The organism is Marinomonas epiphytica, from assembly GCF_054780655.1.
In genome coordinates this window covers 57,672-115,342 of the sequence record NZ_BAAGVX010000032.1, presented here as the reverse complement: position 1 = coordinate 115,342, position 57,671 = coordinate 57,672, and the positions used below count along the sequence as shown (strand labels likewise).

Genomic DNA, 57,671 nt, shown 5'->3' with positions numbered 1-57,671 from the left:
GTATTCAGGATGGTATCCGTCAGAGCCAGTAAAAGGCGTTTGTGTTAGTATTTTTGACGGTATTTTCCCTATAACCTGCCTAAATTTATAAAAATAGTCGTAAATAAGTAAAAAAAACCATTTTTATCTGAAAAACATGAAGGAACAGAGGAATTTTCTGTCTGAAAAAACCTCCGCCATAGAAAATTCTCCTGTTAGGGGGAAGTATGCCCTGAAAACCCACGAAAAAGCTGGAAAATAACAGATCCAACAGCCCCTCTAATTTGAGTAGCATCACCCCCCGAGGTAGTATGTCCATCCCGTTTGATGGCTGTATTTTGCTACATAGTAATCATTTTTATTTAGTTCTTTCAGCACACGCCTTCAAATAACCTAATTATTTTTCTATTTATTTTACGTTTCAACTGTGGGAGTTGGTGTATGAATGCAGGCCTTTATCGCCCTGGCGAATTCAAAGACAACTGTGGTTTTGGCTTAATTGCCCATATGGAAGGTAGCGCCAGTCATGAGCTACTAAAAACCGCTATTGAGTCTTTGACATGTATGACACACCGTGGTGGTATCGCTGCCGATGGTAAAACTGGTGATGGTTGTGGACTTTTGATCCAAAAACCCGACGCTTTCTTACGTAGCGAAGCAATGTCTTTGTTTAATCATACATTGTCAGACCTTTACGGTATTGGCATGGTTTTCTTGGACCAAGATGCCGAGCTGGCAAGCAAACAAAGAGAAGTTCTAACAGAACAGCTAGTCGAGCAGGGTGTAAAAGTTATCGGTTGGCGTGAAGTTCCAACCGACCCAAGCTGTCTTGGCCGTATTGCAGAAGAATGTTTGCCGCGTATTGAACAAGTGTTTATTGACAGTAATCGAATGGATGCCCGCACCTTTGCGACACGTTTATTTGTTGCTCGCCGTCAGACAGAAATTGCATTATCCGAATACGAAAACTTTTACGTTTGTTCTTTGTCTGACAAAGTGTTGTCTTACAAAGGTCTGATGATGCCGGTGGATCTACCGTCTTTCTATAAGGACCTTGGTAATGACAGCGTGAAAACAGCGATTTGTGTGTTCCACCAACGCTTCTCAACCAATACGTTACCGCGCTGGCCACTTGCTCAGCCTTTCCGTATGTTGGCGCACAACGGTGAAATTAACACCATAGAAGGTAACCGCAACTGGGCACTAGCACGTGGTAATAAATTACGTTCTCCTTTGATTCCTGAATTACAGGATCTGCAACCACTTGTGAACTTAACGGGCTCTGACTCGTCGTCAATGGACAACATGTTAGAGATCCTAGTGACTGGTGGTATGGATATTTTCCGTGCTGCGCGTCTTATTATTCCGCCAGCCTGGCAGAACGTTGAAAACATGGACCCAGAGCTAAGAGCTTTCTATGAATATAACTCTATGCACATGGAGCCTTGGGATGGTCCAGCCGGTTTAGTAATGACAGATGGTCGTCATGCTATTTGTATGCTTGACAGAAATGGCTTGCGTCCTTCACGTTGGGTTATCACTAAAAATGGCTTTATTACCCTAGCTTCTGAAATTGGTACGTATGGCTACAAAGATCAGGATGTTGTTGCTAAAGGTCGTGTCGGGCCAGGCCAAATGTTGGTCGTGGATACACAAAACGGCAAGGTTCTACATACGGACGATATTGATAACCGCCTGAAAGCCACACACCCTTATAAGAAATGGTTGAAGCAAGAAGGTATTCGTATTGAAACCATCTTGGCTGAGTCTTCACAAGAGTTTGAAAACTTCACTAAAGAAGAAATGCTGGCGTACCAAAAGATGTTCCAAGTGTCTTTTGAAGAACGCGACCAAATTTTCCGACCACTTGCTGAAAGTGGCCATGAAGGCGTTGGCTCTATGGGAGATGACACTCCTATGGCTGTTATGTCGAGCCAGACTCGCCCTGTCAGTGATTATTTCCGTCAGAAGTTTGCGCAGGTAACAAACCCACCAATCGACCCATTGCGTGAGTCGATTGTCATGTCACTTGAGACCTGTATTGGTGTGGAGCGCAACCTTTTCGAAGAAACACCAAAGCACGCTAACCGTATTATCTTATCGTCGCCGATTTTATCGCCACGTAAGTTTAGCCGTTTGTTGGCCATGAATGATCATAGGTTCCGTTTAGTTCGACTGGATACCAATTACGACCCAGCTGAAATGTCACTTGAGCAAGCTATTAAAGATTTGCAAGTGAAAGCGGAACAGGAAGTGCGTAATGGCGCTGTAATCTTGGTGCTAACGGATAGAGACATAGAGAAAGGCCGTCTTCCGGTTCCTGCTCCTATGGCTGTCGGTGCAGTACACCACCACTTAACTAAAGTGGGCCTAAGATGTGATTCGAACATCATTGCAGATACTGGTTTTGCTCGTGATCCGCATCAATTTGCCGTGCTATTAGGCTTTGGTGCAACGGCGGTGTATCCATACTTGTCTTACCGCCTGATTAACGACATGGTTGAAAAAGCCGAAGTGTTGGGTGACCCAATTTCTTGTCATGTGAAATACCGTAAAGGTATTAACAAAGGCTTGATGAAAATTTTGTCGAAAATGGGCATCTCGACAATTGCTTCTTACCGTGGAGCGCAATTGTTTGAAGCGGTGGGCTTAGCTTCTGAAGTCATTGATTTGTGTTTCAAAGGTGTTTCTAGCCGTATTGAAGGAGCAAGTTTTATGGACTTCCAGCGTGAGCAAGCATCTATTGCGGGCAATGCATGGAAATTACGTAAACCAATCCAGCAAGGTGGTTACTTAAAGTATGTCCATGATGCGGAATACCATGCGTTTAACCCTGATGTCGTTCGCAATTTGCAAACGGCAGTGGGCAGTGGCCGCTTTGAAGACTTCACTAAATACGCTGAGCTAGTAAATACTCGCCCTGCGTCTATGATTCGTGATTTGTTTGGTATTTCAGAGCAGGCTAAGTCGATAGCATTAGAGGACGTCGAGCCCGTTGAAAACATTTTGCCGCGTTTTGATTCAGCTGGTATGTCGTTAGGTGCCTTGTCGCCAGAAGCTCATGAAGCTTTGGCTCAAGCAATGAATGAATTGGGCTGTCGTTCAAACTCTGGTGAAGGTGGGGAAGACCCAGCTCGTCATGGAACCGAGCGTCGCTCTAAGATCAAGCAAATTGCTTCAGGACGCTTTGGTGTAACTCCTGAATACCTAGTGAATGCAGAAGTGCTACAGATCAAAGTAGCACAGGGTGCTAAGCCAGGTGAGGGAGGCCAGTTACCTGGCGGTAAAGTAAATGGTCTGATCGCTCGTTTACGTTACGCGGTGCCTGGTGTCACCTTGATTTCACCTCCACCCCACCATGATATCTACTCTATCGAGGACTTGGCTCAGCTAATTTTCGACCTTAAACAGGTTAATCCTGATGCACTAGTATCTGTTAAGTTGGTATCTGAGCCAGGAGTGGGAACGATTGCTGCAGGTGTCGCGAAAGCCTACGCTGACTTGATTACTATTTCTGGTTACGATGGCGGAACAGCTGCATCACCATTAACGTCTATTCGTCATGCGGGTTCTCCTTGGGAGTTAGGCCTTGCTGAAGCCCAACAAGCACTTCGTGCTAACGATTTACGTGGCAATATTCGTCTGCAAACAGATGGCGGTTTGAAAACCGGTCTCGATGTTGTAAAAGCCGCGATTCTAGGTGCTGAAAGCTTTGGCTTTGGTACAACACCTATGGTGGCAATGGGTTGTAAGTTCCTACGTATTTGTCACCTGAACAACTGTGCAACAGGGGTCGCAACTCAGGATCAGCACCTACGTGATGACCACTTTATTGGCACAGTGGAAATGATCAAAAACTTTTTCCGTTTCATGGCTGAAGATACTCGTCTTTGGTTGGCAAAATTGGGTGTGGCAAGCTTGCAAGATCTGATCGGCCGAACTGACCTATTAACGCTATTGCCAGGTGAAACAGACAAACAGAAAAACTTGGACCTCTCTCCAATTTTGAATAACGATGCTATCCCTGCAGATAAGCCGCAATATTGTGAAACACCGTTTAACCCGCCTCATGATAAAGGTGTGTTGGCGAAAACCATGTGGGAAACAGTACAAAGCGTTGTTGAAGAGAAAGAAGGCGGAGACTTCGAGTTCGATGTAACCAACTGCGACCGTTCTATTGGTGCTCGCTTATCAGGTGAAATTGCTAAGCGCTATGGTAACCAAGGTATGGTAGATGCACCATTAAACTTGAAATTAAAAGGCACAGCAGGCCAAAGTTTCGGTGTTTGGAACGCGGGTGGCTTGAACATGTACTTGGAAGGCGATGCCAACGATTATGTTGGTAAAGGTATGACTGGCGGTAAGCTGGTGATTCGTCCACCACAAGGTTCTGTGTTTGCATCAAATGAATCTGCCATCATTGGTAATACCTGTTTATACGGTGCTACAGGCGGCAAGCTATTTGCAGCGGGTACGGCAGGTGAGCGCTTTGCCGTTCGTAACTCAGGTACACATACCGTGATTGAAGGAGCGGGCGACCACTGTTGTGAATACATGACAGGGGGCTTGGTGACCGTCCTAGGAAGCACTGGTTATAACTTCGGAGCAGGTATGACAGGTGGTTTCGCCTATGTGTTGGACTTGGATCGTACCTTCGTAGACAAGTACAACCATGAGTTGGTGGAAATTCACCGTATTGGTACTGAGTTAACAGAAGAATATCGTTCACATCTTCGTTCGGTGATCGAAGAGTATGTTCGTGAAACTGACAGCGCATGGGGCCATGAAATCCTAGAAAATTTCTATGACTACATTGGTAAATTCTGGCTGGTGAAACCAAAAGCCGCGAGTCTTGGCGCGCTATTAGCAAACACTCGTCAACGTCCAGAATAAAACACGCGATCACAATGCCTGAATATAGGCATTGTGAACAAAACAGTTTGACCCATTTGAGAGAGTGCCGCTCGTTGATAGTGGCCACAGGAGATAGCAGCTTATGTCTGAGCGCTTGAACAATGCATTTCAGTTCGTCGAAGTGGATCGTAAAGACCCGAAAAAGAAGCCTTTAATTACTCGTAAGGCGCAGTTCGTCGAAATTTATAAGCCCTTTGAAGAAGAAGGGGCGAAAGATCAAGCACACCGTTGTTTAGAGTGTGGTAACCCTTACTGTGAGTGGAAGTGCCCAGTGCACAACTACATTCCAAACTGGTTGAAACTGGTCAGCGAAGGCAGCATCTTAGAAGCCGCTGAGCTAAGCCATCAAACTAACTCACTACCAGAAGTCTGTGGCCGTGTTTGTCCACAAGATCGCCTTTGTGAAGGAGCTTGTACTCTTGGAGAAGGTGGCTTTGGCGCCGTGACAATTGGTTCTGTTGAAAAATACATCACGGATACTGCCTTTGCTTTAGGCTGGCGTCCAGATATGAGCAATGTTGTACCGGCGAACAAAACCGTTGCCATTGTGGGCGCAGGACCTGCGGGCTTAGCTTGTGCCGATATTCTTGTACGCAACGGTGTTAAACCCGTGGTATTTGATAAATACCCAGAAATTGGCGGCTTGCTAACGTTTGGTATTCCAGAATTTAAACTGGAAAAGAGCGTTATGACTCGTCGTCGTGAAATTTTTGAAGAAATGGGCGTTGAGTTCGTATTAGGTACTTCAGTAGGTGAAGACGTGCCATTTGAACATGTTCTAGAAGAATATGATGCTGTGTTCCTTGGCATGGGAACCTACAAATACATGAAGGGTGGTTTCCCAGGTGAAGATCTACCAGGGGTACACGATGCATTGGATTACTTGATTTCTAATGTGAACCACTGTCTGGACTTCGAAGAAGACGAAGAAGACTACATTAACCTAAAAGGTAAGCGTGTGGTTGTTCTTGGTGGTGGTGATACCGCCATGGACTGTAATCGTACCGCGATTCGTCAAGGTGCAAAAAGCGTATCTTGTGCTTACCGTCGAGACCAGGAAAACATGCCAGGTTCTCGCCGTGAGGTGAAGAATGCCACGGAAGAAGGTGTGCAGTTCCTATTCAATCGCCAACCAGTTGAAGTGGTTGGAGATGGCAAGGTAGAAGGCATTAAAGTGGTCGAGACCCAAATGGGTGAGCCAGACGAGAACGGCCGTCGCAGCGCGGAAGTCGTTGAAGGTAGTGAACAAATTATTCCTGCTGATGCCGTGCTAGTTGCATTTGGTTTCCAAGCGAGCCCAGCCCCTTGGTTTGAAAAATTTGGTATTGAAACGGATAGCCGTGGTCGTGTTATAGCACCGAGTAAGGGCGAGTTCATGTTCCAAACAACTAACGAAAAAATCTTTGCTGGTGGCGACATGGTACGTGGCTCGGATCTAGTGGTAACCGCTATTGATGAAGGCCGCAAAGCCGCAGAAGGAATTTTGGACTATCTAGAAGTTTAGGGAAAATTTCAACATCCATACGCCGTGGAGCACTGGCTTCACGGCGTTTTTATTTTGAAATTTACCCACCGATGCTTTTGATATACCGCTTCACCTCATTGTCAGGCATTGGACGAGCATATAAATAACCTTGCCCAGCCTCAATGTTCAGCTCAAGAAGCCTTTTAACCTGGGCTTTCCTTTCTATCCCTTCTGCGATTATTTTCAGGTTTAATGCATGAGCCAGCTGTGTAATGCTTTGCACGATAGCAAAAGCTTTTGAATCGCTATCAGTTTTGTTGATAAAGGATTGATCAATTTTAAGAATGTCGATTGGTAAAGTTTGCAAGTAAGACAGTGATGAAAAACCTGTTCCGAAGTCGTCTAGTGCGACTTTAACGCCCAAGTTTTGAAGACCTGATAACAATTGAATCGTTTCTAACTGTTCTTTTAACAGTGCAGACTCTGTGACTTCTATTTCTAATCGTTCAGGTGACAAACCTGTTTTATCTAAGGTATTCCTTACGTCGCTGAGAAAATCTTTTTTGCTAAGCTGATGAGCAGACACATTTACTGCAACCGTTAAATTAGAAGGCCAATCTAAAGCGCACTGACATGCTTTCTCTAAAACCCATGCTCCTAAGGGAATAATGAGACCGCTCTCCTCTGAGATTGAGATAAACTTGTCTGGTGTAATTATCCCTTTTTTGGGGTGCTGCCAGCGCGCCAAGGCTTCAAACCCTTGTATTTTTCCGTCAGCTAAGTTGATCTTCGGTTGAAAATACAGCTGAAACTCATTCATAAGAATAGCCTGGCGCATTTCACTCAGAATTTGGTGTTTATGGTCTGCCTGCTCTCTTAAGGTAGGATCAAAGACACGGGTCGTGTTCCGTCCAGAGTTTTTTGCTGCATATAACGCAAGATCACTAGCGCGAAGCAGGGTTTCAATCGTTTGGGTTTCATTATTTGAAGAAGTGGATATGCCAATACTGGCGAGAATGTTTATCTCACCGCCTTCGAATTGCCATGGGGCACTTAAACTTTTTCTTAGTTGCTTTGTAAAGTTAAGTAATGCTTCTTCTGACTCGTAGTCTGATACTATGAAGGCAAATTCATCCCCACCTAAGCGAGCCAGCTGATTTTTGCTTGAACGAAACCTTGCTAAACGATGACTAACTTCCGTAATCAGTTGGTCCCCTACTATATGCCCAAATGAATCGTTGACCGATTTAAAATTATCAAGGTCAAGTAATATAAGAGCGCATTTTGTATAAGGGGTATGTTTGTCAAAAAAGCCTTTTAGACAGTTATTAAAAAATTGCCTGTTGCCAATACCTGTGAGAGTGTCTGTATTAGCTTGACGCAACATTTCTTGCTCTCTTAATACATCGCTTGTGATGTCTGAAGTTACACCACGCCAACCAATAAACTGTTGTTTTTTTCCATACAAGGGTTTGGCGGTTAACGACCACCAACGAATCTCATCGTTTATCTTTACGGGCAAACGGTAGTGATTAAAACTTTTATGCGTATGGAATAAGCCGGCTAGATGAGAAAACGTATGTTTTGCTTCCTCAACATTATTTGCCAGTAGCGTCCCTAGTACATGAGTATATGGTTGGTTGTTGAGTTCACTAGGGTCGAATTGCCAAGCTTCGATTAACTTTGGCGAAAGATATTGTAAGCGTCCTGATGAGTCGGTTTCCCACAGCCAATCACTGGCATTTTCTTCAAAGTCATTCAGTAATAGGCGAACTGTCTGGTGTTGGCGTTCAATTTCGGCTTCGGCTAAGAGCACCTCTAAGTACCGTCGCGCAAAAATCAAAATCATACAGCATAATGTGATACCGTAAATTAAGGTAAGAGAAGAAAGTAGCCAGTAGCTTGCACCGAAGCTTATTATCCAGCCTACAACCAGAGAAGCACAAAACGTAATTGCCCATCCCAGACCAATTCTCGGAACACTCGCGAACATCCAGCTACCGCTACTGATGAAGGCCGCCACAATGGCTAAAAGATAGATCCGCTCTCGATCGCTAAAAATGCTAAATAAGTGAATCGATAAAAGAGCATATGAAAAGCTTGCTGTGATAATGGAGAGTGTAAGGAGATTGACCATTCCTAGGCCCACTTCTTGAAAGCGTTTTTGTACTATGTAAAGCCACCATATTACGAAGTCGAAACCGGCAATGATAAACAATAAGCCGGCCCACACAACTAGCCATTCGGGATGAATTTCTCCCCAAGCAAAGTATAGCCCGCCAGCTAAACAGCATAAGGTGGCAATTAAAGCAAGGGGCAGGATTCTTGCAATAGTACAAAATTGGTAGAAGCGAAAGCGATCTTTGTGTTCGTTAGGGATAGTGAGCGGTTTAAATATCTCATCAAAAAAACTCCCATTATGTTGTTCTCGCTCATTTAGCCTATGGGGCATTAGGTCTCCCGTATATGTTAAAATAAGAAATTAAGAAGAAGGTCATTTTGGGGGCTGGATAAGCTGTAAACTTTCTTCTGCAAAACCCATACCTGCTTCTTTGTAGAAGTTAAAGACGTTATCAATGCCTGCGCTAATGAGTTCGTCTCTTTCATCTTGGTAGCGCGCAATGGCTGCTATTTGCCCTTGGTAATGAGCTTTACGTAGCTGTATTGCGATATTTGTGCTGTCTTCAGCGATTGGTAGCGCTAACAGTACTAGCTTAATGTTGCGAGTATCGAGCTTTTCCCATAAATCTGCGTCTTCGCCATCACCGTAAAACACATTTTCACTATCTGATTGCATGAGAGAAATACGATTTTTATCAGCATCCATCCCAACCACATTATTCCCCATTAACGATTTTAAGGAGGCGAAGGCGCTGCGTCCAACTCGGCCAAGGCCAACAACTAATACTTCAGCGTTGGGGGGTTGAATGAAAATGTCTTGTGCTAAGCAGGTGTCTTGTTCAAAACGCCTAATGATTTCTTTATTACGGCGGTATAGGCGGTGCGCGTTTCGATAGATGAGGCTAGTTATTACAAATGAAAAAGAAACGGCAAGAGCAAGAATTACCAGCCATTCTTTATGTAGCCAGCCATTGGTGACGCTTAGCGCAACGACAATCAAACCGAACTCACTGTAATTGGAAAGAACTAAGGAAGACAAAAAAGCCGTTCGGCCGCGAAGTTTCAGACGGGTGAGTAATAGGAAGAATAAGGCAAACTTAATTAAAATCACCAGAGTAATGATTAAGCTGATAGCCACCATAGAGAAATTTGGTAACGCTGAAAAACCAATGGATAAGAAAAAGCCGATTAGAAAAAGGTCCTTAAAGTTTAATAATGACTTGGTCATCTCTGTGGCTTTAGGATGTGATGCCAGCAAAATACCGATGACTAACGCACCTAAATCTCCTTTAACACCAACGAGATAAAACAACTCATAGCCACCAAGAGCAAGGAAGAACCCTGTTAAGGGAAGCATTTCGCCGTGTCCTGCTTGATCAACAATACGATTCAATAAAGGGCGAGCAGGAATCAGAGCAAACAGTGCAAAAGCCCAAAGAGAAGGAATGCTACCGGTTGCAACAACAAGAAAGACAACCGCTACAATGTCCTGCATGACCAGAATAGCCAGTGCCAACTGACCATGCCGAGTTTTCAATTCGCCGGATTCTTCCAATAGTTTTATGACACACACAGTGCTAGAAAAACTCAGAGCAAAACCAATTAATGCCGCAGTACGATAATCGAGCAAGTCGAAGTAAGGTAAGGTAAAAAAGGCTAACAGTATACCCAATGAACCAAACAGGAGTGTCCATACTCCCATATGAGATAAGGTAGAAGCCCAAACTTCTCGTTTTAGAAGATCCTTAACCTGTAGTTTTAAGCCAATACTGAACAACATTAGAGTAATACCAACATTAGCTAGGGAATCTAGAGTAGAGCTGGGTTCAAATCCCAAAAAATTGAGCAAGAAACCAGCTGCTAAAAAACCAATGAGAGGCGGTAGGTTGATTAACTTCACCGCAAGTCCACACACAAACGCAAATAACAACCAAATAAATTCCATGTACGCCTACTTAACAAGGAAAAACCAACATCGACTTTAATAGTAAGGAATTAAGACTGAAATTTCGACAAGCTTTTGTGTTATTGTGGCTGATTAATAGCAAGGTTATAGCAGTAAAGGGACCGTAATAAAATGTGGCTAAAAAGGCATTTACCTGAAAAAGAATTTATTACGCTATTTGCTATCATTACTTCGCTAACAGCATTAAGTATCGATGCTATGTTGCCTGCTTTTCCTAGTATGGCAAATGACTTAGGAGTGACGAACTACCAGCAAACTCAATGGATCATTTCAGCATTAATCTTTGGAATGATGTTTGGTGAACTATTGTTTGGCCCGCTTTCTGATGCCATCGGGCGTAAATCGAGCATTCTCATTGGCGTAGGGATTTACATTGTAGGCTCTTTAATTGCTATGTCGTCCACCTCATTGACTATGTTGCTAGTGGGGCGAGTGATACAAGGCTTTGGTGTTTCGGCGCCGAAAATTGCTTCTAGGGCACTCATTCGTGATTTATATAAAGGGGCAGCCATGGCGCGCATTATGTCCTATGTCATGGTGATTTTTATCCTAGTCCCGATGTTGGCTCCTGCGTTTGGGCAATTTGTGTTGTCATTTGGGAATTGGCATTGGATTTTTGGCGTGCTGATTATACAAGCACTGTTTGCATCGAGTTGGCTCATGCTTAGGCAGCAAGAAACATTGGATCGGTCGAATAGAAAGCCTTTAAGAGTATCTGTATTGCTAAACAGCGCCAAATACATTCTCGCCAGAAAAGATGTGGTTGCTTATACGGGAATTGCTGGGCTGATTTTTGCAGGCTTAATGTTGTATCTGAGTATTGCTCAGTCAATATTTCAGGATATCTATCAGCTTGGTAAGGATTTTCCTTTATATTTTGCCATGTTAGCCCTAGGTTCGGCGATCGCGAATCTACTTAATGCGAGAATAGTACAAAAAGTAGGCATGACTCACTGTGTTTCTGCCGCACTTTTTATCATGTTTACCACCGCAGTAGTGCTCACAGTCTTTTGTATTTGGTTTGATGGTGTTCCGCCTTTGGCCCTGTTTATAGGAGCAGGTATGTTGATGTTTGCATGCCTTGGTATGGTGTTTGGGAATATTAACGCGCTTGCTATGGAACCTTTGGGCAAGGTGGCGGGCTTAGCCGCCTCTATGATTTCATCTTGTTCCAGTTTTATTGCGATTATTGGGGCCACCATCATAGGTCAGTTTTACCACTTAACCGTCACACCCTTAGCATTAGGCTTTGCCCTATTCTCTGGAGGCGGCATTTTGTTATTGGTGTATGCTAACCGTTACCGTAGAAGATTAAGCTGATTATAAAATCGCATTATCGCTTTTCTTGTCATCTATCTGTGGTAATTATCGGCTAAAATAACGCGTTATTATTTAACTCCAAAAGACCACAAACAATGACCACAGACTCTACCTTATCGCCTTCTATAGGGCGCCAACTCTTTACGATGACTTGGCCTATGCTGTTTGGCATTTTGTCATTAATGAGTTTTCAACTTGTTGATAGTGCTTTTATCGGTCAGTTAGGGGTGCTGCCCTTAGCGGTGCAAGGCTTCACGCTTCCTATCCAAATGGTGATTGTCGGTGTGCAAGTTGGCTTAGGTATTGCAACAACGGCCATCATTGCTAGAGCATTAGGTAGTAAAAATACTCATTATGCTCGTCAATTGGGTGGACTGGTGCTTCTCATCGGTAGCTTAGGTATTGGCTTCATTTGTGGGGTGATATGGCTACTCAGGTATCCTTTATTAGCGCTGTTAAGTGCCCCGCAAGATGTTTATCAAACGATTGAAGGTTATTGGCCCTATTGGTTACTAAGTGCCTGGTTTGGTGGAGTATTGTATTGCTTTAATAGTATTTGTCGGGCGAATGGCAACTCAATGCTAACGGGCATCAGTATGATTTTAACTAGCTTGCTCAACATGGCCCTAGATCCAATCTTTATTTTCACACTAGGGTTGGGTATTGAAGGGGCTGCTATGGCAACGGTTGTCGCTTTTTTAATCGGTATTTTGATTATTGCCCCTAAAGTGATGTCGCGCCACTGGGCCAGTTGGGATTGGGCCTCTTTAAAGTTACTGGTTAGTTTAAAAGAAATTGCTCATATCATGGGGCCCGCCATGGTGAGTCAATTATTACCGCCGGTGTCTTCCATGTTAGCCACGAAACTGATTGCTGGTTTTGGTACTACGGCAGTGGCAGCCTGGGCGTTAGGCTCAAGGTTTGAGTTCTTTGTTATTGTGCCTGTTTTAGCACTCACCATGTCTTTGCCTCCAATGGTTGGGCGCTTTTTCGGCGCTAAACAAATTCATGAGGTGAAGCAAGTGGTGAAAATCGCAGGACGATTTATACTAGCTTTACAGCTTGCCATTGCTCTACTTGCTTTTTTTAGTGCCAGTACCCTAGCAAATATTTTATCTAAGGAAGACGCTGTCGCCAGTATTTTAGCTTGGCACCTGATGATAGTGCCTTTTAGCTTAGGCGCGTTGGGGATCTGCATGATCATGGTGTCAGTCTCTAATGCTCTAGGCCGCTCTTATACCGGTCTTACCATTTCGGCATTTAGATTATTTGCTTTTTTCTTACCTTGCTTGTGGCTTGGAGCGCAATTAGCTGGCTTACATGGACTCTTTTTTGGTGTGCTGGTAGGTAACCTATTAGCAGGCATTTTTGCTTGGTTTATGTACCAAAGAGTGATCAGGCGAATTGAACAGAGTGTATAAATGACAAAGGCTAAAAACCTATTGAGTCATCTTTACAATTAATAATGCGTAATTTTTTGTCTTACTATTGAAAATGCGGTTGAGAATGAATACCATTTATACGTATTCATTTAAGTGGGAGTCAATCGTGGACGACTTAGTACAGCAACAAATTATCGACTTTCTCGTCGTAGGTGGGCCGGTTGTTTGGATTTTAATGGTCTTTTCGGTTGTTGCTCTGAGTATTGTTATTTTGAAGCTGTGGCAGTTTTCAACCTTGCGAGCAGAAAGTTTAGCTAACTCAGACCGTGCTTTAGAGCATTGGCGAGTGGGTAAAGAAGCCAGTGCGTTGCAAGCTTTAAATACTGCTCGCCCGATTGATTCATTAGTTGCCTTTAGCATTCAATCTATTCAAGCTGCAAATCAAGATACCGCTCTAATTCGTGAAGAAGTAGAACGCCGTGCCATGAAGCACTTGCACCAGCTACGTTTGTACTTACGCCCACTAGAAATCATCGCTACGTTAAGCCCTTTATTAGGTTTGTTAGGAACCGTGCTGGGTATGATTACCGCCTTTCAGCAAATGGAAGGAGCAGGGAGTCAGGTAGACCCATCTGTGTTATCAGGCGGTATTTGGCAAGCATTGTTAACCACCGCGGTAGGTTTGGCCGTTGCCATTCCTGTGGTTAGTTTACACAGCTGGCTAGAGCGCAAAGTTGAGCGGGTCGCCCAGAACATGAATGATGCAGTGACGCAAGTGTTCACTTGCGCGAAAGCAAAAACATCTGAAAAGCCTAAGGAAGAGGTTTTACATGCCGCTTAATTTGGGGCAACCAAAACGCAAGCAAGCTATCAGCCTAACCCCTTTAATTGATGTCGTTTTTATTTTGTTGTTGTTTTTCATGTTGACTTCAAGCTTTGTGCCTTGGCGCATTGTAGACACGCCATTATCAAGTCCAGAAACTCAAAGTTCAGCGGACCCACAAGAACATGACTCTCTCACGTTAACCCTACAGGCTAATGATGGTCGAGTATGGTTAGAAGGGCAAACCATTGAATTAGGGGATCTAGCCGCGTTTACGAAATTGGTTAAGGAACATCCTGAAGGGATCTTTATCGTTAAGGCAGAAAGCGGGGTGACCCTACAAAGCTTAATGTCTTTAGCCGATCGTCTGAAACAGTCAGGTGCACAAAGCGTTTCAATTGCGAATGCTTTCACTACGCCGGAGTCGCCATGAAACTGGTTGAAAAATATGCGTCTCGCTCGGGCTCTTCCAGTGATGACAACATGGTACCACTGATTAATGTGGTATTTTTGATGCTGGTTTTCTTTATGGTAGCGGGGCAGATTAAAAAGTCAGATCCAATCGACATTGTTCCACCTAGCTCCATTAATGAAGCCCGCTCAGAAACAGATCCCAATGTTGTTTTAGTAGTAGGGCAAGACGGCACTATTTTCATGGATGACAAGGAAGTGCTAATTATAGATATTCAGCCTTATTTGGAAAATGAGTTCGTGCAGTCATCCAATCCTGATGCCTTTTGGGTGCAAATAAAAGCAGATGGTCAGATTGAATTGGATACTCTCAGACCTGTTTTCCAAAAAATTCGCCAATCAGGCCTTGTTAAAGTGAGTATCGCGACGCAATTGGAGAGAGCAACCCCATGATCGCTACACGTCATTGGTTGGTCGCCAGCCTGATCGCGTTATCACTACATGCTGGCGCATTTTATCTTGTGTTTGCAGCACCAAAACAAGGTAGCCAAGCGGCTGGTACACAAGGCATTGAATTTGACCTTGGTATGCTTGGCGATATGGGAGAAAGTGCCGATACTAGTGTGACTCAAGATACTTTGGCAATGGCTGAAGAGGTTGAACCAGAGCCAATCGTTGAGCCAGAACCAATCGTTGAGCCAGAACCAATCGTTGAGCCAGAACCAATCGTTGAGCCAGAACCAATCGTTGAGCCAGAACCAATCGTTGAACCTGAGTCAATCGTTGAGCCAGAACCAATCGTTGAGCCAGAACCAATCGTTGAGCCAGAACCAATCGTTGAACCTGTTGAAGTAAAACAGGAGTCACCCATTACTCTCCCAGAGCCAGAGCCAGAGCCAGAGCCAGAGCCAGAGCCAGAGCCAGAGCCAGAGCCAGAGCCAGAGCCAGAGCCAGAGCCTAAACCAGAGCCTGAACCAGAACCTAAACCAGAGCAGGAAGTGGAAAAAAAGGCAGACGCGCCTAGTGCTAAGCCGGCCACCAGTGAAGCTCAGCAAGCCGATGTGGAATCCTCTGCCTCGTTGAAAGCTTCAACCGGAGTGTCTAATTCGGTTAATAACGGCGGCAATGAAGGGGCGAAAGCGGATTACTTCACGCAATTGAGTGCAGCTTTGGCCCAGAATAAACGTTACCCTAGAGCGAGCCGGCGCCGTAATGAAGAGGGGGTTGTAACACTTGCTTTCATTGCGTATCCAGATGGGAAGGTGTCTGATATACAGATTCAAAAAAGTTCGGGTTATAAGCGCTTAGATAAAGCCGTCCTTGATATGATGAAACGGGCCACCCCCTTACCAAAATTCCCTCAAGGTATGAATGAGGCGTTTTTACAAATCGTCTTGCCCATCAGCTTTAAATTAAATTAGGTGATGGGCTAAGTCTAGGTCAGTGTTGTCGGGGTAATAACAACCAAACTTTTCCGAAGTGCTTCAATTGACCCGCATGAAATTGTGCGTCTGGGCCCACACCTTGGTACCAATCTATATGACCGGGCCCTTTAATGGCTCCGCCTTTATCTTGGGCTAGCAGTAACCTGAATTCATGTCCTAGCAAATTGCCTTGGGGGTCCAACTGTGGAGTTTGTACTAATAGCACCGCACCTAATGGGATGACACTAGGGTCTACTGCAGCAGAATAGAGTGGGGTCAGTGGTACATTGGCTGCACCGACAGGCTTCTCTAGTCCCTCACTGAAAAACAAATAACTTGGGTTCGTCGATAAAATTTCACGCATTCTATCTGGGTGCTCTTGCAACCATTGGCGTATGCTTTGTGCCGAAATGTCTGCACGATCTATCTCACCTCTTTCAATAAGTTCTTTCCCCAAACTACGATAAGCGTGTCCATTTACACCGCCCCAAGATAATAACTCTTGTGTTCCGTCCGCAAACTCAACCATGCCAGAGCCTTGTACATGCAGGAAAAAGTTATCGACCAAGCTAGCGCTATAGGCAATTTCTAAGCCTTGGTCAGCCAGAGCGCCTTCAAAATCAATTTCTTCCCGGCTTGGGAAACTGCCGTCATCTAAGGGTAGTGGTTTGCGATAAAGTGGGTATTTATACACATCATCAGCGACTCTTCTGACTTTTAATACAGGGACATAATAACCAGTAATTTGCACGTTGCCACGCTGATCTTGCCCTGCTAGCTGATAGGCAGTCAGATCTGGTTGCTGGCTTGGATTATCTAACCAAGTTTGAATGCTATTGAGTGTGCCAATAAGGTCCTGCCGAGTGACTGTTATGTTCTCTAATGGGTATTGGGCATCGGTGTTTTTATTAAGAAACAGGCGCTGTTGCTCTAAACCATTCGCAAAGCTGATATCAGGGCGGGGCAGATGTGGCGGTAAGCTTTCTTTTAAATACAAGGACTCTCTTTTGAACCCTTGAGTATCGCGTCCATTGTTTGCAAAATCATTAGAGTGGTCTATTTCTCTGTGATTACAGGCCGCAAGAGTGAGAAGAAAAGTAATACAACTTAAGCGAGCGAAACTGTGCCTAAGGGAAGAGAAAGAAAAAAGCGGATGGGCCATAAAACACCAAATTGTCATTTACCTAAAAGAGGGTTACAGCTTGCCCATATACTTTTTACAGATCAAGTATCTTTACAGCATGAGTTGCTCATAGGCCTGACGAATACTAATAAAAGTTTCTGTGTCGCCGCCACAATCAGGGTGGTGTTTTTTCGTGAGCCTTCGATATTGCTTTTTAATGTCACTTTTATCGTTAGGCATACAAACAAAACCAAGAACTTGAAGCGCCTGTTGGTTTTTCTCAGGGGCGTTTAAACCACTAAAAAAGCGGCTTAATAAATGCACTACTCCCTCTTCATCTGTGGTTTGATAGGCCTGCCAGTCAAGATAATAGCTTGCCAGTTTGGCGTTGCTGCTATCATGTAGGTTCGTCTGTAAGGGCTCTTCGCTTGGTGTTGCTGGGCTAATTTTAATAGATAGAGGGTGTATGGAAAGGTAGAGGTTTTCATCCTGCCAAAGGTCTTTCTGTAATTGATATAAGGCATTCATAATCAAGAAATGTTGGCGAAATAATTGTAAATTGCTGTCTTTGCTAAGCTGATTAAACTCAGGAAATTGCTGCGTCAGGCTTTTGAGAATTTCAAACTCTTTCATGCCATTTAGGTTCTGCTTTAACAGTGCCAAAATGGGTACAATAAAGGGGTTCTTCATGGTCACTCGTTGCCGTTTTGCGTTAACGTTAAGGGTGTTCTTTTCTGCAGGCTGAATACTTTATCCAGTGTACGGGATAGATCTTAGTGATAAAAGGTAAGCTTATGTTTATTCATCCAGTTAGGCTGATTCTATGTTTTATTTTCTATTAATTGTTCTTTTCTTGGTATTAACCGTGGGCCCAAGCCTTTGGGTTAAGTGGACATTAAAGCGCTACCGTCAGGATTTAAAAAGGATTCCAGGTACAGGAGCTGAATTGGCCAAGCACCTGATCAAGCGGTTCGAGTTGGAACAAGTGCAAGTTGAACAAACTCGAGAAGGACAAGATCATTTTGACTTCGCTGAGCATAAGGTGCGGTTAAGCCCAAGTGTTTATAAAGGGCGCTCATTAACTGCTGTGGCTGTGGCAGCTCACGAAGTGGGACACGCGATTGCTCATGAAAAAAAGCAACCAATAGCAAGGTTGTCTAGTCAGTATCGGCCTTTCGCTATTTGGTTGCATCGAGCCAGTGGCATCCTACTGTTAGGCTGGCCAATCGTTTCTGTACTGCTACATTTACCTTATACCGCTTTTCTGCACGCAGGCGTAGTCGTACTTTCTGGGTTCTTGGCAGTGCTAATTCAATTGATTATCTTGCCTGAAGAGTGGGATGCGAGCTTCAACAAAGCCATGCCTATTTTAAGGCAAGGGAATTATATCTCCTCTGAGGACAGTATTAAGGTGAGGCGTATTCTAACTGCCTGTGCTTTTACTTATGTGGCTGGTGCCTTATTGCGAATGCTGTTTTTCTGGCGCTGGTTGAAAAAATAACTAAATAGTCATTTAATAAAAAACATCATGAAATATTCATCTTTTATCTATATGATGAAAGTTGTCTGCTTGGTTAATAAATGGCCATAGAACTCTTTTTTTAGCCAATATAAATAATAAGTAACAACATACACTTAGTTCGGGGAATGAATATGCCAACTTTTTCTTTCAAGAAAGCGGCGCTGCTTGCTTCAACCGTGTCGCTACTGCCTATTTCGGCAATAGCTTCAACCATTGATTTACGAGTAATGGAAACGACGGACATTCATATGAATATCGTCGATTATGATTATTATGGGGATAAGCAAAGTGATACTGTGGGCTTATCTAGAGTCGCGACCTTAATTAAGGCCGCTAGGGCTGAGGTGACGAATTCAGTCTTGGTCGATAATGGTGATTTGTTACAAGGCTCACCGCTAGGGGACTTTGTCGCGAAAGGTCGAGTACTGAGATTTGGTGAAACACACCCTGCTTATAAAGCGATGAATCTACTGGACTACGATGTTGCTAATATTGGTAATCACGAGTTTAACTACGGCTTAGATTTTTTGATGAAAAGTTTGAGTGGAGCGAACTTTCCTTATGTGAATGCTAATGTGTACTTAGACGATGGCGATCAAGATCCTAGTAATGACCAACCGTACTTTCAGCCTTACTTGATTCAAGAAAAAACGGTAATTGATTCAGAAGGCCAACCGCAAACTGTAAAAATTGGTTACATCGGTTTTGTGCCTCCACAAATCATGACCTGGGATAAAGACAACTTGACGGGCAAGGTCGTAGCGAAAGACATTATTGCAACGGCTAATCGCTATGTCCCTGAAATGAAAGCAAAAGGAGCTGATGTCATTATTGCTATTCCGCACAGTGGTATGAAGGCTTCTGCTTATGAAAAAGGCGAAGAAAACGCGAGTTATCACTTAGCCAAAGTAGATGGCATCGACGCAATTCTATTTGGTCACTCTCATCGAGTATTCCCAGGTGACAAAGAACTGGCTAACTTTCCAGAAGTAGACAGCGAGAAGGGTACAGTATTTGGCACTTTTGCTACTATGCCAGGCTTTTGGGGGTCACATTTAGGGGTAGTAGACCTAGTACTAGATGAAAACAATGAAGGTGGTTGGGACGTTGTTGACGGCCAAGCATCTGTAAGAGCAATTTACCGTCGTGACGGTCGTAAGAAGATTCCTCTTGTAACTGCGGATGCGGCCATTAATGACGCCGTAGAAACAGAGCATCAAGGCACATTAAGCTACATGCGCCGTAAAGTGGGTGAGTCAACAGGCAGTATTAATAGTTACTTCTCTTTGGTGCAAGATGACCCATCTATTCAAGTAGTGAACAATGCACAGACCTGGTATGTAAAAAATATTGTTCGTGGTACGTCTTATGAAGGGTTACCTATTCTGTCTGCAGGCGCGCCGTTTAAAGCTGGCGGTCGTGGTGGCCCAGAATATTACACGGATGTACCGAAAGGCGACATCGCTCTGAAAAATGTCAGTGACCTGTATATTTACCCTAACGACTTGAAAGTCGTTAAGTTAACGGGTGAGCAAGTCATTGAATGGTTAGAAGTGGCGGCTGGTCAGTTTAATCAAATTGATCCTAATTCAAGTGCTCCTCAAGCACTCATTAACAGTGCTTTTCCAACTTACAACTTTGATGTCATTGATGGTATTAGCTATAAGATTAATGTAACTGATCCTGCTCGTTATGATAAAGAAGGTACTCTTATTCATCCTGAGGCGCGTCGTATTGAGTCTGTGACTTATCAAGGCAAACCAATTGATTTACAAGCTGACTTCTTAGTTGCGACGAACAACTATCGTGCCACAGGCGGTGGTCATTTCCCTAACTTATCAGGTGATACCATTGTCATTGATGCGCCAGATAAAAACCGTGATGTAGTGGCCAACTATTTGTTGAGCCAAAAAACCATTAACCCAAGTGTGGACAACAATTGGCAGTTTACGGACTTTGGTAAGGCAAAAGTTCAGTTTGTCAGCTCTCCAAATGCTCGTGCATTGGCGCCAGACAATATGATGTTTAAATCGTTAGATGATAAAGGTTTTGCGGTGTTTGAGTTTCAATAAACACTGACCTTTGAGCAAAAAAGCCCTAACTCTCGTTAGGGTTTTTTTTGTTAGCTTGTTTATCTTTGTTTACTGGCATAGTCTGGATGAATCCAAACTTCAGCATTTAAAGGCTCTAGGGCTTGCTTCCCTAAAATTGCATCGGCTGCCTTTTCCGCTACCATTATGGTAGGAGCATTGAGGTTGCCGTTAGTAATAGAAGGAAAGATAGAAGAGTCTACCACGCGCAAGCGTTTCATACCGCGCACCTGGCATTGTGCATCAAGCACGGCCATAGGATCATCGTCGCTGCCCATTTTACAGGTACAAGACGGATGATAGGCGCTCTCTACGTTTTCTTTCACCCATTGGTCTATTTGCTCGTCAGTTTGGATGGACATACCTGGTTGAATTTCGTCACCACGGTATGGGGCCAAAGCAGGCTGTTGTAGGACTTCACGAGTTAAACGAATGGTGTCACGCCAATCTTGTTTGTCTTGCTCGGTGGAAATGTAATTAAACAAAATACGAGGTTTGTCACTTGGGTTCGCCGATGTAATCCACACTTTGCCTCGGCTTTCCGGCTTGTTCGGCCCGACATGAACCTGGAAGCCATGTCCTGCAACGGCGGCTTTGCCATCGTAGCGCATGGCCGCAGGTAAGAAATGGTATTGGATATTCGGCCACTTTAAACCAGCTCTTGAGCGAATGAAGCCACAGGATTCAAAGTGGTTAGTCGCACCTAGACCGTCTTTGAATAAAAGCCAGCGCGAACCAATTAGACCTTTACTGATTAAGCCAAGTTTACTGTTTAACGTAACCGGCTCTTTACAATAATATTGGAAGTAGACTTCAAGGTGATCTTGCAGGTTCTCGCCTACTCCAGGTAAGTCGTGGATAACTTCTACACCTGCTTGCTCAAGTACTTTTGCTGGGCCTATGCCCGATAACTGAAGCAATTGTGGAGAACCAATGGAGCCAGCACTTAAAATTACTTCTTTGCGGCTTCTTACTTGCTCGACCTTACCACTTTGACTGAACTCAACACCAACGGCTTGTTGCTCTTCTAGTAGTACTTTATGACTTAGCACGCCAGTACGAACGGTTAAGTTCGAGCGCTTCATAGCTCGGCGCAAATAGGCGTTGGAAGTGGAGGCTCGAACACCTTTGTCGACCGTCATGTGCATTGCGCCAAAACCTTCTTGACGATAACCATTGTAGTCATCGGTTTTACCGTAACCCGCTTCTTCTCCAGCAGCAATAAAAGCCTGATACAGAGGGTTGTAGGTCATATTGTTACCGTTATTGGTGGCAACAGGGCCATTGCCGCCACGGTACAAATCCGCACCTTGATGCCATGACTCTGCTCTTTTGAAATAGGGTAAGCAGTGTTGATAGTCCCAACCTTCAGCGCCGAGCTCCTGCCACTCATCAAAATCACAAGCGTGTCCACGCACGTAAACCATGCCGTTAATGGAGGACGAGCCACCTAGTACTTTCCCTCTTGGACAGTGCATCTCTCTACCATCAAGGCCGGCTTCTTGGTCGGTATGAAACTGCCAAGCAAATTTATCTGTATTCATTGGGTAAGAAAGGGCCGTGGGCATTTGAATAAAAATGCTTTTATCCGAGCCGCCTTTCTCTAATAGCAAAACGGAATGTTCTCCACTCTCTGTCAGCCGGTCAGCTAACACACACCCTGCGGAGCCTGCGCCCACAATGATGTAGTCGTATGTTTGTGATGCCATGCTGTGCTCCGCTTTAGTATGGGTTAGGAATATCGTTTAAGTCGACAAACACGCTCTTGGTTTGTGTGTAATGATAGAGTGTTTCAATACCATTTTCGCGGCCAATCCCCGACTCTTTATAGCCCCCCACAGGCATTTCCGCTGGCGATGCACCCCATGCATTAATCCAGCATATACCAGCTTGTAGGCGTGCTATCACACGGTGCGCACGAGCAAAATCTTTTGTGAAAACACCAGCGGCTAGGCCATACTTGGAATCGTTGGCGCGAGCAATGACTTCCTCTTCATCTGTAAAGCTGAGTACAGACATAACAGGACCAAAGATTTCATCACGAACTTGAGGCATGTCATCGGTGCAGTCTGAAAAAACCGTTGGTGCAACAAAGGCACCATTTTCTAGTCCATTATCTGTTACTTGGTAGCCACCACATAAAAGGGTAGCGCCCGCTTCTTTACCCGCTTCGATGAAACTCAAGACTTTATTCATGTGTGCTTTCGATATTAAAGCACCTACCTGGGTTTCCATATTCAAAGGATCACCCACGACCATAGCTTCAGTGCGGGTTTTAAGCTCGTTTAAAAACGCGTCTTTGATATCCTGATGCACAAATACGCGTGTGCCATTGGTGCAGACTTCACCTTGGGTATAGAAGTTCGCCAGCATAGCCGCAGACACGGCTTGATCTACCGGCATATCTGGGAAGATGATCATTGGTGACTTGCCACCTAGCTCCATAGTGACTTCTTTAAGAGATTGGGCAGCCGCGGCCATGACTTTCTTGCCGGTGCCTACTTCACCAGTAAAAGATACTTTATCTATGGCAGGGTGATTTGTAATTAACTGGCCGGTACGGGCATCCCCTTGTACCACATTAAACACGCCATCAGGCAGACCTGCTTGAGTGTAAATTTCGGCTAGCTTGAGGGCGCTTAAAGGCGTTTCTTCAGAGGGTTTGAAAATCATGGCATTACCTGCTGCCAGTGCAGGCCCCGATTTCCAGCAAGCTATTTGAATAGGGTAATTCCAAGCGCCAATACCAGCACAAATCCCTAGCGGCTCACGCTTTGTATAAAAGAAATTGCCAGCCCCTAAGTCCTGATAGTCACCTTGTATTTTATCTGCCAAGCCAGCGTAATACTCAATGACATCAGCGCCAGTTTCTATATCGACACAAATGGCTTCTTGTAAGGGCTTTCCAGTATCTAATACTTCTAAGCGGGCAAGCTCAGCGTTATTTTCGCGCAGTAGGTCTGCAGCTTTTTTAAGAATTCTGCCGCGTTCTACCGCGCTCATAGCAGCCCAAACCGCTTGGCCTTTTTTGGCGGATTCGATAGCCGCTTCTAGTTCAGCAGCACCGGCGAGCTCAACTGTTTCAATGACTTCACCTGTCGCTGGGTTGCTAGTCGAGAAAAATTCTCCGCTACTAGATGGAAAATACTGACCGTGAATGTATTGCTGTTTATGTGTCATGAGAATCCTCTACGCTGAGCCGTCTTAAAAGTTTTATTTAAATGCTTGTTCAATAAAAATAATTGTACCACTTTTTAGGAGAAGCTTTCATCAGTAGTGATGTGTAAGGCTGTGTCAAAAAAGTGCATTTTGTCTTTGCAGCTAGAAAAACAAGGGGAGGGATAGGGAGCAGGGCAAGAACACGGCTCCCTATTGGGTATACTCTAAACGTGAATGATGCAATTGTCTTCATGACTGATGGGGCTGGTAGCATAACCATCAGCAGCTTCATCATTTAGCCAGATTAGACCATCTACCAAGTAGCGGAATTGATAAGATTTATCTATAGCAAGGTTGATCGTAGAGCTATAGACTCCAGATTTTTGCTTGCGCATTGGGTTAGCCGTCGCATCCCAGTTGTTAAAGTCACCGACCACAGATACTTGTTTTGCCTTGCTAAGCAAGGCAGCAGAGAGGGCAAATTTCGTTTTACATTCTGGTTTGCTTTTTAAGTACTTTTTCTCAATCATGTTTCACTCCTAGACTCAATTTTGAGGCGCACTTCTTTATGACAATAGAGACGCTAAAGCAGGCTTCACAGGCTTCTTACTTCGATAAAGGCAACTCCCGTGCCAAACATGTGAACTGGCAAGTCTTATTATAAAGTAATTTACCAGTGGCTCCATTCTAAATAAAAACATGATCCTGCCATAAGGAGCAAAAGTGTAAATTTTTCCCACTCCCAAAGATCATGACTATACTGAGATTACCCCAATCAAATGGATGAGGTGAGGTTATGAGCTTACAAGTAATAGTGTTAATTCTATTGTCAGTGATGCTCCTAATAAAGGTGTGCTATTTGCTTTTTATACGTCGCGCACCTAATCAAGAGCACCCTAACCAAGTAACTAAGCACCATGCACATAAACACACTAAGTCACATCATTAGCACTAAACGTGAACACCACGGTAGCGCTTATTCTTCGCTTCTTTGACTGTATTTAGGTCTACTAAGACTAACCCGTCGATACAGTAGCCAAAGTCGGCGTCTACGCCAAAGTCTAAGAAGCGAACTCCTCCTTCCTCGCACAATTCACTGTACTGTTTAAATAGCGTGGGTACTGTTGCCCCAAACTGGCTCAATTGCTCTTTGAGAACTCTGAAATCTTCTTCGTAGCTGTTGCCAGAAAAAATACCTTGTATAAGTTCTTTATGCTCAGGAGATACCTGATAAGGGGTATAAGAGCGGGCTAAATGTTCTTTGTCGGCATAATATGTTTTGTAAAAGCTCACGATGAGGTCCTTGGCAATCTGAGGATAGCTGTTACTCAAGCTCACCGGACCAAACATGTATCGGATCTTAGGATTACGGTTAAGATAAGCGCCAATACCATACCAAAGGTAATCAAGGCTGCGCTTGCCCCAATATTTAGGCTGAACAAAACTACGGCCTAATTCGATACCTTGCTCGAAATAGGGTTCCATCTCACAGGAATAACGAAACAGTTCCGCACTGTAAATTTTATTCTTACTATTTTCTTCCATGTATCGGGCAACTTCACCAATGCGATAAGCACCAACAATCTCTAATTCTTCTTCATCCCATAGTATTAAATGACGATAATACTGGTCGAATTTATCAAGGTCAGTACGCTCTCCAGTTCCTTCACCAACCTTACGAAATGCAATCTCCCTTAAGCGGCCAATTTCTTTCATGGTGACCGAAGAGGGGTCGTAATCAAATAAGTAAATCTGCTTGTTATCTTTAGTGCTGCCTAAATGTTCAGACTGCTTTAACTCAGACTTTATTTGTTGACGGTTTTGTGGGTGATCTACTGTCTTTTCCGTTTTAAATAGAGGCTTTTTACCCTTTGCGATACGGTACAAATGGCGCTTAACTAATTTGTTTTTTTCTTTATCACTAAGAGGTAGGTTAGCCAGCTCTTGAATGGGAATCGGTTGCCCCACTTGCATAGGAATCTTATTGTTTTTTTGACGAAACATTTCGTTAGCTAGCTGAATAGTCGATAAAGGTCGATATACCAAGGAGCTGGTATAAAACAGCATAGAATTACGCCCGCCTATATGCACGGGTAGCAGTGGGCTGTTGGTCTTTTGAGCCAACTTTAGGTAGTTGTGATTCCAGCGTTGGTCTTTTACACCGCTCGGTGACAGGCGGGAAACTTCTCCGGCTGGAAAAATGATTACCGCTTCTTCATTATGCAGACAATTCATAATGGCTTTTAACTGTTGGCGGCCTGTTTTTCCGCCAATGTTATCAACGGGTAATACCAGATTTTGTAATCCTTCGAATCCCATTAACAGGTCGTTGCCGACGATTTTGACATCAGGACGAATCTCACCTACTAGGCGTAATAAGGCAAGGCCATCCAACGCACCAAGGGGATGGTTAGCAATGATCATCACCCGCCCACTGGCCGGAATGTTACGACGGTCTACCTGGCTGACCTGATATCCAAAGTTAAAGTGATCCAATACCCGGTCAATAAACTCGAACCCCATGCAATCGCCATTTTGGTCTAAAAACTGGTTGACTTCGGACTCATGGAATAAACGTTTTAACACACTCACTGTGGGGCGAGTAATGATGGGGCTTTTGTCAAAGAACTGGGGGGATTTACTGGCAATCAATTGTTCAACTTGTATCACTGTTTGGCTCCACCAAGGGTATGGAATTGCGGTTTATACCCTTAAGACTAGAGCTAAATTATGACGTTAAGATGAATGGGAAATGGCGAAATGATGACAGAGGTTAAGAGAATTTGAGAGGGAAGTGGCTTTATAAAATCGTCAAAATAACTAAATGAAAATTCTATATTGACATTTTGCAAGCGCTTGCATTAATGTGTTTATTGCTCAGTCAAATAACTAAAGGAAGAATAAAAATAATGAAACTTCAACTCTCAAATGCCCCTTGCTCATGGGGAATCGAATTTGCCGACAACCCAAGTAACCCAGCGTGGGAAACCGTGCTTAATGAAATCGCATTAGCAGGTTACAAAGCCACCGAGCTGGGGCCGTTAGGTTACCTACCAACCGATAAACAAGTGTTGTCTAGTAAGCTACAAGAGAATGGCTTGGAGTTAATTGCTGGTACCATCTTTAAACATCTGCATCAAGCAGATAAACGCGCAGAAATTCTTGAATATACGGAAGAAACCTGCAAATTACTGCAAGCTCAGAATGCCAAGTATATGGTGGTGATTGACCATGTTTCTTCACCACGTACCGATCAAGCCGGTCAGGTTGAAACAGCCTATCGACTACCTGATGATGAATGGGCAGAGATGATGACCACTATCACTGAATTATCTCTAATTTGCCGAAAATACAATATTATCCCCGTGGTTCACCCTCATGCTGGTAGTTTTATTGAATACCGAGATGAAATTGACCGCGCTATGGCGGATTTAGACAGTGATCTAGTGAAGCTATGCATCGACACTGGGCATTGCCGCTATGCTGATATAAACCCTGCCGAGCTGATTGAAACTTACCAAGACCGAGTGGAATACATTCATTTTAAAGACATCAATGACACAGTGCTGGCTCATACTGTGGCGAACAATGTGGACTTTTATACGGCTATTGGTAACGGTGTATTTTGTCCATTAGGTGATGGGTGCGTTGATTTTAAAGCCGTTCGTGCAACCTTAGAGAAAATTGAATACAACGGTTGGATCACGGTAGAGCAGGATGTTGACCCATCAAAAGACAACAGTTCCTTAGAAAATGCCCAGCAAAGTCGTCAATTTATTGAAAGTAACTTTCTGCAGTAAGCTCTAAAGCCTCCATTTAGCGAATACGTTTAACACCTTGTCTGACCCGCTGTGAGGCAAGGTGTTCTTTTATTAGCCATATAGAACAACAAGAAGGATAAAAAGATGGTTGCGAATCCTGTTATTAAAGCGCTAGGACGAAAACTGAGACTGGGTGTGATTGGTGGTGGACCGGGCTCTTTTATTGGTAATGTGCATCGTGGTGCAGCCCGATTAGAAGAATACTATGACGTGGTTGCTGGCGTATTCTCTTCTAATCCAGAACGTTCGATACAAAGTGCTCAAGAGCTTGGTATTGAGCGTGGCTATGGGACACCAGAAGAGATGATTTTGGCTGAGGCAAAGCGATCAGACAAAGTGGATGTGATTGCCATTATGACCCCCAATAACAGCCATTATCAGATTGCTTGCCTTGCCATAGAGCAGGGTTTTCATTTGGTTTGTGAAAAGCCTTTAGCAAACGAATTAGATGAAGCCATGGATTTAGTAAAACGCGTTCAGCAAAGCGAGCTAGAATGCTGCGTAGCTTATGCTTACACAGGCTTTCCTATGGTACGTGAAGCCAAAGCGATCATTGCTGCTGGTGAACTTGGAGAGATTCGTATGGTGCAATGTGACTATGTACAAGGCCATCTAGCAGAGCTTTCGGAAGCAGAGAAAAACGGTAAAAACTGGCATATGGATCCAGAAATAGCAGGGCCATCGTTAATTTTGGGAGACATAGGGACTCATTGTTATCACTTGGCATCATTTGTAACAGGGCTTGAGCCGACTCAGTTGTGTGCGGACATTGCGACAACTGTACCTGGGCGGGAAGCAGACGACTATACGGGTATTCTAACTCGTTATAGTAATAACGCCCGTGGCTCTTTCTTTATTACGCAAGCGGCGGCAGGCGCCGATCATGGTTTATACTTACGAGTATATGGCAGTAAAGGTGGCTTAGAGTGGCATCAAGAGCAACCTAATCAGTTATTGGTGCGCAGCTTAGATCAGCCCACTAAGATACTGCAAAAAGGCGGTATAGGCTTGCATGCAGCGGCCAATAGAGTCTCCCGTATTGCCATTGGTCATCCGGAAGGCTACCGAGAAGCTTTTGCTAACTTATACACGGATTTGGCCGAGGTGATTATTGCGAAAGCGACAAATACACCGGAAGATCCTTTAGCAAGAAACTTTCCAAACATTCAAGATGGCGCCCAAGGCGTTAAGTTTGTGCAAGCGGCGGTTAAGTCCTATCAAAGCAACGGTCAGTGGGTTGACTTAGAGTAATCTCAAGACACGACAAGGGGCTTAGCCGCTTGTCGTAACATTAAGACAAAGTGATGTACACATCAGCTTTGTCTTTTAAGTGTGTCTCTCACTATCAGCTCGCAAGGGAAAAGCCGCGTCTCCGTGGCTAAATGTGGGTGTTCTATGCGCTTAATGATCAACTCTACCGCGGCATCTACCATTTTCTGAATAGGTTGCTTAATCGTGCTGAGATTATAGGCTCCCCAGGATGCCATAGACATATCATTGAAGCCGAGAATGCCAATTTCTTCAGGACACAAACGCCCCAATTCTCTAGCGGAGTCCAGCGTTGCGATGGCTAGAATGTCGTCGCCACAGAAAATAGCATCGACCTCAGGGTGATCAGATAATAAGGCTAGAGATTGCTGGCGAGCTGAATCATAGGAATAAGTATCACAGTGTTGAATGGTGGCAAATTCAAGGCCATGTTCCGTTAGGGTTTGAATAGCACTGCGTTTTCTATCTATTGTTGTAGTGGCATTCGCAGGGCCACCTAAAAAAGCAATGTGTTTATAGCCGTAATCTAGTAGTGCTTTTATGCCAATAGTGCCTGCTTGGCTATTGTCCGCTGTTACTACGTTGATCGGACCCGTCTCACAAGCTCGACCAAACATAATCGCCGAAGGTAACTTCGCTTTTTCACAGACTTCAGCAAATATGGCCGGTAAAACGGAAGATAAAAACAGCACGCCATCCACGCGATATTGCAACAAGCGGTCTAATACGTCTTCTGGTTTTGCCTCAAGTGCAAGGTTTTCTACTAAAGTGCGGTAGTTACGAGACTGCAGCTCTTTCGTGATAAGGTCGAGTACTTCGATAAACATAGGGTTTTCAAAGTTACTGGAAATGACTCCGATCAAATGAGTGCGGTTAGTCATTAAGGACTGAGCTAAAATGTTAGGCTTATAGCCTAGCTCATCTGCTGCGGCTTCAATTTTTTCCCTCGTTTTGGCGGAAACACTCGCTCCTTGAGTGAAGGCCCGAGATACAGCCGATAGAGAGACTCCCGCTTTGTCAGCGACCTCTTTTTGAGTAACGTGTTTATATCGGCTTTGTTGCATGAAGTACCTATTATTTAACCTGTGCTATTAGCTTCATCCTTGCTTGCTATGTCGAAAAAATGTGTTTATTTATTATACATTTTTTCATGCATAATTTCGACTAGAAATGGTTAACTAATAAATGAATTTAATGTATTGAACAAGAACTCTCGGTTTGCTATTGCGTCGTTAAGCGTATTGTTTGATAGAGGGTCGCACTCTTGTTCAATAGTAGACCAACCTTGAAAATTAGAGTCTCGCAAAGCGGTAAAGAGTGCTGAGAAATCACAACTACCTTGACCGAGGTTACAAAATAAACCTTGTTTAATCGCATCATAAAAGTTAATTCTTTGGGCAATTACCTTGGCCTTCACTTGCGGGTCAACGTCTTTAAAATGTAAATAATGAGTGCGAGATTGGTGTGTCTTATAAAATTCAATAGGGTCAAATCCTGCATATAAACAGTGCCCTGTATCGATACAAAGAGACAGATATTTCTCATCAATATGATCGAGCGTTTTCTCGATTTCGTCTTTGTACTCAATAAAGCCAGCGGCGTGACCATGAAGGGATACATCTAGTCCAAATTCTTCAGTGCCTATTTTGGCGATGGTTTCAACACGATCCATCATGCCTTTCCAATCGAGCCCAGTGAGCCTTCTGGCCTCTAAAGGGCGGCCAGCAGTCAGGGCTCTTTCTTCAGCGATGGAGTCAATAAGGACGGCGTTATGTGCGCCATGAGAACGTAATGCTTGAAATGTTCGGCGGGCACCATCTAAAACCCTATCCCATTGATTTGGGTCATGAAACGGTCGAAAGACTACGCCGGCAGTAAGTGTGAGTTGATGCTCTTCTAAGGCTTGCCCAAACACGTCTGGTTGTTCAGGAAAAAAGCCGACAGGACCAAGCTCGATACCTTTATAACCAGCTTGTTGGCACTCTTCTAACACCTTGTTCCATTTAGGGTTAATTATATCATCGGGCATTTCGACGCCCCATGAACAAGGGGCATTACCAATTTTTAACTTCATTTTAATCGCTCTTTTATTGTTGTTTTATCGCTTTAATAAGAATTGATCATAAGAGATAAAAATTTTATTGCAAGCGCTTGCAATAAAATAATCTTGTTGCTAGTCTGATTACCAAGTGATCGATTGGAACAATAAAAAACCATTCACACTTGATTGATTCTTATTACTCAAATAACAAAAAAAAGGATGAGATGAACATGATTAAAAAGACTTTGCTTGCCGCTTCTGTAATCTGCTCTATGACAAATTTTGCTATGGCAGATGAACTGGTAATCGGCGCACCAATGCCATCGTTTGCCGACAAATGGCTAAGCTATTTGTACGAAGGGGTAAGTAAGTTTGATGTTGAGCACCCTGATGTTCAAATCAAGCTAACGGATGCTAATGATGACCCAAGCAAAATGCTCAATGATGTCGATAACTTTATCGATGCTGATGTAGATGCATTGTTAGTTGTTCCCACCGATGTGGCTATTGTTAAGCCTATTTCGAAAAAAGCCAGCCGAGCAGATATCCCACTGGTTATTGTTAACCGCCTTCCTAATGAAAGCACCATGAAAAATGTGGATGCTTATGTCGGCTCTGAGTCCATTCAAGCCGGTATTATCCAAGCTGAAAGTGTCGTCGGTATGCTTGACGGTAAGCCTGGTCATGTTGCCATTCTTATGGGGGTTCTAGGTCACGAAGCCCAGATCAAACGTACAGAAGGTAATAAGCAGGTGTTTGATAAGTACCCAAATATCAAAATTGTTGCTGAGCAAGAAGGTCGTTGGGACCGCGCGAAAGCGTTGCAAATTACCGAAGACTTATTGCAAGCCCACCCTGAAATTAACGTGATTGTTGCCAACAATGACGAAATGGCTATCGGTGCTTTATTGGCAGCGAAGAAAGCCGGCTTGACTGACGCTTCTCTAATCATTTCAGGTGTAGACGCTACGCCAGATGCCCTTGAGTATCTTGGTGAAGGTCTAGACTCTACGGTATTCCAGAGTGCGAAAGGCCAAGGTTATGGTGGCGCAGAAATCGCTTATCAACTAGCGAAAGGCGAGAAGGTTGAGAAAATGAACTGGATCGATTTTGAGTTAGTGAAAGAAGATCAAAAAGCTGAGTATTTGTCTCAGTACTAACGCTGTAATCAGCATATCCCCAGCCTTATGCCGATAACGGCTGGGGGTCTCTCTACTTATCTTTTTTTGAAAAGTGCTAGAAAAACGAGTCAGTCCGTTTTTCAGATAGAGAGACTTTGCTCCAAACTTAACTAGACGAATAAGAATAACAACGCTTATGACTACTTCAGATTTCATATTAGAAATGGAAAACGTAAGTAAAACTTTCCCAGGTGTAAAAGCCTTGGATCAAGTGAACTTATCGATCCGCAAGGGCAGCATCCATGCGCTAATGGGAGAAAATGGCGCTGGTAAATCAACATTAATGAAAATCTTGTATGGTCTGTACACGCCGGATGCGGGTGGCAAGATCCATTTTGACGGTCAACCTTTTACTCCTAAAGCTCCAATAGATGCAATTCGTACTGGGCTTGCTATGGTGCCACAGGAAATCAGCCCTTCTGCTAACTTGTCTGTGGCCGCTAATTTTTATTTAGGTCGTGAAATCAAGAAAGGTATCTTGATGGATCAAGCCGCGATGAATGAGCAAACTAACCAAATTTTAAAAGAATTAGGTATCCCGATGAGCGTGGAGACCCTAATGCAAGACGTTTCTGTGGCGAAAGCTCAGTTGTTAGCCATTGCGACAGCAGTTTCATACGATGCCAAACTAATCATCATGGATGAGCCGACAACGGCATTAACAGAATCTGAAGTTCAGCAGCTGTATAAGATTGTTAAAAAAGTTCAAGAGCGTGGCATCGCTATCATTTATATCTCTCATAAGTTGGGAGAAGTCTTTGAATTGTCTGATGAAGTGTCAGTTATTCGTGATGGGCAATACATAGGTTCCAAAAAGACCACAGACATAACCAAAGAAGAACTCATTGGAATGATGGTCGGCCGTGAAATGGACGAAATGTTCCAGCGTGAAGAGGTCGAAAAAGGGGAAACTCTGTTAGATGTTCGCAATTTAACCTTACCAGGAAAATTTGAAAACATCAGTTTCAATGTGCGCAAAGGGGAAATTTTCGGCCTGGCTGGTCTCGTGGGTGCAGGGCGAAGTGAGGTTGTAGAAGCCTTGTTTGGTTATAAGCAAGCTAAAAGCGGTGACATCTACCTGCATGGTGAAAAGATCGAGATACATAAACCTTCCGATGCAATTAACCACAGAATTGGCTTTGTTACTGAAGACCGCAAGTTGACCGGTTTGATGCTCAATATGAGTGTGACGGACAACATGATTATGCCTGAACTGCATCCTTACGAGCATCACCATATTATTTCCGAGGAAAAAGCTCGTGAAGTGGCCAATACCATGAAAGACCGTTTGCGGATAAAAACCCCAACCGTTGACACCATTATTGGCAACTTATCTGGGGGTAATCAACAAAAAGTATTGATTGCTCGCTGGCTGTTATTAGAACCAGAGATTTTGATACTCGATGAACCGACCAAAGGGATTGATATCGGGGCCAAAACAGAGATTTATAAGTTAATCGTTGAACTTGCCAAGCTTGGTAAAGCCATCATCGTGGTGTCCTCAGAAATGTTAGAGCTCTTGTCTTTGAGTGATCGCATTATGGTGATGTCCGAAGGTAATGAGGTCGGCATTATTGGTCGTGAAGAAGCGACTCAAGAGCGCATCCTAGAGATGGCAGCAGGGGACAACCCAACACAACAAGAACAACAAAGTTTTGATACTGAATTTAAGACACAAGGGGTCGCGTAATGGTTAAGGCAGCAAGCGCAACAGTGCGCCAAATTAATTATTCAGAAATTCTAAATAAATACGGCATGTTGATCATTTTGATTCTGCTATTTGCCGGTTTGTCACTAAAGATAGACGGTTTTGCATCCCTTAGAAATGTGTTCAGTATTTTAGAACAGGTTTCCATGTTTGGCATTATCGCTATAGGGGTGACCTTCGCCATCGTAACGGGTGGTATTGATTTATCCCCTGGTGCTGTTGTGGCATTAGCCTCAGTAGTAGGCGCGACCATAGTGACAGGCACGGAAGGCTACGGCATGGCGATCTTTGCCTTTGGTGCCGCCATGTTTGTAGGCAGTATTTGTGGACTGATAAACGGCACTATTACAGCTTATGGCCGTATTCCTCCTTTCATTGCCACCCTTGGCATGATGACCATGGCTCGTGGTGTTGCACAGTTGGTAAGTAATGGGCGTCCAGTCGATGCCAGCTCCGATGCCTTTACCTCAATAGCAGAAGGCTCATTGTTTGGGGTGCCTGGCCTTGTTGTTATCTACATTTTAGTTGCACTGGTTTGTCACATTATGATGAGTCGCATGAGTTTCGGCCGCCATGTCTTTGCCATCGGTGGCAATGTGAATACCGCTAAGATCTGTGGCGTTAATGTTGAAGTAACACTTCTTAAAGTATACATCCTAGCCGGAGCGCTAGCGGGTCTTGCTGGAGCCATGCTGACTTCACGAGCTTACGCAGGTAACCCAACATTTGGCAACATGTGGGAACTCGATGCGATCGCGGCAGCCGTTATTGGCGGAACCTCCTTAGCAGGTGGTGTTGGCTCAGTGCCAATGTGTATTGTCGGTGCCTTGATTATCGGGGTAATGAATAAAGGCTTGAACATGTTAGGTGTTGACCCGTATTGGCAGCAAATCATTAAGGGCATGATCATTATTGGTGCTGTTCTGCTAGACGCTCAAAAACGTAAGAAAGCTTAATTATCTAACGGCTTTTAGTAATAAATTAACAATAAGAAGAGAAGTATTATGGAAACAGTTCGCCTCACTGTCGCGGAAGCTCTGGTTAAGTATCTGGTCGCACAGAAGATTGAAATTGATGGCAAGGTTGAGCCTTTATTCGGATGTTCGTTTGCTATATTCGGGCATGGTAATGTGACGTGCTTGGGTCAACAACTTAAAAACGTTGAGGATGTTTTACCTACATGGCGCGGGCAAAATGAGCAGTCCATGGCAATGGCTGCTGTCGCCTATGCGAAAGCGAACAACCGCCAGCGTATTGGTATTGCAACGACGTCTATTGGTCCAGGAGCGACTAACATGGTGACGGCGGCAGGTATTGCCCACACCAACCGTTTACCTCTTTTAATGATTTCAGGAGATGCTTATACCAGCCGTCTACCAGACCCTGTGTTACAGCAGACAGAACATTTTCATGCACCTTCCATTACAGCGAATGACACATTCAAAGCCGTAACCCGTTATTGGGATCGTTTGGTGCATCCTGCACAGTTACTTCAAACGCTGCCAGCTGCGCTAGATACACTATTAGACCCAGCGGATTGTGGGCCTGTTTTTCTAGGCTTGCCACAAGATGTGCAAGGTATGGCTTACGACTACCCAACACGTTTCTTTGCAGAAAAAGTACATCGCATTCGTCGTCCTCAACCGGAAGTTTGTGATCTTGAAAGAGCGGCTGAGCTATTACGTAGTGCCAAGCGGCCACTGATTATTAGTGGTGGTGGGGTGCATTACTCTGGAGCGACTACTGAGCTGGCTGACTTTATGGCGACCCATCAAGTGCCGGCCATAGAGACCATTGCAGGACGTGCGACTCTGTTACAGAGCAACCCATTGAATGGTGGCCCCGTTGGCGCAACCGGTTCAGACTCAGCGAACTATCTTGCCGCACAAGCGGATCTAGTGTTGGCCATTGGGACGCGTTTGCAAGATTTTACAACGGGCTCATGGTCAATCTTCCGAAACCCTGATTTAAAAATTATCAGCATAAACGTTGGTCGTAGCGATGCTATAAAGCATTTGGCCATGCCGATAATTGCCGACGCGAAAGACACTCTGAATAAACTCACGAGTCAGCTATCTGGTTGGCAAGCAGACCCAGTTTGGGGGCAGGAAGCACAGCAGCAGGCGCTTAAGTGGCAAGCACTGTGTGCCCAACGCGCTCATGTTGAAGGAACTGAAATGGCCTCTTATGCCCAAGTGGTAGGAGCGGTTAACCGTTTAACAGAAAAGGGCGATACCGTCCTAACGGCAGCAGGTGGCTTGCCAGCTGAACTGAATATGAACTGGCAAAGTAAGCAGATTGGCAAGTTTGATATTGAGTTTGGCTTCTCTTGTATGGGATACGAAATTGCTGGTGGTTGGGGCGCTAAGATTGCCAATCCAGATAACGATGTGGTGGTTATGGTTGGGGACGGTTCCTACATGATTCTCAACTCAGATATCTACAGCTCGGTGCTTACGGGGCACAAAATGATCGTCGTGGTGTGTGATAACGCGGGCTTTGCCGTGATTAATAAACTGCAAAATAACACCGGCAATGACTCCTTTAATAACTTGTTAGAAGACTGTCGTCGTCCTGATGGTGAACTTGCCCGAGTGGATTTTGCTATGCACGCCAAAGCACAGGGTGCGAACAGTGAGAAAGTGGCCAACATGCAGGAATTTGATGCTGCCTTCGCGCGAGCAAAAGCAGCGGATAAAACGTCCGTTATTGTGGTGGATATCGACCCGACTAAATGGTCGAGCTGTGATTGCTGGTGGGAAGTTGGCCTACCTGAAATTACCCGCAATCAAAAAGTAGAAACTGCTGTTAATAAATTTAACCAAGGCCGCGCACACCAGCGCCCTGGCGTATAAGGAGATTCACCAATGTTTAATGAAGAAAGCCGTGCAAAAAAAGCCATTCGTTGGGCCATGGTAGGCGGTGGTCGAGGCAGCCAAATTGGTTATGCACACCGTTCCAGTGCGACACGTGATGGAAGTTTTCAGTTGGTGGCCGGGGCGTTCGATCTAGATGCAGAGCGCTGCCGAGAGTTCGGCGTTAACATCGGCCTAGATGCAGAGCGCTGCTACCCTGATTACCAAACTATGTTTAGTGAAGAAGCAAAGCGCGAAGACGGTATTCAAGCAGTATCCATAGCGACGCCTAATTCTACGCACTACGACATTGCTAAAGCCGCATTGGAGTCAGGTTTACATGTCGTATGTGAGAAACCCGTTACATTCACGGTTGCAGAAGCGGAAGACCTTAAACGTATATCCCTTGAGAACAACCGCGTTTTTGGTGTGATGTATGGCTACACAGGTTTCCAAATGATTCACCAAGCGCGAGAGATGATTGCGCGTGGTGACATCGGGGATGTTCGCGTCATTAACATGCAATTTGCACACGGTTTCCATTCGGAAGAAGTAGAAAAGGATAATCCTGGTGCCAAGTGGCGTATGAACCCCGCTGTATCTGGTCCAACCTATGTCTTAGGAGACATTGGTACTCATGCTTTCTATCTTGCTCAATTGATGACAGGCCTAGATGTAGACAGCTTGTCTTGTACTCGCCAAAGCTTTGTGAAATCTCGAGCACCTCTAGAAGACAACGCTCATGTGATGATGCAATTTGAGGGAGGTGCCGTTGGCACGCTTTGGGCTAGTGGTGTAAATGCTGGCTCAATGCACCAACAAAAAATTCGTATTGTTGGTGAAAAAGCCAGTATTGAATGGTGGGACGAACGTCCTAACCAGCTGAGTTACGAAGTGCAAGGCGAGCCTGCCCGAGTCCTTGAGCGAGGCATGGGTTATCTACATAACGATGATGAAGCCGTCAGTAATGATCGTATTGGAGGGGGACATCCAGAGGGGTTCTTTGAGTCTTGGGCCAATTTGTATAACCGCTTTGGGGCAGCAATGGAAGCCGCAGACCGACAAGATCAGAGTGCTTTGGAAGCAATTTGGTTCCCAGATATTGATGCAGGAATAGAAGGTGTTCGTCTTTTAGAGCGTTGTGTGGAATCAGCTGATAACGAATCAAAATGGGTGAAATACTATGACTAATTTTGATTTTCCTACAGACCGCAAATTGGATGTTGTGTGCCTTGGGCGTGCAGGTGTTGACCTTTATGCGCAAGAAGAAATGACAGACCTAGGGCAGGTTTCGGGGTTTGATAAGTTTGTGGGAGGCTCACCAGCAAACATCGCGGTAGCACTGGCCAAGCTAGGAGCAAAAGCGGGTCTTATTAGCTGTGTTTCGGATGACGGCTTAGGGCGTTTTGTTTGTGATTATCTACGGCAAACAGGAGTCGACTTAACCGGGGTTAGCGTGGACAAGTCGGGTTCACGCACCAGCCTCGCTGTGACAGAAATGAAGCCCAGCAACTGCGAAGTCGTGATATATCGTAATCAAGCTGCAGACTTACTCTTATCTATTGAGCAAGTGGATTATGAATACATAGCAGATGCCAAAATCCTATTGGTGTCAGGTACGGCGTTATCGACCAGTCCGTCCAGAGAGGCAACATTGGCAGCCATTCGTTATGCCAGACAAGCCGGTACCAAAGTGGTACTAGATGTGGATTATCGAGCGTACTCTTGGGCTTCAGCGGAAGAGTCTTCCTTGATTTATCAGTTGGCTGCCAGCATGTCCGATGTGGTTATCGGTAATCGAGAAGAGTTTGACGTGCTTGAGTTACTGGGTAAATCGCATCAAGGCCAAGATGATGACAAAACTGCTCAGCGCTTTTTAGCCGATGCAACACAAGTGCTCATTATTAAGGCTGGTGAACTGGGGTCGAAGGTCTATACCCGCTCAGGGGAGCAGTTTGCTCAAGGGATCTTTAATGTTGATGTGAAAAAGCCTTTTGGTGCAGGGGACTCCTTTGCCGGGGCCTTTATGTACTCATTACTACAAGGCATGAGTTTGACAGATTGCGTGAAAATGGGGTCAGCCGCAGCCGCCATTAACGTTTCTCGCAAGAGCTGCACAGAAGCCATGCCTACTATCCAAGAATTACTGGATTTTATCGTCGCTAGAGAAGCGGCATAACAATGATGAAAGTCGTTTGAGGTTCTGATTAGCTTCTCGAGCGACACAAAGAACAAATTTGAGGAAACGATCATGGGTAAACATATACCAGCGTACGATAATAAAAATCAGCCAATTATTGATGTTAATGACGATACAACACCACTCATTTACTTTAACCAAGTGTTCTTATCGAAAGGTGAAACACATCAATATCAGTTACCGGAATATGAAACGGCGGTTGTGTTAGCTGGTGGTACTTGCACCATTACAGTGGATGGGCAAGTTTTTGAAAACATTGGAAAAAGAAAAAATGTTTGGGATGGTAATCCCGCTGCCGTATATGCACCATTAAATGCCGTAGTCGAAGTCACTTGTACGTCAGAAAATGCGGATGTCATGATAGCTGGAGGCCGCTACGAAGAGGCTTTAGAGCCTTTTGAGGTTACCCCAGAGGATAGCGATCAAGTTCAGTACGGCAGTGATGACACGAAAACGCACCGTAAGATTAAGCACATTCTCGGGCAGAAAAATGCGAGTCAACGTGGCCGTTTGTTGGTGAGTGAGCTTTTCACTGTGGGGGCCGGTGGTTGGTCTGGTTTCCCTGCGCATAAGCATGATACAGAGCGTGGTAAACAAGAGACTCGCTACGAAGAAGTATACCAATTCCGCTTTAATCCAGACCAAGGTTTTGGAGCGCAATTTCTATATGAGCATGAAGATGACATTGGCCCGGTATATCACATTAAAAATCGCAGTGTTATTGCCATTGATAAAGGCTACCATCCTTGTGTGGCGGCACCAGGCTACGAGATGTATTACTTCACTATTATTGTTGGCGAACACTCTAAGTCGCTGATTCAACACTTTGACCCACACCATGAATATCAAGTTCACACCATTCCTGGCATTAAGGACATGATTAGTAAATTCAAATAATGGAGACAAGCCATGCTGGTAACATTGAACGATATTTTACCAACAGCAGCAGATAGCAACTACGCTATCCCTTGTTGCAATGTATTTGGTTATGAAGAAGGTCGTGCCATTGTTGAGGCCGCAGAAGCATTGAAGAAACCAGTGATTCTAGCGGCTAACAAAGACATGGTTGATTTCATGGGGGTGGAAGCACTGGCGAAAATGTTGCTTTCGTTGGCGAATAATTCCAGTGCTAAAGTCTGCGTGCACCTTGATCACACCTATGACGAAGAGATCGTGTTTAACGCGATTCATCATGGTTTTTCGTCTGTGATGTTCGATGGCTCCCAGCTACCACTAGAGGAAAACATTCGTCGTACCAAAAATGTGGCCGCTGTTGCCCATGCGCTAGGGGTGAGTGTGGAGGGAGAGATTGGGTCTGTCGCTTATAAAGAAGGCCGCGATCATATTAAATCCATCAAAACCTCCCCCGATGATGCCTATCGTTATGCTACAGAAAGCGGGTTAGATTGTATGGCTGTGGCGATTGGTAATGTTCACCGACTCACCACACCAGACTCGGTTATTGACTATGAATTGTTAGATAGTATTAGACAACGTGTTACAGAGGTTCCATTAGTTATTCATGGAACAACAGGTATCAAAGAAGAAGATATTCTAAAACTCAAAAAAACACGGGTTGCTAAATTCAACATAGGCACTTCATTAAGAATGGCGATGGGTGAAAATCTACGACGTTTAATGAATGAAGAGCCCGATAAGTTCGACAAAATGTACTTTATGCAAAAGGCGATGCCATTTGTACAAAAGGAAGCTGAACGGATAATTCAACTGTTAGGTTAGATTGTCCCTTTTATTGCCCCTGAATAAGGGGCTTTTTTTATGTGGGCAAAGAAAATAATAAGGAGAAAAGAATGATCAATATCGCGCTATTTGGTGCAGGCCGAATCGGTCAGATTCACGCTAATAATGTGTATCAAAACCCACAATGCTGTTTAAAATATGTGGTTGATATGAACACTGATGTTGCTCAATCAACTGCACAGAAATATGGTGCACAAGCTGCGACAGTAGAAGAAGCCCTCGCAGACACTAATGTCGATGCTGTATTGATTTGTACCATTACAGAAACCCATGCGGATTTAATTGAAATGTCAGCGAAAGCGGGCAAAGCCATTTTTTGTGAAAAACCCGTGGATCTATCCATCGAGCGTGTAAATGCCTGTTTAGCCGTAGTCGAAGAGCAAGGCGTTCCATTAATGATGGCGTTCAACCGCCGCTTTGATCCTAATTTCGCGCACTTAAAAGCGGTATTAGACTCGGGAGACTTAGGAGAGGTTGAAATGCTGACCATTTCCTCACGAGACCCGCAAGCGCCACCAGCAAGCTATATTGAGAGCTCAGGTGGTATGTTCCGCGATATGACAATTCACGATTTTGATGTGGCGCGCTGGTTGCTACAAGAAGAGCCTATTAGTGTGTATGCAAGCGCAGCAGCCATGACGGCGGACTACGTAAAAGAGGCAGGGGATGTTGATACCGCTATTGTCACTTTAAAATGTGCCAGCGGAAAAATGGCTGTTATTACCAATAGCCGTCGTGCAACCTATGGTTATGATCAAAGGGTAGAAGTGCATGCCTGTGGTGGTATGTTATCCATTAACAATGTGCCAGAAAGCACGCTTACGGTCGCAAACCAAAATGGGGTTAACTCGCAAAAGCCAATGGCTTTCTTTTTAGAAAGATACGCTCAAGCGTATCGTCACGAGCTAAATGCTTTTGTTGAAGGTTTAGTCACCGGAAAGCATGAGTTCCCAGTTGGCGAAGATGGCCGTAAAGCTCTCGTGATTGCGGACGCTGCGGTTAAATCTTTCCAAACTGGTCAAGTAGAAATGATTAGCTGGTAAGCTTGTTACTTAAAGACAATCAAGTATTAAGCCTCAAGCTTTTAAGCTTGGGGCTTTTTAAATCAGCAACATAGTGATAATAAAAAAGCCCACTGCTAGAGTGGGCAAACAAGTAGCTAAACACGGGAAGTTAATGTTTGGCTGCTTCAGACTACTTCATGGTCGGCATAGAGAATTCAGCTCCAGCTCGTAGCCCAGTTGGCCAACGAGCAGTAATGGTTTTCATGCGAGTGTAGAAACGCACACCATCGGGACCATGCATATGCAGTGGGCCAAACAAAGAGCGTTTCCAACCACCGAAACTGTGGAAAGCCATAGGCACTGGAATCGGTACATTTACACCAACCATACCGACTTGGATCTCTTCACAAAATTGGCGCGCGGTATCACCATCACGGGTAAAAATAGACGTACCGTTGCCATATTCGTGTGCATTGATGATATCAACGGCTTCTTGGTAGCTATCTACTCGAACGACACACAGCACGGGGCCGAAAATTTCTTCTGAGTGAATACGCATACCAGGTTTTACATGATCGAATAAGGTTGGGCCAACAAAATACCCTTGTTCGTGCCCTGGGTATACGAAATTGCGGCCATCGCGGATCAAAGTGGCGCCTTCTTCTACTCCAACGCCAATGTAGTCTTTGATCTTGGCGCAATGTTCTTTAGAGATCACGGGGCCCATGTGTGCTTCATCTGCCAGCCCTAAACCAGGGCCCACTCGCATACCGTCGATTTCTTGGCTTAAACGAGCGATTAGGTTATCAGCCACTTCATCCCCTACACAAACCGCGACCGAAATCGCCATGCAGCGCTCGCCAGCGGAACCGTAAGCCGCACCCATTAAGGAACCTACCACTTGAGCTGGGTCTGCATCTGGCATTACTATCATGTGGTTTTTCGCACCACCAAGAGCTTGTACTCGCTTGCCATGAGCGGAAGCCGTAGCGTAAATGTACTCGGCAATCGGGGTAGATCCAACAAAGCTAACAGCCTGTACTCGCTCGTCAGTGAGCAGAACATCAACAGACTCTTTGTCGCCATTAACCACATTAAATACTCCATCTGGAAGGCCTGCTTCCGAGAGTAGCTCCGCTAAGCGCAGTGGTACAGATGGGTCTTTCTCGGAAGGTTTCATAACAAAGCTATTACCTGCGGCAATCGCAATCGGGAACATCCACATCGGCACCATTGCCGGGAAATTGAAAGGCGCAATACCAGCACATACGCCTAAGGGCTGCATCAGCGACATGCTATCAACCCCACTACCTACGTTTAAGCTATGCTCGCCTTTTTGCAAATGAGGCATGCCGCAAGCAAACTCTACTACTTCAAGTCCGCGTGTTAATTCACCTTTAGCATCAGAAAAGACTTTGCCGTGTTCTTTGGTAATCAGCTCGGCAATTTCATCTGCATGCTGTTCCAATAGTGCTTTGAATTTAAACATGACCCTAGAACGATTAAGCGGTGTTACTTTACGCCAAGTTTCAAAAGCGGTTTCAGCGCTGGCGATCGCCTCGCGTGTTTCTACTGCGTTGGATAAGCCAACATGCAAGCTTTGTTGGCCAGTGGCAGGGTTAAAAACAGGTCCAAAACGGCCACTTTCACTCGCCACATGTTGGCCATTTATGTAATTTCCTAACGTTTTCATCTGATCACCTTATTAATTTGGTAATTAAGCTCTTTTAATACGGTTTTACGGTCAATTTACTGGCGTTTTTTCCAGTAAGAAACCAATTCTAAGTAGTTCGTGATAATGGCTTGAATCAGTTGTTCATCATCATAGCGCCCAGCAAACCACTCACGGCTAGGGCCTGCGAAGATGGAGCGACCTACGGCAAAGCCTTTCACTATGTCGAATCCTGCGCTGTTATTGAAACCTTGCTGTAGCTCACTCATAGGAGCATCGAGCCCAAGCATGACAACCCCACGACAGTGTTTATCAAACTTTTTAATGATGGCGCTAATCGCTGCCCAGTTAGCCGCTGACTGAGGCGGGAGTTTCCACCAATCAGGACGAACACCTAAATGGTAAAATCGCTCGATAGAGTTGGTGTAAACTGAGTCATCAAACGCTTTATCTCTGGGGGGAATTAATTCCAGCAGAAGCTCATGTCCAGAAGTACAGCAGGCTTGGTAGAGTTCAATGACCTGGCGTTCTTGCGCTGCTCTTAGTTCTGCGGAGTCTTGATCATGGTAGAACACCAAACATTTGACGATGTGCTCTTTAGGCCATGTTTTCAATCTGGAGCCGATGCTTCTGCCACCTTCGAGTTCAATAGGGCGAGAGCTGGGAACTTCGACAGGGCGGCCTATCCATATATTTTGCCCCGTAACATCGTTGAGAGCGTCTTGCCCATAGGTGTCGTCGATTAGCACTCCGTATTGACTCTCTCCAATGTCTTTGACCGCGCGCTTGAGTGCGACAACCATAAGCTGTTTAAGGGCTTTGATTCGTATTGGGTCTGCCCCTTCTTCTATTGCCATATCGAATAACTGTTTACGATGGTCAAAGGCGAAAATGCATAGGTCTTGCCAGTTGTAGGGCAGTCGCTCGGTAGTGACACGATGCAGGTGATTGAGTTCGGTATCTAAGTCTGGGCGTGGGATCTCGTGGGCATGTTCAAGGTAGTAATCGAGTTCTTCTTCACTTGGTATAGCGGGTGCGCAACCATGTCTAGAAACTACGAGAGCACCACAGGCATTAGCGTAGGCACAGCAGCGTTGTGGGGATTCGTTGTAAATCCATCCACGCAGGAAACCACTCATAAAAGCGTCTCCAGCACCAAGCACGTTCATTACGTCAACTCGAACACCGGTGAACACCTCAAAGTGGCTTTCATGTGCTGGAATGTCTGCTTCCAATACGGTGCAGCCTAGTGCACCCAGTTTTAATACAATGGTTGCATCAGTCAGTTCACGTATTTTTTTAAGGGCAGTGATCGTATCTGTGCTCCCTCCTGCAATATGGATTTCTTCTTCTGTACCCACAATAAGGTCAAAGTCACCTAAGATAGTTTGTAAGTGGTTGGACACTTTATCGTTAGAAATAAAACGAGTTTCACCATCACCCGGTGTGGTAAGCCCCCATAAAACAGGACGGTAATCAATGTCTAGAGCGCACTTAGTACCAGCCGCTTTAGCGTATTCGAGGGCTTTTTTACTCGCCGCGTAAGTGCCAGGCGTAGAAAAATGTGTACCCGTGATAACGAGGGCTTTAGCCGAGCCAATGAAATCTGCATCAAAGTCATTTTCATTAATTGCCATGTCAGCGCAATCGTTACGATAGAAGATCAATGGAAAGGTGTCGCGGTCTTTTATTCCCAGCACAACGAGGGCCGTGAGACGTTCTGGGTCCGTAATTAGGTGGCTTGTATCAACACCCACCCGATCAAGTTCTTCTTTTACAAAGCGCCCCATGTGCTCATTGCCGATACGTGTCAGCATGGCGCTTTTGAGCCCTAACCTTGCTGTACCGTAAGCCATGTTTCCAGATGAGCCTCCTAGGTATTTAGCAAAACTTGATGCATCTTCTAAGCGGCTACCAATCTGATCTGCATATAGATCAACTGCGGCGCGACCAAGGCAAATTAAATCTAAGTCTTTGTTGCTGGACATGCTTTTTGTTCTCCAAAACGGGCCGTTGCATTTTTATTATGAGTCCTTGTATGGCCACTAATATGCGTACATGACGATGTTAGTGCAGACGATAAAATAGAATAAAAATTCTATTTTATCAATAGTTGATTAAAAAAATTCCATTTTGGCTTTTTCAAGCTCCTGAGAGTTCGCCATAAAATGGAGCACAGTAGGAGAGCTAGGGGGTAAAGCTAGAGAGTAAAACTAGGAAAATTGTTCAGCCCTCTCTCAGAGGGCTGAACAGTCAATGGCGTAATGAACGAGATAGCTAGATGAACTTGCTGAACAGTTATTCCGAAGGTGCGTTTTTATCGAAAGTAAGTAAGTACTTCCATACACAGTATAGGCTTAAACCAGTGAAAATCATCCCCCAGAATGGGTTGCCAGTCACCCATTCTAGGATACTCCACGCGGCGCAAAAAAGTGTCACCGCTACTCTGCGCCAAGTAGGAAGGAAAAAATTATATTCGGCTTCATTCAATGTGATCACCTGCTCGTATTTGGAAAAAATTAAGTTATTTCTGATATTTTAAGCTAAATTAGAATTTTTATTCTAAAAATGCAACCAGCCTTTGATAGTATTTAGTTTTGGCCGAGCCGTTACACCTCCAACAAAGTGTTACTAATGAGTGAGAATTATGCCCAGTAAAAGTGCTGTTACATCCTTGTCTGAATTTAATCAAACAATTCGAGAGAAGCATCCAGATTTAAGCAAGCGGCTTAGACAAGTTGGGGAGTTTGTCATTGATCGTCCTAATGATGTTGCGTTTGGCACAGTCGCGACACTTTCAGAACAAGCAGGTGTGCACCCTTCAACTTGGGTGCGGTTTGCCAATGCGTTTGGTTTCAAGGGCTTTAGTGAAATGCAGAAGCTGTTCCAGCAAAGTATTTTAGAAGAGTCGCCTAACTACCAAGAGCGTATTAGGTTAGTAAACAGTGAGCAAGGGGAACAAGCACGCACCCCTAAAGGCCTGTTGTCTTTATTTACTGAAGCAAATGCTCAAGCACTCTTATATTTAAATGACACAACTTCTGAAGAGCAGCTAAAGCAGGCAATTCAAATTTTAGCGCAAGCAAGGTCTGCTTATATTGTGGGGGTAAGGCGAGCCTTTGTGGTGGCTAACTATTTTGCTTATGCTTTTCGTCATATTAACCAAAAGGCCCATTTGATCGATGGCATAGGAGGAATGTTCAATGAGCAGGTGCAAATGCTAGACGGTGAGGATGCCTTAGTCGTCATTAGCTTTAGACCTTATGCAGAAGAAAGTCAGTTAGTTGCCCGTGAGGCCGCAGCCAAAGGGGTTCCTATCATAGTGATTACCGACAACCAAATACACCCATTAAGCTCTATGGCGCAAGTGTCCTTTGTTGTAAAAGAAGCCGAAATTGACTCTTTTCGTTCTTTATCTTCTTCTCTTTGTCTTGCGCAATCACTGACCATTGGCTTAGCCCATGAATTGAATAGCCGTGAATGATCACTCGGTATTCATTATTCTTTGGGCTGGTTGTGCTCGGTGAGTTTTTTGTCGTGTTCTATGATCCACTCATGATCTTTGTCGTTATTGAAAATCCAGTTTCTTGAGGGGCCTGCCATCACGTTTAGATAATATGACTGATATCCATGAGGCACTCCCACAGGGTGGTAGCCTTCGGGCACCATAACGACATCGCCGTCTTCAACAGACATGGTTTCGTCTAGGCTTCGGTCATCATTGTAAACACGTTGGAAAACAAAACCTTGTGGCGGGTCAATACGGTGAAAGTAGGTTTCTTCTAGTTGTGTTTCCTCAGGGGCGGCATCTCTATCATGCTTGTGAGGTGGGTAGCTAGACCAATTGCCACTAGGCGTGATGACCTCGCATACCAGAAGATGATCAGCCCCCATGTTAGAAAATAAAATATTACAGACATGACGTACGTTAGAGCCGACACCACGGGTTTCAAATTGGCAATCATTAGGTGTAATTAAACGGGCTGGATAATTACCTTTGCCAGGAGCAGAGCAAACACAAATTTCTAGGTCGGATAGTGCGGATATTTTAATGGTATCTTGAGGAGGTGCATAAACAGAGTAGGGGGCTTTTAGTTCAAAAACCGAACTGCGATCACCTATGTTATTCCAGCTTAAATGATTAGTTTCGGCATTTGCTCGGCCACTTAAAATCACCACGCAGACTTCATTTAAACTCGTCTCAAGGGAATAATCTTGTCCAGCTTTAAGAGTATGTGCTTCAAAATTAACATACTTCCAGTTAGCTGACTCAGGGGTGATTTTTTGAGTTAAAGTACTATTTGGAGAAACGCTTTTTTTAGATAATAAATGCGACATAACAATCCCTTTACGCGAACTACATTTAAAGCTGGTATTTATCTAAGTTATTTACCTAAGAGAGTGGCCGACGGTAAATATAGCACCACCGGCCTAAATGAAATTTTTACGCTTTCGGTTTACTGTTTCCTAAAGTAATGTGGCGGGTGCCAGTTTGTGACTGTCCGCTTACCCCAGTCTCAATTTGATTAATCTCTCCACCACGAGCAAGGAACTCTTGCATTTGTTTCTCAATGGATTCCGAAGTTTCCGTTGCGGCTGGCTGTTTCTTCTTAGTGGCCATTATTAAGGTTCCTTGTTGTTATCTTCTAATTGAGCAAAGATTGTACCACATTAATGAACGCCCTGCTTGCTGGAACGATCGCCTATCAAGAAGGCCCATACACCTCTTATAGAGTTAAGAAAACTTTGGGTGATGTCGTCTAACTAAAGGGTTTAATAAGCGAGTGAACCAACCAGTAAACTCTATTGGTGCATCAAGCACGGTTAGGCAAATACACTCGGCGTCTTTGGTCACTATAGGTTTGTGCTTATGCCTAGCATCACGACATACAAAATCTCCCTGTCGATATACCCCGTCTTCATCCGAGAAAGCGCCTTCTAATACTAGGGTGATTTCGTCACCAGTATGCGAGTGATGGGGCATGTGAGCGCCAGCCTTGACTCTCGTAAGCGCAATCTGCGAGCCGCTTTTATCGTTGTGCAGCGTGGCAATTTTAAAGGCAGGTGAAAGGCTGGTCCAATTGAGTTGATCAAAATCTTGCTGCACAAATTGGCGCAAACTGCACGGCACTTGCGTGTTGTTTGGCGCATCATTTAAGAGGTTAGGTGCAACTTTTTGAGAAGCTGACGATTCGCTATTGATCTGTTGAAATAGCTTATCTTTTAAGCCCTCTAGATTACGGGATTCTTGGCTTTCTTGTGCAAAGAGCTGAGCGCCAAGTTCTTCTAATTGTTTTACCTGCTGGCGACACTGATCGCATTTCTCAATGTGGGTAGCAATGCACACAGCATGGGCTAAAGGCAAAGTGCCTGCAGCGTAGTCCGTTAACATCTCAATGGAAGGGTGATGAGAGATCATTGTTATCACCTCTTAATGTAAATAGTTAGTTTTTGCAGTGCTAGCCTCACCCGAGACTTAATGGTACCTAGCGGTAAGGCTAGCTCATCAGCTGCTTCTTTATGGGTTTTGCCCTCTAGGTAGACTTTAGAAAGCACTTGTCTTTGATCGCTGGGTAATTGTTTTAAGCCACTATGGATCGCTTGTTGATTTCTTTTTTGTTGTACATCTCGAAATGGGTCTAGGCTGTCATCCACAATATCTCGCCACAAGTATTCAGGATCAATGTCCGATAAGTGGCGGCTATTTTTTCTTAAATAGTCAATTCTGGCGTTTCTCGCTAGGGTAAAAACCCAAGTATCTAAGGAGGCTGCCTCGGATTTGTATAGTTGAGCTTTATTCCATATTCGAATCATGACCTCTTGAGCAATATCGTCAGCCATCAGGTTCGCGCCAGGCTGAGAGGCGAGGCAAAAAGCACGGATCTTGGGTGCGTAATGGTCAAACAAACGCTCCAAAGCTCGCGTATCTCGCCCTTGCGCAACGGCAAGTACGTCTTGCCGTAAGCTGTCAGCTTGAGAGTCACATCTTGCTTGTCTCATGAAAGGCCCTTTGTTGAATTTCGTTCAGTATGTAGGGGTTACGTATCAAGTACAAATTTGGATCATAAAAAAATAATGTCATTAAAGTGAACCAAAACATCTTGCCTTACGTTTAACCATTAAAGCGTATTCGGAGAAAGGTAATGTCGGCTACCTCTAAGCAGCAGTTGATAGAGTCATTTAAAGACTTTTATAAAGACGTGAAACGGCCTCAGCTACACAAAATAGCGGAAGTCTACTCAGATGATGTGATTTTTAAAGACCCCATTCATGAAGTTAAAGGGGTAGATACCCTCCACGCCTATTTAACGGAGATGTCTGTAAACGTTGTACAGGGGCATTTTGAGTACCTTGATGAGTTAATCGGTGAGGATACCGCCTACCTAAAGTGGAATATGCACTTTAGCCACAAAAAGTTGGGGCCAAAAGTGATCACGCTACGTGGTATGACACAGGTGCAATTTAAAGAGCGTATTTATGTTCATGAAGACTCATATGATTTAGGGGCGCTGGTTTATGAACATGTTCCCCTGGTTGGACAAATGGTACGGGTTTTAAAACGTCGCTTAAGTGTCTAGAGGAGAAAATTGAGATGTCTAGTCGGTCAGTTGTGTGGATTACTGGGGCCAGTTCAGGTATTGGCCTGTCCTTGGTTGAGCAATATTTGGATCTAGGTTGGCGTGTGATCGCCAGCGCTCGTTCGGTAGGCCAGCTTCAACCACTGTTAGATGAACATGAATACCTTGATTTCGTAGCCTTTGATGTGACACGAGACGCAGACATTATCTCAGCGCGTTTATCGCTTATGAGCCACACACAGCACCTTGATTGTGTCATCTTAAATGCAGGGACTTGTGAGTATTTTAATTTACACGATTCCAGCCCTGATTGGGCCATGATGCAACGGGTGATGTCGGTAAACTTCTTTGGTGTGTTAAATAGTATTCAGCTTAGTCTTCCACTATTACAACATGCAACCCGACCACATTTGGTTGCTATTGGTTCACAAGCTGTTCAGGCGCCATTTCCCCAAGCTCAAGCTTACGGTAGCAGTAAAGCTGCACTGCAATATTTCATGTCTTCAATGAGAATGGATTTAAAGCCCCTTGGAATAGATGTAACGACCATATTGCCAGGTTTTGTTGATACGCCACTGACCCAAAAAAATGATTTTGTTATGCCGTTTCTTATGTCAACAAACAAGGCTGCAGGACTCATTGCTAAAGCCTTGACTACGCGCCCCTACGAGTTTGCTTTTCCAAGGCGATTGTCTGTAATGCTTTGGTTTGCTCGGCAATTCCCTAAATTATGGCAGAGCATGTTGGCACCAAAAGGAGTGAAAGGATGAGTTTTAGCTTGCAACAACCTATTTACGAGAACGCCAACAAAGTTTGGAGAGCATTATGAGAATCGCCATTATTGGCTCAGGTATTTCCGGCTTAACTGCGGCTTATCTATTAAACAAGCAGCACGATATTACTTTATTTGAATCGGCTGATCGCTTGGGCGGACATACGGCAACAGTGTCGGTTCCAGAAGGTGAGCACACTCAACACATTGATACCGGCTTCATCGTTTTTAATGATTGGACCTATCCCAACTTTATTCGACTGATGAGTGAGATTGGTGTTGCTTCAAAACCCACTGAAATGAGTTTTAGTGTGCGCTGCGAAAACACTGGACTAGAGTACGGTGGGAATAACTTAAACAGCCTTTTTGCCCAGCGCCGTAATATATTTAGTCCTACTTTTATCGGTATGTTGAGAGATATATTACGGTTTAATAAAGAAGCGATTGCTGAGCTAGATAGCGGACAAATTTCGGAGCACTTAACCTTAGGTGAATACCTGCAAAGTCGAGGCTACGGAGAAAAGTTTGTAAGTCACTATCTTATTCCTATGGGCAGTGCTATTTGGTCTTCCACACAACAAGAAATGCTGCACTTTCCGTTACTTTTCTTTGTGCGTTTTTTCAAGAACCATGGCCTGCTTAGTGTAAATAACCGACCTCAATGGCGAGTGATCGAAGGCGGCTCCTCTTCTTATATCGAGCCTTTAATTGAGAGCTTTCGCAATAAAATTCGCCTTGAGAGCAAAATTTCTAAGGTGGATAGGCATGCTAACGGCGTAACACTTCACTTTGCTTCAGGCCAACAAGAACAGTTTGATCAGGTGGTTTTTGCTTGCCATAGCAACCAGGCTCAGGCTTTGTTGGGTGATATTTCGGAGCTGGAAAAAGCAATATTAGGGGCGATTCCTTATCGCGTGAACGAAGTAGTGTTGCACACGGACAGTCAACTGTTGCCGAAGGCCAAGCGGGCTTGGTCGAGTTGGAATTACCATCTTGGCTCTCATTTAGATAAACCGGCAACCCTAAGTTATAACATGAACATTCTGCAAGATCTTAAGAGCGATAACACCTATGTTGTTACGCTCAATAACGCCGAACAGATAGAACCAAAAAGTATTCTACGCCGCTTTTATTATGATCATCCGGTTTTTACCTTAGAAGGCATGAAAGCCCAACAGCGCTGGTCAGAGATCAATGGTGTCAATAATACTTGGTTTTGTGGCGCATACTGGCGAAATGGCTTCCATGAAGATGGCTGCTGGAGTGGTATTCGTGTTGCCGAAGGGTTGGGGTGCACATGGTAGCAGAACAAACTTTTTACAGTGCTATTTATAAGGGTTCTGTTCGTCACCGGCGCTTTAAACCTCGCGGTCATGAATTCCGCTACCCAATTTTTATGATGTATTTAGACCTAGATGAAATACCGTACGTAGTTGGGCTTAGCTCATTGTGGTCAACGAGTCGTTGGGGGCTGGCGAGGTTTAAACGTGAGGACTATTTTGGCGACTCAACATGCCCTCTTAAAAGTGAAGTTCACAATGAGATTCACAAACGTTTAGGTATGGCATTGGACGGGCCTGTTAGAGTCCTAACAAATTGTCGTTACTTTGGTTTTATTATTAACCCGATTTCAATTTATTACTGTTTTGATGAGCAAGATAACCTTCAAGCAATGTTGCTTGAAGTGACCAATACGCCATGGAACGAAAAAGTAACTTACGCACTGGCTTGTGATGAGTCCCAGAATACTCAACGTCAGAAATTTAACAAAGATATGCATGTTTCTCCATTTCATCCAATGGAGCATTTTTATGATTGGGCGAGTAATGTGCCTGCTGAGAAGCTTGCCATACATATGAACAATAGGTTACGCAACGCACCTCACAATAAAGTGTTTGACGCAACATTATCTTTAAAAAGAGAAGAAATAACGGCTCGCAGCCTTGCTAATGTACTCATTCGCTACCCCTTTATGACAGCGCAAGTTGCCGTAGGCATTTATTGGCAAGCATTAAAACTCTGGCTGAAAAAAGTGCCTTTCTACTCCCATCCCAACACATCAGTAACGACTAATAAGTCAACCAACGGAGAGTGATCCTTATGAATACAGCAAGTATCGGAAAACAAAAAATGCGTGATAAGAGTCAAAATGGCTGGTTGGCGAGAATAGCTAAAAAAAGTGTTTTGGGAATGTTGCGAAGATTAAGCGTAGGTCATTTAACGCTTGATGATAGAGGCGTGCTATATGACTTTGGTGACGTTTCCGGTGCTAGTGATTATCGGGCGCATATCAAAATTTTGGACGAACAAGCCTACTTAGATATTTTCTTAAATCGCAGCATAGGGGCTGGCGAGTCTTATATGAAAGGCAATTGGAGTACGCCGGATCTAGTGGCTGTCATACGCCTTATGACAGCCAACTTGGCACTCGTTAATGAGATCGATGTGAAGGCTCCTATGTGGAAAAGGCTGAGTACCAAAATTTTTCACAAGTTAAATGCGAATACGCGCCAGGGCTCAAAACAGAATATTTCAGCTCACTATGATCTTGGGAATGATTTCTTCTCGTTGTTTCTTGACCCCACCATGATGTACTCCTCTGCGATTTATCCAATGCAAGAGGCTCCGTTAGAAGAGGCAGCAACGTATAAACTAGAGCGTATCTGTGAAAAACTGAACCTGAAAAGTACGGATCATTTGCTTGAGATTGGCACTGGTTGGGGAGGCATGGCGATCCACGCCGCTAAGTACTATGGCTGCAGTGTCACCACAACAACTATATCCAAAGAACAGTATGAGTTTGCTAAACAGCGTGTAGAACAAGAAGGCTTAGAAGATAAAATTACTTTACTGCTGAAAGATTATAGAGACCTAACTGGCCAATACGATAAGCTGGTTTCTATTGAAATGATAGAAGCGGTAGGACATGAGTTCTACGACAGCTATTTTGAGCAATGCAGCCAATTACTTAAAGCCGATGGGTTAATGGTGATCCAAGCCATTACGATTGCGGACCAAAGGTACGACTATGCCCGTCGCTCTGTGGATTTCATCCAGAGATACATTTTTCCAGGTGGTTGCTTGCCTTCTAATGAGGTTATTGCCGCTAAAATTCGCAGCCAAACAGATATGCAAATTGTCTCTCTAGAGGACATAACAGAGCATTACGCCAAAACGTTGGCAGACTGGCGATTACGCTTTCAAGATGCCTACCACAAGGTTGCAGACATGGGTTTTGATGATGTTTTTTGTCGAATGTGGGAGTTCTACCTAGCTTACTGCGAAGGCGGCTTTAAAGAGCGAGCCATTAGCACGGGGCAATTCGTTTTCGCTAAACCAAATTATCGCTTTCAGCTAAAACATCATGAAGCGGTTATTTAATATAATCTGGTTTCAGCTTTTTTGGTTTGCCTGTGTGCTAGGGGGAAACGAATGGGCGGTGATCTCCTTAGTTGTGTATTTCGCAATGCACGCATGTGTCCTTGGTTGGCACTCTAACGAGGTAAAGCTCGTACTTCTGTTTGGCCTCTTAGGGGTGGCAATTGACGGCATGCTAATACTGAATGGGGTCATTGTCTTGCCCTATGAGGAATATGCTCTTGTGCCACCAATCTGGCTGATTTGCCTGTGGTGCGGGGTTGCTACCCTGTTTGCGAACAGCTTAGTTTGGTTGCAAGGGCGATATTTTACGGCTTTGTTGTTAGGCATGGTTTTTCCACCTATAAGTTACTTTGTTGGTGCAGAAATGACCGAGCAAGTTGAGCTGGCCATGCCATTGCTCACTAGTGTGTTTTGGCTCAGTTTATGTTGGGGGCTGTTATTACCTCTTGGCGCGTACTTGTCAGGTGGGGCGACTGAACGATTAAATAAGGGCGTTGAGTAATGTCCAAGTACTTGCATCAACGACTGGCTATACGGTTTATTTTCTCTTTCGGTTGTTTTGTATTCCCTATAATGACCAGTGCCGATCAGCAAGCTTTCCCTGAAGTGGAAGGGCTTGCTTATGATATAGATACAGGGGAATTGCTTTACAAAGAAAGCTATTACGAACTCGGGCTGAATAGGTTCGATGTATTATATCGTGATGACGAGGGCAAGCTCTTCGCCCGAAAACAATTAGATTTTTCCCGCTCAGCCACCACTCCTAAAATGACTCAAATTAACGAGCTTGCTAATGAAAAGATCGAGGTTGAAGTTGTCGACAATCAAGTACGGATTAACTACACAAGTAAAGGTAAACCAAAAGAGGCTATGTTGCCTTTAACTCCAGGGACAGTGATTGACGCAGGGTTTGATGCCATGCTGAAAAAACATTGGCAGAATTTGTTATTAGGAGGCACTTTGGAAGTGGACTTTTTGGTGCCAAGCCGTCTCAATAGCTATGGTTTTAAGCTTAAACAAAAGGACTGCCTAGAAGCGATAAATAATTCATCAGCTTGTTTCTCTTTGACGGCGAATTCCTGGTTGATCCGGTTAGCTGTCGACCCCATTGTTTTAACTTATGATTTGGTGTTTAAACGGCTTATTCGGTTCACCGGTAGGAGTAATATTAGTAACGAGCAAGGAGAATATTTGAACGTAGACATTTACTACCAATACCCTAATGAACCTTAATACCAAAGTGATAAAAAAGAGATTTGATGGAGTTCAGTTAGTATTTGGCTTGCTTTGTATGTAATATGTAAACTATATTTTTCGTTGATACACTTTATTACATAACGCGTTGCACTTAAGGACAAGAGGGAAGGCGGAGTGAAGCAGAAAAGTAAGCTGTTCTTTTTGATTCCGACAAGTGTGAAGTCTCTCGCTCTGTATGGCGTTATGTCATTTGCCCTTTGCCTTTTAATTTATCCAATGGTCACTTATTGGCTTCTCGCAAGTAAGCTTACCGATACCGCTCAAATCGCTCGAGTTGAATTAAACGAGAGAATGGATGGTATTTTCAGTGAGCTTAAACTGGTCGCTGACAACTCTGTTCATTCTTGCCATCAAGAGGATATTGCTCGGTTACGAAGAGATACTTTCTTTTCCCCTATTTTTAAAGAGTATGGGCTGTTTAATCAGCAATATAGGGTTTATTGCAGTAACCTAGGGCCAACAAATTTCTCCCTTTTTAGCACTATTATCGAGCGTATCGTGGCAAGCCCTGAGCAGAAAACGGTTTCATTAGTTCGCTCCAAAACACTAGGTGAGAATTCTTTTATTGCCTTTTATTTAAATGATAAGGGCATAGGGGTGAACGGCCTGGCTCCACCTCAGGAGCTATTGGATGACATGAGCTGGGTACATAATGATTTTGCTTACCAACTAAAGTTGGGTCAGCAGGTTATGTCTTCTCATGACAATCTGGATAGCAACAATGCACTGGAAGTAGAGCGTGTTGCTTTAGAAGATTGGTCTATTTCATTAGAATTGAGCCTCCCTAGACATCTGTTTTTTGAGCGTTTAGTACAGCTTATTCCTTGGATGTTAATAACTCTGTTAGTGTTAACGTTAGCCGCTTACTTTGTTCACTCTGCATTTATATACTACCTTTCATCTTTGTCTTATTGCGTTAAAAAAGCGATAAAAAACAACGAAATGCGTGTGCACTTTCAACCAATTGTACCTCTCAAAAAAGGCTTGCCGGTTGAATTGGAGGCTTTGTTACGCTGGCAATCTCCGATACACGGCCAAGTGTCTCCACTGACTGTCATTGAAGTTGCCACTCGGCTAGGCATGTTGGAGCAATTGACCTGGAATATAGTGCGCCGAGTGGGGGCTTTTTATCGTAACAACCCACAGCAGCTTGCTGATATTAAAACGGCCATTAATATCGAACGCAGCAGCTTGCTTAAAGAAAATTTTGTATCGCAACTACAGGGTATTCTAGGGGAATTTCCAGAGCTTAAGCATAAGATTGTATTGGAAGTAACGGAAACGGACGTGCTGGCAGAGAAAGAAGTCAGTATCATTATGCAGCGCTTTGATGAAATTAAGCGTCTTGGCGTAGACTTATCTGTGGATGACTTTGGCACTGGGTATTCAGGCTTAGATTTTCTACGTCGTTTTCCTTATGACACCCTTAAATTAGATAGGTTTTTTGTGGAAGCGCTACAAGAAGAGCAAGTGACCAGACAAATGCTGGGCTCAGTGACTCATTTAGCAAAAGAGCTAAATATGCAGCTGATAGCAGAGGGCATTGAAAGAAAAGACCAGCTAGAAGCCGTTCAAGCGTTAGGTATCGACCGTGCTCAGGGCTACTTTTTTTGTCGGCCCCTTGATAAAGAAAAAATTCTACAGTGGCTCACAGAGCACCCTAACAGATCATTTGTCAGTCACACGTAACCTGAACTGCAACTCTGCTCAATAGTCGGTTACTTGTGTTTAATTCAGCCTTCTCTTATTCTTGCCACCCTGATTTTGCTAAACACCGGAAACTAACCTATGGCGACCCTCGTCTTTCGATTAAAATTTGTTCCAGATGATGAAGCCGATGAGATTCGTCAGTTATTGGCTGAGCACGATATTGCCTTTTATGAAACCAGTGCCGGTCGTTGGCAAATTTCCATGGCAGGCATTTGGGTGAAAGATAAGCAGCAAGCGTTACTGGCTCGCCAGTTGATCAACGAAGACCAGCAGCAAAGAGCTCAATCTCATCGTCCTATATCCTGGTCCGATGCACTATTAGGCTATTTGCAACATGCTAAGCAAAACCCTGTGGAGTGTGTGTTTACTTTAATAGCCATAGCTCTTGTACTGACACTTTCTGTGTACCCTTTTTTAGTCTGGCATTAAAGTGGTTTAACGGATATTGAGACAGTGTTGTATCCCTGTCTTATTAGAATTCGGTTATACTCTGACTTTCAAATATTGATTGGTTGTAACGTGGTCGCGAAGAAAAAAATGAGTAAAGGAAAACGCCATAATAAGTTGGAGTTACATGAACGTAACCCCCACCGCGCCCGTTATGATTTTGCGTTACTGGCAGATTCTTGCCCTGAACTGGCTCACTACCTTCAGCCTAATCGCTACGGTAATTTATCGGTTGATTTTGCTAACCCAGAGGCCGTAAAAGTGCTTAACCGTGCCTTATTAAGCCATTTTTACGGCATTGCCTTTTGGGATATT

The 57,671-nt window shown here is 44.3% G+C and carries 49 protein-coding genes (2 of these 49 cut by a window edge); 33 read left to right on the top strand and 16 right to left on the bottom strand.

Annotated features, from left to right (window positions below; all coding sequences use genetic code 11):
* From ACYVGZ_RS10140 to ACYVGZ_RS10130, 3 genes are all read left to right on the top strand, one after another.
* On the top strand, positions 1–32 hold the 3' end of the coding sequence (locus ACYVGZ_RS10140) for an AAA family ATPase (protein ID WP_460754838.1). It extends 1,495 nt beyond the left edge of the window; 32 of the gene's 1,527 nt are visible here — the last part of the coding sequence; its start codon lies off the left edge, out of view; it ends in the stop codon at positions 30–32.
* Positions 33–420: 388 nt separating this feature from the next.
* Complete coding sequence (gltB, locus tag ACYVGZ_RS10135; RefSeq protein WP_460754836.1) at positions 421–4,872, top strand: glutamate synthase large subunit; 4,452 nt, start codon at positions 421–423, stop codon at positions 4,870–4,872.
* Positions 4,873–4,975: 103 nt separating this feature from the next.
* On the top strand, positions 4,976–6,397 hold the full coding sequence (locus ACYVGZ_RS10130) for an FAD-dependent oxidoreductase (RefSeq protein WP_460754833.1): 1,422 nt from the start codon (positions 4,976–4,978) through the stop codon (positions 6,395–6,397).
* Between the two features lie 61 nt (positions 6,398–6,458).
* Here the strand turns inward: ACYVGZ_RS10130 and ACYVGZ_RS10125 are convergent, their stop codons facing one another.
* Both ACYVGZ_RS10125 and ACYVGZ_RS10120 read right to left on the bottom strand, forming a co-directional pair.
* A complete protein-coding gene (locus ACYVGZ_RS10125; RefSeq protein WP_460754830.1) occupies positions 6,459–8,810 on the bottom strand; it encodes a putative bifunctional diguanylate cyclase/phosphodiesterase in 2,352 nt (783 codons plus the stop codon).
* A 42-nt stretch (positions 8,811–8,852) separates the two neighbouring features.
* Positions 8,853–10,424, bottom strand: a complete 1,572-nt coding sequence (locus tag ACYVGZ_RS10120) for a cation:proton antiporter domain-containing protein (RefSeq protein ID WP_460754827.1) — start codon at positions 10,422–10,424, stop codon at positions 8,853–8,855.
* Positions 10,425–10,556: 132 nt separating this feature from the next.
* Between ACYVGZ_RS10120 and ACYVGZ_RS10115 the strand changes: the two genes are divergently transcribed.
* The 6 genes from ACYVGZ_RS10115 (at position 10,557) to ACYVGZ_RS10090 (ending at position 15,802) form a co-directional block, all read left to right on the top strand.
* The gene (locus tag ACYVGZ_RS10115) at positions 10,557–11,765 is read left to right on the top strand and encodes a multidrug effflux MFS transporter (RefSeq protein ID WP_460754825.1); all 1,209 of its coding nucleotides are present in this window, start codon (positions 10,557–10,559) and stop codon (positions 11,763–11,765) included.
* A gap of 95 nt (positions 11,766–11,860) precedes the next feature.
* Positions 11,861–13,186 (top strand): MATE family efflux transporter, encoded by a 1,326-nt coding sequence (locus tag ACYVGZ_RS10110; protein ID WP_460754822.1) that lies wholly within the window; start codon positions 11,861–11,863, stop codon positions 13,184–13,186.
* 127 nt (positions 13,187–13,313) lie between these two features.
* Positions 13,314–13,988, top strand: a complete 675-nt coding sequence (locus tag ACYVGZ_RS10105; RefSeq protein WP_460754820.1) for a MotA/TolQ/ExbB proton channel family protein — start codon at positions 13,314–13,316, stop codon at positions 13,986–13,988.
* A complete protein-coding gene (locus ACYVGZ_RS10100; protein ID WP_460754817.1) occupies positions 13,978–14,403 on the top strand; it encodes an ExbD/TolR family protein in 426 nt (141 codons plus the stop codon). The genes ACYVGZ_RS10105 and ACYVGZ_RS10100 overlap by 11 nt, the downstream gene beginning before the upstream one ends.
* A complete protein-coding gene (locus tag ACYVGZ_RS10095) occupies positions 14,400–14,834 on the top strand; it encodes an ExbD/TolR family protein (protein WP_460754814.1) in 435 nt (144 codons plus the stop codon). Before ACYVGZ_RS10100 ends, ACYVGZ_RS10095 begins: the two co-directional genes overlap by 4 nt.
* Positions 14,831–15,802, top strand: coding sequence for an energy transducer TonB (locus ACYVGZ_RS10090; protein WP_460754811.1), 972 nt, complete (start codon positions 14,831–14,833; stop codon positions 15,800–15,802). The genes ACYVGZ_RS10095 and ACYVGZ_RS10090 overlap by 4 nt, the downstream gene beginning before the upstream one ends.
* A 19-nt stretch (positions 15,803–15,821) precedes the next feature.
* On the opposite strand, the gene mltA is transcribed toward ACYVGZ_RS10090, so the two are convergent.
* Together mltA and ACYVGZ_RS10080 are read right to left on the bottom strand one after the other, a co-directional pair.
* The gene (gene mltA / locus ACYVGZ_RS10085) at positions 15,822–16,967 is read right to left on the bottom strand and encodes a murein transglycosylase A (protein WP_460754808.1); all 1,146 of its coding nucleotides are present in this window, start codon (positions 16,965–16,967) and stop codon (positions 15,822–15,824) included.
* 72 nt (positions 16,968–17,039) lie between these two features.
* Complete coding sequence (locus ACYVGZ_RS10080) at positions 17,040–17,618, bottom strand: DNA-J related domain-containing protein (protein ID WP_460754806.1); 579 nt, start codon at positions 17,616–17,618, stop codon at positions 17,040–17,042.
* 133 nt (positions 17,619–17,751) lie between these two features.
* Between ACYVGZ_RS10080 and ACYVGZ_RS10075 the strand changes: the two genes are divergently transcribed.
* A complete protein-coding gene (locus ACYVGZ_RS10075) occupies positions 17,752–18,429 on the top strand; it encodes a zinc metallopeptidase (RefSeq protein WP_460754803.1) in 678 nt (225 codons plus the stop codon).
* Positions 18,430–18,581: 152 nt separating this feature from the next.
* The gene (locus tag ACYVGZ_RS10070) at positions 18,582–20,522 is read left to right on the top strand and encodes a bifunctional 2',3'-cyclic-nucleotide 2'-phosphodiesterase/3'-nucleotidase (protein ID WP_460754800.1); all 1,941 of its coding nucleotides are present in this window, start codon (positions 18,582–18,584) and stop codon (positions 20,520–20,522) included.
* Positions 20,523–20,581: 59 nt separating this feature from the next.
* Here ACYVGZ_RS10070 and betA read toward each other — a convergent pair whose 3' ends face one another.
* The 4 genes from betA to olsF form a co-directional block, all read right to left on the bottom strand.
* Positions 20,582–22,249, bottom strand: a complete 1,668-nt coding sequence (betA, locus tag ACYVGZ_RS10065) for a choline dehydrogenase (RefSeq protein ID WP_460754797.1) — start codon at positions 22,247–22,249, stop codon at positions 20,582–20,584.
* Between the two features lie 13 nt (positions 22,250–22,262).
* Positions 22,263–23,720: a betaine-aldehyde dehydrogenase gene (betB, locus tag ACYVGZ_RS10060; RefSeq protein WP_460754795.1), complete on the bottom strand. Its 1,458-nt coding sequence runs from the start codon at positions 23,718–23,720 to the stop codon at positions 22,263–22,265.
* A gap of 203 nt (positions 23,721–23,923) precedes the next feature.
* Entirely contained in the window at positions 23,924–24,229 is a 306-nt protein-coding gene (locus ACYVGZ_RS10055; RefSeq protein WP_460754793.1) for an isoamylase early set domain-containing protein, read from the bottom strand.
* A gap of 421 nt (positions 24,230–24,650) precedes the next feature.
* Positions 24,651–26,369, bottom strand: coding sequence for a bifunctional ornithine lipid synthase OlsF (olsF, locus tag ACYVGZ_RS10050; protein WP_460754790.1), 1,719 nt, complete (start codon positions 26,367–26,369; stop codon positions 24,651–24,653).
* A gap of 239 nt (positions 26,370–26,608) precedes the next feature.
* On the opposite strand from olsF, the gene ACYVGZ_RS10045 reads away from it, so the two are divergent.
* Complete coding sequence (locus ACYVGZ_RS10045) at positions 26,609–27,499, top strand: TIM barrel protein (protein WP_460754788.1); 891 nt, start codon at positions 26,609–26,611, stop codon at positions 27,497–27,499.
* Positions 27,500–27,604: 105 nt separating this feature from the next.
* On the top strand, positions 27,605–28,771 hold the full coding sequence (locus ACYVGZ_RS10040; RefSeq protein WP_460754785.1) for a Gfo/Idh/MocA family protein: 1,167 nt from the start codon (positions 27,605–27,607) through the stop codon (positions 28,769–28,771).
* A 62-nt stretch (positions 28,772–28,833) separates the two neighbouring features.
* Here the strand turns inward: ACYVGZ_RS10040 and ACYVGZ_RS10035 are convergent, their stop codons facing one another.
* Both ACYVGZ_RS10035 and ACYVGZ_RS10030 read right to left on the bottom strand, forming a co-directional pair.
* On the bottom strand, positions 28,834–29,853 hold the full coding sequence (locus ACYVGZ_RS10035; RefSeq protein ID WP_460754783.1) for a LacI family DNA-binding transcriptional regulator: 1,020 nt from the start codon (positions 29,851–29,853) through the stop codon (positions 28,834–28,836).
* 110 nt (positions 29,854–29,963) lie between these two features.
* Positions 29,964–30,863, bottom strand: a complete 900-nt coding sequence (locus ACYVGZ_RS10030; protein ID WP_460754780.1) for a TIM barrel protein — start codon at positions 30,861–30,863, stop codon at positions 29,964–29,966.
* 197 nt (positions 30,864–31,060) lie between these two features.
* Here ACYVGZ_RS10030 and ACYVGZ_RS10025 point away from each other — a divergent pair, with 197 nt between their 5' ends.
* The 9 genes from ACYVGZ_RS10025 to iolG all read left to right on the top strand — a co-directional run bounded on the left by ACYVGZ_RS10025 (position 31,061) and on the right by iolG (position 41,578).
* Complete coding sequence (locus ACYVGZ_RS10025; protein WP_460754778.1) at positions 31,061–31,990, top strand: sugar ABC transporter substrate-binding protein; 930 nt, start codon at positions 31,061–31,063, stop codon at positions 31,988–31,990.
* Positions 31,991–32,147: 157 nt separating this feature from the next.
* A complete protein-coding gene (locus tag ACYVGZ_RS10020; protein WP_460754775.1) occupies positions 32,148–33,701 on the top strand; it encodes a sugar ABC transporter ATP-binding protein in 1,554 nt (517 codons plus the stop codon).
* Positions 33,701–34,675, top strand: coding sequence for an ABC transporter permease (locus ACYVGZ_RS10015; RefSeq protein ID WP_460754773.1), 975 nt, complete (start codon positions 33,701–33,703; stop codon positions 34,673–34,675). The genes ACYVGZ_RS10020 and ACYVGZ_RS10015 overlap by 1 nt, the downstream gene beginning before the upstream one ends.
* 48 nt (positions 34,676–34,723) lie before the next feature.
* A complete protein-coding gene (gene iolD / locus ACYVGZ_RS10010; RefSeq protein ID WP_460754770.1) occupies positions 34,724–36,574 on the top strand; it encodes a 3D-(3,5/4)-trihydroxycyclohexane-1,2-dione acylhydrolase (decyclizing) in 1,851 nt (616 codons plus the stop codon).
* Positions 36,575–36,586: 12 nt separating this feature from the next.
* A complete protein-coding gene (locus ACYVGZ_RS10005; protein ID WP_460754767.1) occupies positions 36,587–37,765 on the top strand; it encodes a Gfo/Idh/MocA family protein in 1,179 nt (392 codons plus the stop codon).
* Positions 37,758–38,753: a 5-dehydro-2-deoxygluconokinase gene (gene iolC / locus ACYVGZ_RS10000; RefSeq protein ID WP_460754764.1), complete on the top strand. Its 996-nt coding sequence runs from the start codon at positions 37,758–37,760 to the stop codon at positions 38,751–38,753. Before ACYVGZ_RS10005 ends, iolC begins: the two co-directional genes overlap by 8 nt.
* 72 nt (positions 38,754–38,825) lie before the next feature.
* Entirely contained in the window at positions 38,826–39,671 is an 846-nt protein-coding gene (locus tag ACYVGZ_RS09995) for a 5-deoxy-glucuronate isomerase (protein WP_460754762.1), read from the top strand.
* Positions 39,672–39,683: 12 nt separating this feature from the next.
* Complete coding sequence (locus ACYVGZ_RS09990) at positions 39,684–40,514, top strand: class II fructose-bisphosphate aldolase (protein WP_460754759.1); 831 nt, start codon at positions 39,684–39,686, stop codon at positions 40,512–40,514.
* Positions 40,515–40,585: 71 nt separating this feature from the next.
* Complete coding sequence (gene iolG, locus ACYVGZ_RS09985; protein WP_460754757.1) at positions 40,586–41,578, top strand: inositol 2-dehydrogenase; 993 nt, start codon at positions 40,586–40,588, stop codon at positions 41,576–41,578.
* 151 nt (positions 41,579–41,729) lie between these two features.
* On the opposite strand, the gene ACYVGZ_RS09980 is transcribed toward iolG, so the two are convergent.
* Together ACYVGZ_RS09980 and ACYVGZ_RS09975 are read right to left on the bottom strand one after the other, a co-directional pair.
* Positions 41,730–43,232, bottom strand: a complete 1,503-nt coding sequence (locus ACYVGZ_RS09980) for a CoA-acylating methylmalonate-semialdehyde dehydrogenase (RefSeq protein WP_460754754.1) — start codon at positions 43,230–43,232, stop codon at positions 41,730–41,732.
* 56 nt (positions 43,233–43,288) lie between these two features.
* A complete protein-coding gene (locus ACYVGZ_RS09975; RefSeq protein ID WP_460754752.1) occupies positions 43,289–45,199 on the bottom strand; it encodes a bifunctional 5-dehydro-2-deoxygluconokinase/5-dehydro-2-deoxyphosphogluconate aldolase in 1,911 nt (636 codons plus the stop codon).
* A gap of 659 nt (positions 45,200–45,858) precedes the next feature.
* Between ACYVGZ_RS09975 and ACYVGZ_RS09970 the strand changes: the two genes are divergently transcribed.
* The gene (locus ACYVGZ_RS09970) at positions 45,859–46,695 is read left to right on the top strand and encodes a MurR/RpiR family transcriptional regulator (RefSeq protein ID WP_460754749.1); all 837 of its coding nucleotides are present in this window, start codon (positions 45,859–45,861) and stop codon (positions 46,693–46,695) included.
* Positions 46,696–46,709: 14 nt separating this feature from the next.
* Here the strand turns inward: ACYVGZ_RS09970 and iolB are convergent, their stop codons facing one another.
* The 4 genes from iolB to ACYVGZ_RS09950 form a co-directional block, all read right to left on the bottom strand.
* Positions 46,710–47,549 (bottom strand): 5-deoxy-glucuronate isomerase, encoded by an 840-nt coding sequence (iolB, locus tag ACYVGZ_RS09965; protein ID WP_460754746.1) that lies wholly within the window; start codon positions 47,547–47,549, stop codon positions 46,710–46,712.
* 106 nt (positions 47,550–47,655) lie between these two features.
* Positions 47,656–47,832 (bottom strand): hypothetical protein, encoded by a 177-nt coding sequence (locus tag ACYVGZ_RS09960; protein ID WP_460754743.1) that lies wholly within the window; start codon positions 47,830–47,832, stop codon positions 47,656–47,658.
* A gap of 114 nt (positions 47,833–47,946) precedes the next feature.
* Positions 47,947–48,630 (bottom strand): ChrR family anti-sigma-E factor, encoded by a 684-nt coding sequence (locus ACYVGZ_RS09955; protein ID WP_460754741.1) that lies wholly within the window; start codon positions 48,628–48,630, stop codon positions 47,947–47,949.
* Between the two features lie 5 nt (positions 48,631–48,635).
* Positions 48,636–49,211: a sigma-70 family RNA polymerase sigma factor gene (locus ACYVGZ_RS09950; RefSeq protein WP_460754738.1), complete on the bottom strand. Its 576-nt coding sequence runs from the start codon at positions 49,209–49,211 to the stop codon at positions 48,636–48,638.
* A gap of 143 nt (positions 49,212–49,354) precedes the next feature.
* Between ACYVGZ_RS09950 and ACYVGZ_RS09945 the strand changes: the two genes are divergently transcribed.
* The 10 genes from ACYVGZ_RS09945 to rlmF all read left to right on the top strand — a co-directional run.
* Positions 49,355–49,789, top strand: coding sequence for a nuclear transport factor 2 family protein (locus ACYVGZ_RS09945; protein ID WP_460754736.1), 435 nt, complete (start codon positions 49,355–49,357; stop codon positions 49,787–49,789).
* Between the two features lie 14 nt (positions 49,790–49,803).
* On the top strand, positions 49,804–50,559 hold the full coding sequence (locus ACYVGZ_RS09940) for an SDR family NAD(P)-dependent oxidoreductase (protein ID WP_460754733.1): 756 nt from the start codon (positions 49,804–49,806) through the stop codon (positions 50,557–50,559).
* A 55-nt stretch (positions 50,560–50,614) separates the two neighbouring features.
* Positions 50,615–51,865 carry an NAD(P)/FAD-dependent oxidoreductase gene (locus ACYVGZ_RS09935; RefSeq protein WP_460754732.1) on the top strand — a complete coding sequence of 417 codons (1,251 nt, stop codon included), beginning with the start codon at positions 50,615–50,617 and terminating at the stop codon, positions 51,863–51,865.
* Positions 51,859–52,656, top strand: coding sequence for a DUF1365 domain-containing protein (locus ACYVGZ_RS09930; RefSeq protein WP_460754730.1), 798 nt, complete (start codon positions 51,859–51,861; stop codon positions 52,654–52,656). Before ACYVGZ_RS09935 ends, ACYVGZ_RS09930 begins: the two co-directional genes overlap by 7 nt.
* 5 nt (positions 52,657–52,661) lie before the next feature.
* Positions 52,662–53,942 carry a class I SAM-dependent methyltransferase gene (locus ACYVGZ_RS09925; RefSeq protein WP_460754727.1) on the top strand — a complete coding sequence of 427 codons (1,281 nt, stop codon included), beginning with the start codon at positions 52,662–52,664 and terminating at the stop codon, positions 53,940–53,942.
* The gene (locus ACYVGZ_RS09920) at positions 53,926–54,444 is read left to right on the top strand and encodes a DUF2878 domain-containing protein (protein WP_460754725.1); all 519 of its coding nucleotides are present in this window, start codon (positions 53,926–53,928) and stop codon (positions 54,442–54,444) included. The genes ACYVGZ_RS09925 and ACYVGZ_RS09920 overlap by 17 nt, the downstream gene beginning before the upstream one ends.
* Positions 54,444–55,175 carry a hypothetical protein gene (locus ACYVGZ_RS09915; RefSeq protein ID WP_460754722.1) on the top strand — a complete coding sequence of 244 codons (732 nt, stop codon included), beginning with the start codon at positions 54,444–54,446 and terminating at the stop codon, positions 55,173–55,175. The genes ACYVGZ_RS09920 and ACYVGZ_RS09915 overlap by 1 nt, the downstream gene beginning before the upstream one ends.
* Before the next feature lie 138 nt (positions 55,176–55,313).
* Positions 55,314–56,888 (top strand): EAL domain-containing protein, encoded by a 1,575-nt coding sequence (locus ACYVGZ_RS09910; RefSeq protein ID WP_460754719.1) that lies wholly within the window; start codon positions 55,314–55,316, stop codon positions 56,886–56,888.
* 99 nt (positions 56,889–56,987) lie between these two features.
* Positions 56,988–57,338: a DUF6164 family protein gene (locus ACYVGZ_RS09905; RefSeq protein ID WP_460754716.1), complete on the top strand. Its 351-nt coding sequence runs from the start codon at positions 56,988–56,990 to the stop codon at positions 57,336–57,338.
* A 108-nt stretch (positions 57,339–57,446) separates the two neighbouring features.
* Positions 57,447–57,671, top strand: the start of a protein-coding gene (gene rlmF / locus ACYVGZ_RS09900) for a 23S rRNA (adenine(1618)-N(6))-methyltransferase RlmF (RefSeq protein WP_460754713.1). The gene runs 738 nt beyond the window's last position; only the first 225 of its 963 coding nucleotides appear in the window; the start codon lies at positions 57,447–57,449; its stop codon lies beyond the right edge, outside the window.

Excerpts from the sequence above, each read along its gene's own strand:
- gltB (WP_460754836.1), top strand. The coding sequence starts at position 421 with ATGAATGCAGGCCTTTATCGCCCTGGCGAATTCAAAGACAACTGTGGT.
- ACYVGZ_RS10130 (WP_460754833.1), top strand. The coding sequence starts at position 4,976 with ATGTCTGAGCGCTTGAACAATGCATTTCAGTTCGTCGAAGTGGATCGT.
- ACYVGZ_RS10125 (WP_460754830.1), bottom strand. The coding sequence starts at position 8,810 with ATGCCCCATAGGCTAAATGAGCGAGAACAACATAATGGGAGTTTTTTT.
- ACYVGZ_RS10120 (WP_460754827.1), bottom strand. The coding sequence starts at position 10,424 with ATGGAATTTATTTGGTTGTTATTTGCGTTTGTGTGTGGACTTGCGGTG.
- ACYVGZ_RS10115 (WP_460754825.1), top strand. The coding sequence starts at position 10,557 with ATGTGGCTAAAAAGGCATTTACCTGAAAAAGAATTTATTACGCTATTT.
- ACYVGZ_RS10110 (WP_460754822.1), top strand. The coding sequence starts at position 11,861 with ATGACCACAGACTCTACCTTATCGCCTTCTATAGGGCGCCAACTCTTT.
- ACYVGZ_RS10100 (WP_460754817.1), top strand. The coding sequence starts at position 13,978 with ATGCCGCTTAATTTGGGGCAACCAAAACGCAAGCAAGCTATCAGCCTA.
- ACYVGZ_RS10095 (WP_460754814.1), top strand. The coding sequence starts at position 14,400 with ATGAAACTGGTTGAAAAATATGCGTCTCGCTCGGGCTCTTCCAGTGAT.
- ACYVGZ_RS10090 (WP_460754811.1), top strand. The coding sequence starts at position 14,831 with ATGATCGCTACACGTCATTGGTTGGTCGCCAGCCTGATCGCGTTATCA.
- mltA (WP_460754808.1), bottom strand. The coding sequence starts at position 16,967 with ATGGCCCATCCGCTTTTTTCTTTCTCTTCCCTTAGGCACAGTTTCGCT.
- ACYVGZ_RS10080 (WP_460754806.1), bottom strand. The coding sequence starts at position 17,618 with ATGAAGAACCCCTTTATTGTACCCATTTTGGCACTGTTAAAGCAGAAC.
- ACYVGZ_RS10075 (WP_460754803.1), top strand. The coding sequence starts at position 17,752 with ATGTTTTATTTTCTATTAATTGTTCTTTTCTTGGTATTAACCGTGGGC.
- ACYVGZ_RS10070 (WP_460754800.1), top strand. The coding sequence starts at position 18,582 with ATGCCAACTTTTTCTTTCAAGAAAGCGGCGCTGCTTGCTTCAACCGTG.
- betA (WP_460754797.1), bottom strand. The coding sequence starts at position 22,249 with ATGGCATCACAAACATACGACTACATCATTGTGGGCGCAGGCTCCGCA.
- betB (WP_460754795.1), bottom strand. The coding sequence starts at position 23,720 with ATGACACATAAACAGCAATACATTCACGGTCAGTATTTTCCATCTAGT.
- ACYVGZ_RS10055 (WP_460754793.1), bottom strand. The coding sequence starts at position 24,229 with ATGATTGAGAAAAAGTACTTAAAAAGCAAACCAGAATGTAAAACGAAA.
- ACYVGZ_RS10045 (WP_460754788.1), top strand. The coding sequence starts at position 26,609 with ATGAAACTTCAACTCTCAAATGCCCCTTGCTCATGGGGAATCGAATTT.
- ACYVGZ_RS10040 (WP_460754785.1), top strand. The coding sequence starts at position 27,605 with ATGGTTGCGAATCCTGTTATTAAAGCGCTAGGACGAAAACTGAGACTG.
- ACYVGZ_RS10035 (WP_460754783.1), bottom strand. The coding sequence starts at position 29,853 with ATGCAACAAAGCCGATATAAACACGTTACTCAAAAAGAGGTCGCTGAC.
- ACYVGZ_RS10030 (WP_460754780.1), bottom strand. The coding sequence starts at position 30,863 with ATGAAGTTAAAAATTGGTAATGCCCCTTGTTCATGGGGCGTCGAAATG.
- ACYVGZ_RS10025 (WP_460754778.1), top strand. The coding sequence starts at position 31,061 with ATGATTAAAAAGACTTTGCTTGCCGCTTCTGTAATCTGCTCTATGACA.
- ACYVGZ_RS10020 (WP_460754775.1), top strand. The coding sequence starts at position 32,148 with ATGACTACTTCAGATTTCATATTAGAAATGGAAAACGTAAGTAAAACT.
- ACYVGZ_RS10015 (WP_460754773.1), top strand. The coding sequence starts at position 33,701 with ATGGTTAAGGCAGCAAGCGCAACAGTGCGCCAAATTAATTATTCAGAA.
- iolD (WP_460754770.1), top strand. The coding sequence starts at position 34,724 with ATGGAAACAGTTCGCCTCACTGTCGCGGAAGCTCTGGTTAAGTATCTG.
- ACYVGZ_RS10005 (WP_460754767.1), top strand. The coding sequence starts at position 36,587 with ATGTTTAATGAAGAAAGCCGTGCAAAAAAAGCCATTCGTTGGGCCATG.
- iolC (WP_460754764.1), top strand. The coding sequence starts at position 37,758 with ATGACTAATTTTGATTTTCCTACAGACCGCAAATTGGATGTTGTGTGC.
- ACYVGZ_RS09995 (WP_460754762.1), top strand. The coding sequence starts at position 38,826 with ATGGGTAAACATATACCAGCGTACGATAATAAAAATCAGCCAATTATT.
- ACYVGZ_RS09990 (WP_460754759.1), top strand. The coding sequence starts at position 39,684 with ATGCTGGTAACATTGAACGATATTTTACCAACAGCAGCAGATAGCAAC.
- iolG (WP_460754757.1), top strand. The coding sequence starts at position 40,586 with ATGATCAATATCGCGCTATTTGGTGCAGGCCGAATCGGTCAGATTCAC.
- ACYVGZ_RS09980 (WP_460754754.1), bottom strand. The coding sequence starts at position 43,232 with ATGAAAACGTTAGGAAATTACATAAATGGCCAACATGTGGCGAGTGAA.
- ACYVGZ_RS09975 (WP_460754752.1), bottom strand. The coding sequence starts at position 45,199 with ATGTCCAGCAACAAAGACTTAGATTTAATTTGCCTTGGTCGCGCCGCA.
- ACYVGZ_RS09970 (WP_460754749.1), top strand. The coding sequence starts at position 45,859 with ATGCCCAGTAAAAGTGCTGTTACATCCTTGTCTGAATTTAATCAAACA.
- iolB (WP_460754746.1), bottom strand. The coding sequence starts at position 47,549 with ATGTCGCATTTATTATCTAAAAAAAGCGTTTCTCCAAATAGTACTTTA.
- ACYVGZ_RS09960 (WP_460754743.1), bottom strand. The coding sequence starts at position 47,832 with ATGGCCACTAAGAAGAAACAGCCAGCCGCAACGGAAACTTCGGAATCC.
- ACYVGZ_RS09955 (WP_460754741.1), bottom strand. The coding sequence starts at position 48,630 with ATGATCTCTCATCACCCTTCCATTGAGATGTTAACGGACTACGCTGCA.
- ACYVGZ_RS09950 (WP_460754738.1), bottom strand. The coding sequence starts at position 49,211 with ATGAGACAAGCAAGATGTGACTCTCAAGCTGACAGCTTACGGCAAGAC.
- ACYVGZ_RS09945 (WP_460754736.1), top strand. The coding sequence starts at position 49,355 with ATGTCGGCTACCTCTAAGCAGCAGTTGATAGAGTCATTTAAAGACTTT.
- ACYVGZ_RS09940 (WP_460754733.1), top strand. The coding sequence starts at position 49,804 with ATGTCTAGTCGGTCAGTTGTGTGGATTACTGGGGCCAGTTCAGGTATT.
- ACYVGZ_RS09935 (WP_460754732.1), top strand. The coding sequence starts at position 50,615 with ATGAGAATCGCCATTATTGGCTCAGGTATTTCCGGCTTAACTGCGGCT.
- ACYVGZ_RS09930 (WP_460754730.1), top strand. The coding sequence starts at position 51,859 with ATGGTAGCAGAACAAACTTTTTACAGTGCTATTTATAAGGGTTCTGTT.
- ACYVGZ_RS09925 (WP_460754727.1), top strand. The coding sequence starts at position 52,662 with ATGAATACAGCAAGTATCGGAAAACAAAAAATGCGTGATAAGAGTCAA.
- ACYVGZ_RS09920 (WP_460754725.1), top strand. The coding sequence starts at position 53,926 with ATGAAGCGGTTATTTAATATAATCTGGTTTCAGCTTTTTTGGTTTGCC.
- ACYVGZ_RS09915 (WP_460754722.1), top strand. The coding sequence starts at position 54,444 with ATGTCCAAGTACTTGCATCAACGACTGGCTATACGGTTTATTTTCTCT.
- ACYVGZ_RS09905 (WP_460754716.1), top strand. The coding sequence starts at position 56,988 with ATGGCGACCCTCGTCTTTCGATTAAAATTTGTTCCAGATGATGAAGCC.